This is a genomic window from Allobosea sp. AK1, from assembly GCF_006714945.1.
GTDB classification, from domain to species: domain Bacteria; phylum Pseudomonadota; class Alphaproteobacteria; order Rhizobiales; family Beijerinckiaceae; genus Allobosea; species Allobosea robiniae.
In genome coordinates this window covers 3,573,210-3,628,523 of sequence record NZ_VFMG01000001.1, presented here as the reverse complement: position 1 = coordinate 3,628,523, position 55,314 = coordinate 3,573,210, and the positions used below count along the sequence as shown (strand labels likewise).

At 66.5% G+C, this 55,314-nt stretch carries 55 protein-coding genes and 1 tRNA gene (2 of these 56 running past the window's edge); 26 read left to right on the top strand and 30 right to left on the bottom strand.

Translation table 11 applies throughout. From position 1 onward, the window contains the following. A protein-coding gene (locus FHT98_RS17545) for a methyl-accepting chemotaxis protein (protein ID WP_185745201.1) crosses the window boundary here: on the top strand, positions 1-1,412 show its 3' portion. Its footprint begins 475 nt before the window's first position; the window shows 1,412 of its 1,887 coding nt (coding positions 476-1,887); its start codon lies beyond the left edge, outside the window; its stop codon occupies positions 1,410-1,412. Positions 1,413-1,455: 43 nt separating this feature from the next. On the opposite strand, the gene FHT98_RS17540 is transcribed toward FHT98_RS17545, so the two are convergent. The 4 genes from FHT98_RS17540 to FHT98_RS17525 all read right to left on the bottom strand — a co-directional run bounded on the left by FHT98_RS17540 (position 1,456) and on the right by FHT98_RS17525 (position 4,675). Further along, the gene (locus FHT98_RS17540) at positions 1,456-1,971 is read right to left on the bottom strand and encodes an OsmC family protein (protein ID WP_061968360.1); all 516 of its coding nucleotides are present in this window, start codon (positions 1,969-1,971) and stop codon (positions 1,456-1,458) included. 97 nt (positions 1,972-2,068) lie between these two features. Then, a complete protein-coding gene (locus FHT98_RS17535; RefSeq protein ID WP_061969105.1) occupies positions 2,069-2,851 on the bottom strand; it encodes an ABC transporter ATP-binding protein in 783 nt (260 codons plus the stop codon). Between the two features lie 12 nt (positions 2,852-2,863). Continuing rightward, entirely contained in the window at positions 2,864-3,694 is an 831-nt protein-coding gene (locus FHT98_RS17530; protein ID WP_061968362.1) for an ABC transporter permease, read from the bottom strand. Positions 3,695-3,712: 18 nt separating this feature from the next. Further along, positions 3,713-4,675: an aliphatic sulfonate ABC transporter substrate-binding protein gene (locus FHT98_RS17525; RefSeq protein ID WP_142114772.1), complete on the bottom strand. Its 963-nt coding sequence runs from the start codon at positions 4,673-4,675 to the stop codon at positions 3,713-3,715. 308 nt (positions 4,676-4,983) lie between these two features. On the opposite strand from FHT98_RS17525, the gene FHT98_RS17520 reads away from it, so the two are divergent. From FHT98_RS17520 to FHT98_RS17510, 3 genes are all read left to right on the top strand, one after another. Continuing rightward, positions 4,984-7,752 carry a [protein-PII] uridylyltransferase gene (locus tag FHT98_RS17520; protein ID WP_142115806.1) on the top strand — a complete coding sequence of 923 codons (2,769 nt, stop codon included), beginning with the start codon at positions 4,984-4,986 and terminating at the stop codon, positions 7,750-7,752. 170 nt (positions 7,753-7,922) lie between these two features. Continuing rightward, positions 7,923-8,522, top strand: coding sequence for a nucleotide exchange factor GrpE (gene grpE / locus FHT98_RS17515; RefSeq protein WP_061968366.1), 600 nt, complete (start codon positions 7,923-7,925; stop codon positions 8,520-8,522). Between the two features lie 4 nt (positions 8,523-8,526). Next, positions 8,527-9,147: a trimeric intracellular cation channel family protein gene (locus tag FHT98_RS17510; protein WP_082617458.1), complete on the top strand. Its 621-nt coding sequence runs from the start codon at positions 8,527-8,529 to the stop codon at positions 9,145-9,147. Here the strand turns inward: FHT98_RS17510 and FHT98_RS17505 are convergent. The 3 genes from FHT98_RS17505 to FHT98_RS17495 form a co-directional block, all read right to left on the bottom strand. After that, complete coding sequence (locus tag FHT98_RS17505) at positions 9,144-9,767, bottom strand: alpha-ketoglutarate-dependent dioxygenase AlkB family protein (protein WP_061968369.1); 624 nt, start codon at positions 9,765-9,767, stop codon at positions 9,144-9,146. The two genes, FHT98_RS17510 and FHT98_RS17505, sit on opposite strands and share 4 nt — an antisense overlap. A gap of 2 nt (positions 9,768-9,769) precedes the next feature. After that, positions 9,770-10,576, bottom strand: coding sequence for a 4-hydroxy-tetrahydrodipicolinate reductase (gene dapB, locus FHT98_RS17500; protein WP_061968371.1), 807 nt, complete (start codon positions 10,574-10,576; stop codon positions 9,770-9,772). A 162-nt stretch (positions 10,577-10,738) separates the two neighbouring features. Further along, positions 10,739-11,731 (bottom strand): Tim44 domain-containing protein, encoded by a 993-nt coding sequence (locus FHT98_RS17495; RefSeq protein ID WP_061968373.1) that lies wholly within the window; start codon positions 11,729-11,731, stop codon positions 10,739-10,741. 194 nt (positions 11,732-11,925) lie between these two features. Between FHT98_RS17495 and FHT98_RS17490 the strand changes: the two genes are divergently transcribed. Both FHT98_RS17490 and FHT98_RS17485 read left to right on the top strand, forming a co-directional pair. Further along, a complete protein-coding gene (locus FHT98_RS17490) occupies positions 11,926-12,225 on the top strand; it encodes a hypothetical protein (protein WP_142114771.1) in 300 nt (99 codons plus the stop codon). Positions 12,226-12,816: 591 nt separating this feature from the next. Then, the gene (locus FHT98_RS17485; RefSeq protein WP_162260105.1) at positions 12,817-13,956 is read left to right on the top strand and encodes an extensin-like domain-containing protein; all 1,140 of its coding nucleotides are present in this window, start codon (positions 12,817-12,819) and stop codon (positions 13,954-13,956) included. Positions 13,957-14,064: 108 nt separating this feature from the next. Here the strand turns inward: FHT98_RS17485 and mepA are convergent, their stop codons facing one another. Further along, complete coding sequence (mepA, locus tag FHT98_RS17480; protein ID WP_061968378.1) at positions 14,065-15,003, bottom strand: penicillin-insensitive murein endopeptidase; 939 nt, start codon at positions 15,001-15,003, stop codon at positions 14,065-14,067. Positions 15,004-15,119: 116 nt separating this feature from the next. Here mepA and FHT98_RS17475 point away from each other — a divergent pair, with 116 nt between their 5' ends. Together FHT98_RS17475 and FHT98_RS17470 are read left to right on the top strand one after the other, a co-directional pair. Continuing rightward, positions 15,120-16,100, top strand: coding sequence for a tripartite tricarboxylate transporter substrate binding protein (locus FHT98_RS17475; RefSeq protein WP_113584707.1), 981 nt, complete (start codon positions 15,120-15,122; stop codon positions 16,098-16,100). Between the two features lie 91 nt (positions 16,101-16,191). Beyond that, positions 16,192-16,362, top strand: a complete 171-nt coding sequence (locus FHT98_RS17470) for a DUF3309 family protein (protein ID WP_082617459.1) — start codon at positions 16,192-16,194, stop codon at positions 16,360-16,362. Between the two features lie 24 nt (positions 16,363-16,386). On the opposite strand, the gene lhpI is transcribed toward FHT98_RS17470, so the two are convergent. The 7 genes from lhpI to FHT98_RS17435 form a co-directional block, all read right to left on the bottom strand. After that, the gene (gene lhpI, locus FHT98_RS17465) at positions 16,387-17,340 is read right to left on the bottom strand and encodes a bifunctional Delta(1)-pyrroline-2-carboxylate/Delta(1)-piperideine-2-carboxylate reductase (protein ID WP_061968381.1); all 954 of its coding nucleotides are present in this window, start codon (positions 17,338-17,340) and stop codon (positions 16,387-16,389) included. Beyond that, positions 17,340-17,678: a LapA family protein gene (locus tag FHT98_RS17460; RefSeq protein ID WP_061968383.1), complete on the bottom strand. Its 339-nt coding sequence runs from the start codon at positions 17,676-17,678 to the stop codon at positions 17,340-17,342. Before FHT98_RS17460 ends, lhpI begins: the two co-directional genes overlap by 1 nt. Before the next feature lie 37 nt (positions 17,679-17,715). After that, a complete protein-coding gene (gene ihfB, locus FHT98_RS17455) occupies positions 17,716-18,000 on the bottom strand; it encodes an integration host factor subunit beta (protein ID WP_061968384.1) in 285 nt (94 codons plus the stop codon). A gap of 28 nt (positions 18,001-18,028) precedes the next feature. Beyond that, positions 18,029-19,000 carry a signal peptide peptidase SppA gene (gene sppA, locus FHT98_RS17450; protein ID WP_061968387.1) on the bottom strand — a complete coding sequence of 324 codons (972 nt, stop codon included), beginning with the start codon at positions 18,998-19,000 and terminating at the stop codon, positions 18,029-18,031. A 161-nt stretch (positions 19,001-19,161) separates the two neighbouring features. Further along, the gene (locus FHT98_RS17445) at positions 19,162-20,451 is read right to left on the bottom strand and encodes an Hsp70 family protein (protein WP_142114770.1); all 1,290 of its coding nucleotides are present in this window, start codon (positions 20,449-20,451) and stop codon (positions 19,162-19,164) included. A 157-nt stretch (positions 20,452-20,608) separates the two neighbouring features. Continuing rightward, positions 20,609-22,312, bottom strand: coding sequence for a 30S ribosomal protein S1 (gene rpsA / locus FHT98_RS17440; RefSeq protein WP_061968390.1), 1,704 nt, complete (start codon positions 22,310-22,312; stop codon positions 20,609-20,611). Positions 22,313-22,626: 314 nt separating this feature from the next. Continuing rightward, positions 22,627-22,995: a hypothetical protein gene (locus FHT98_RS17435; RefSeq protein ID WP_142114769.1), complete on the bottom strand. Its 369-nt coding sequence runs from the start codon at positions 22,993-22,995 to the stop codon at positions 22,627-22,629. A 358-nt stretch (positions 22,996-23,353) separates the two neighbouring features. Between FHT98_RS17435 and FHT98_RS17430 the strand changes: the two genes are divergently transcribed. Together FHT98_RS17430 and FHT98_RS17425 are read left to right on the top strand one after the other, a co-directional pair. Beyond that, positions 23,354-23,911, top strand: a complete 558-nt coding sequence (locus FHT98_RS17430) for a LemA family protein (RefSeq protein ID WP_061968393.1) — start codon at positions 23,354-23,356, stop codon at positions 23,909-23,911. 31 nt (positions 23,912-23,942) lie between these two features. Continuing rightward, positions 23,943-25,016, top strand: coding sequence for a M48 family metallopeptidase (locus tag FHT98_RS17425; protein WP_142114768.1), 1,074 nt, complete (start codon positions 23,943-23,945; stop codon positions 25,014-25,016). Positions 25,017-25,019: 3 nt separating this feature from the next. Here FHT98_RS17425 and FHT98_RS17420 read toward each other — a convergent pair whose 3' ends face one another. Together FHT98_RS17420 and FHT98_RS17415 are read right to left on the bottom strand one after the other, a co-directional pair. Beyond that, positions 25,020-25,919, bottom strand: coding sequence for an NHL repeat-containing protein (locus tag FHT98_RS17420; protein WP_142114767.1), 900 nt, complete (start codon positions 25,917-25,919; stop codon positions 25,020-25,022). 10 nt (positions 25,920-25,929) lie between these two features. Beyond that, a complete protein-coding gene (locus FHT98_RS17415; protein ID WP_061968398.1) occupies positions 25,930-26,538 on the bottom strand; it encodes a 2-hydroxychromene-2-carboxylate isomerase in 609 nt (202 codons plus the stop codon). A gap of 247 nt (positions 26,539-26,785) precedes the next feature. On the opposite strand from FHT98_RS17415, the gene FHT98_RS17410 reads away from it, so the two are divergent. Continuing rightward, the gene (locus FHT98_RS17410) at positions 26,786-28,018 is read left to right on the top strand and encodes an argininosuccinate synthase (protein ID WP_061968400.1); all 1,233 of its coding nucleotides are present in this window, start codon (positions 26,786-26,788) and stop codon (positions 28,016-28,018) included. Positions 28,019-28,141: 123 nt separating this feature from the next. Here FHT98_RS17410 and FHT98_RS17405 read toward each other — a convergent pair whose 3' ends face one another. Further along, positions 28,142-29,371, bottom strand: a complete 1,230-nt coding sequence (locus tag FHT98_RS17405; RefSeq protein ID WP_061968402.1) for a hypothetical protein — start codon at positions 29,369-29,371, stop codon at positions 28,142-28,144. 178 nt (positions 29,372-29,549) lie between these two features. Here FHT98_RS17405 and FHT98_RS17400 point away from each other — a divergent pair, with 178 nt between their 5' ends. After that, positions 29,550-29,903, top strand: a complete 354-nt coding sequence (locus tag FHT98_RS17400; protein ID WP_061968404.1) for a hypothetical protein — start codon at positions 29,550-29,552, stop codon at positions 29,901-29,903. 69 nt (positions 29,904-29,972) lie between these two features. Here FHT98_RS17400 and FHT98_RS17395 read toward each other — a convergent pair whose 3' ends face one another. From FHT98_RS17395 to fabA, 5 genes are all read right to left on the bottom strand, one after another. Then, a complete protein-coding gene (locus FHT98_RS17395; protein ID WP_061968406.1) occupies positions 29,973-30,218 on the bottom strand; it encodes a DUF2188 domain-containing protein in 246 nt (81 codons plus the stop codon). A 54-nt stretch (positions 30,219-30,272) separates the two neighbouring features. Next, positions 30,273-31,106, bottom strand: a complete 834-nt coding sequence (fabI, locus tag FHT98_RS17390) for an enoyl-ACP reductase FabI (RefSeq protein ID WP_142114766.1) — start codon at positions 31,104-31,106, stop codon at positions 30,273-30,275. Between the two features lie 124 nt (positions 31,107-31,230). Continuing rightward, the gene (locus tag FHT98_RS17385; RefSeq protein WP_091857892.1) at positions 31,231-31,503 is read right to left on the bottom strand and encodes a DUF3303 domain-containing protein; all 273 of its coding nucleotides are present in this window, start codon (positions 31,501-31,503) and stop codon (positions 31,231-31,233) included. A gap of 7 nt (positions 31,504-31,510) precedes the next feature. After that, a complete protein-coding gene (gene fabB / locus FHT98_RS17380; protein ID WP_061968410.1) occupies positions 31,511-32,737 on the bottom strand; it encodes a beta-ketoacyl-ACP synthase I in 1,227 nt (408 codons plus the stop codon). Positions 32,738-32,848: 111 nt separating this feature from the next. Further along, positions 32,849-33,361, bottom strand: coding sequence for a 3-hydroxyacyl-[acyl-carrier-protein] dehydratase FabA (gene fabA, locus FHT98_RS17375; RefSeq protein WP_061968412.1), 513 nt, complete (start codon positions 33,359-33,361; stop codon positions 32,849-32,851). Between the two features lie 285 nt (positions 33,362-33,646). Here fabA and irrA point away from each other — a divergent pair, with 285 nt between their 5' ends. Both irrA and FHT98_RS17365 read left to right on the top strand, forming a co-directional pair. After that, positions 33,647-34,111 (top strand): iron response transcriptional regulator IrrA, encoded by a 465-nt coding sequence (gene irrA / locus FHT98_RS17370; RefSeq protein WP_061968414.1) that lies wholly within the window; start codon positions 33,647-33,649, stop codon positions 34,109-34,111. Positions 34,112-34,143: 32 nt separating this feature from the next. Further along, entirely contained in the window at positions 34,144-34,914 is a 771-nt protein-coding gene (locus tag FHT98_RS17365) for a YbaY family lipoprotein (RefSeq protein ID WP_061968416.1), read from the top strand. 15 nt (positions 34,915-34,929) lie between these two features. On the opposite strand, the gene FHT98_RS17360 is transcribed toward FHT98_RS17365, so the two are convergent. Continuing rightward, positions 34,930-35,460 carry an SH3 domain-containing protein gene (locus tag FHT98_RS17360; RefSeq protein ID WP_061968418.1) on the bottom strand — a complete coding sequence of 177 codons (531 nt, stop codon included), beginning with the start codon at positions 35,458-35,460 and terminating at the stop codon, positions 34,930-34,932. A 178-nt stretch (positions 35,461-35,638) separates the two neighbouring features. On the opposite strand from FHT98_RS17360, the gene FHT98_RS17355 reads away from it, so the two are divergent. After that, entirely contained in the window at positions 35,639-36,634 is a 996-nt protein-coding gene (locus FHT98_RS17355; RefSeq protein WP_061968419.1) for a 2-hydroxyacid dehydrogenase, read from the top strand. Positions 36,635-36,643: 9 nt separating this feature from the next. On the opposite strand, the gene FHT98_RS17350 is transcribed toward FHT98_RS17355, so the two are convergent. Together FHT98_RS17350 and FHT98_RS17345 are read right to left on the bottom strand one after the other, a co-directional pair. After that, positions 36,644-37,324, bottom strand: a complete 681-nt coding sequence (locus tag FHT98_RS17350) for an HAD family hydrolase (protein ID WP_061968421.1) — start codon at positions 37,322-37,324, stop codon at positions 36,644-36,646. Positions 37,325-37,343: 19 nt separating this feature from the next. Further along, positions 37,344-38,348 carry a complex I NDUFA9 subunit family protein gene (locus FHT98_RS17345; protein WP_061968423.1) on the bottom strand — a complete coding sequence of 335 codons (1,005 nt, stop codon included), beginning with the start codon at positions 38,346-38,348 and terminating at the stop codon, positions 37,344-37,346. 285 nt (positions 38,349-38,633) lie between these two features. On the opposite strand from FHT98_RS17345, the gene FHT98_RS17340 reads away from it, so the two are divergent. Beyond that, positions 38,634-38,720 (top strand) — tRNA-Leu (locus FHT98_RS17340). Between the two features lie 328 nt (positions 38,721-39,048). On the opposite strand, the gene FHT98_RS17335 is transcribed toward FHT98_RS17340, so the two are convergent. The 3 genes from FHT98_RS17335 to FHT98_RS17325 form a co-directional block, all read right to left on the bottom strand. Then, the gene (locus tag FHT98_RS17335) at positions 39,049-40,200 is read right to left on the bottom strand and encodes an ABC transporter substrate-binding protein (RefSeq protein WP_142114765.1); all 1,152 of its coding nucleotides are present in this window, start codon (positions 40,198-40,200) and stop codon (positions 39,049-39,051) included. Further along, positions 40,200-42,383 carry a TonB-dependent receptor gene (locus FHT98_RS17330; RefSeq protein WP_244492870.1) on the bottom strand — a complete coding sequence of 728 codons (2,184 nt, stop codon included), beginning with the start codon at positions 42,381-42,383 and terminating at the stop codon, positions 40,200-40,202. The genes FHT98_RS17335 and FHT98_RS17330 overlap by 1 nt, the downstream gene beginning before the upstream one ends. Before the next feature lie 296 nt (positions 42,384-42,679). Beyond that, a complete protein-coding gene (locus FHT98_RS17325) occupies positions 42,680-43,426 on the bottom strand; it encodes a Crp/Fnr family transcriptional regulator (RefSeq protein WP_061968428.1) in 747 nt (248 codons plus the stop codon). A gap of 222 nt (positions 43,427-43,648) precedes the next feature. On the opposite strand from FHT98_RS17325, the gene FHT98_RS17320 reads away from it, so the two are divergent. The 4 genes from FHT98_RS17320 (at position 43,649) to FHT98_RS17305 (ending at position 48,607) form a co-directional block, all read left to right on the top strand. Continuing rightward, positions 43,649-44,998, top strand: a complete 1,350-nt coding sequence (locus tag FHT98_RS17320; protein ID WP_061968429.1) for a substrate-binding protein — start codon at positions 43,649-43,651, stop codon at positions 44,996-44,998. Positions 44,999-45,180: 182 nt separating this feature from the next. After that, a complete protein-coding gene (locus FHT98_RS17315) occupies positions 45,181-46,056 on the top strand; it encodes a branched-chain amino acid ABC transporter permease (protein ID WP_061968432.1) in 876 nt (291 codons plus the stop codon). Positions 46,057-46,061: 5 nt separating this feature from the next. Then, a complete protein-coding gene (locus tag FHT98_RS17310; RefSeq protein WP_061969109.1) occupies positions 46,062-47,912 on the top strand; it encodes a branched-chain amino acid ABC transporter ATP-binding protein/permease in 1,851 nt (616 codons plus the stop codon). Next, complete coding sequence (locus FHT98_RS17305; RefSeq protein WP_061968433.1) at positions 47,909-48,607, top strand: ABC transporter ATP-binding protein; 699 nt, start codon at positions 47,909-47,911, stop codon at positions 48,605-48,607. The genes FHT98_RS17310 and FHT98_RS17305 overlap by 4 nt, the downstream gene beginning before the upstream one ends. Positions 48,608-48,759: 152 nt before the next feature. Here FHT98_RS17305 and FHT98_RS17300 read toward each other — a convergent pair whose 3' ends face one another. After that, on the bottom strand, positions 48,760-49,677 hold the full coding sequence (locus FHT98_RS17300) for a LysR substrate-binding domain-containing protein (protein WP_200959644.1): 918 nt from the start codon (positions 49,675-49,677) through the stop codon (positions 48,760-48,762). Between the two features lie 121 nt (positions 49,678-49,798). Here FHT98_RS17300 and FHT98_RS17295 point away from each other — a divergent pair, with 121 nt between their 5' ends. The 6 genes from FHT98_RS17295 to FHT98_RS17270 form a co-directional block, all read left to right on the top strand. Further along, the gene (locus FHT98_RS17295; protein WP_210244389.1) at positions 49,799-50,995 is read left to right on the top strand and encodes a pyridoxal-phosphate dependent enzyme; all 1,197 of its coding nucleotides are present in this window, start codon (positions 49,799-49,801) and stop codon (positions 50,993-50,995) included. Next, the gene (locus FHT98_RS17290) at positions 50,992-51,834 is read left to right on the top strand and encodes a transporter substrate-binding domain-containing protein (RefSeq protein WP_061968438.1); all 843 of its coding nucleotides are present in this window, start codon (positions 50,992-50,994) and stop codon (positions 51,832-51,834) included. The genes FHT98_RS17295 and FHT98_RS17290 overlap by 4 nt, the downstream gene beginning before the upstream one ends. 71 nt (positions 51,835-51,905) lie before the next feature. After that, complete coding sequence (locus tag FHT98_RS17285) at positions 51,906-52,568, top strand: amino acid ABC transporter permease (protein ID WP_142114763.1); 663 nt, start codon at positions 51,906-51,908, stop codon at positions 52,566-52,568. A gap of 10 nt (positions 52,569-52,578) precedes the next feature. Then, entirely contained in the window at positions 52,579-53,295 is a 717-nt protein-coding gene (locus FHT98_RS17280) for an amino acid ABC transporter permease (protein ID WP_091857922.1), read from the top strand. Positions 53,296-53,332: 37 nt separating this feature from the next. Next, positions 53,333-54,832 carry an argininosuccinate lyase gene (gene argH, locus FHT98_RS17275; protein ID WP_142114762.1) on the top strand — a complete coding sequence of 500 codons (1,500 nt, stop codon included), beginning with the start codon at positions 53,333-53,335 and terminating at the stop codon, positions 54,830-54,832. Further along, positions 54,829-55,314 carry the 5' portion of an amino acid ABC transporter ATP-binding protein gene (locus tag FHT98_RS17270; protein WP_091857929.1) on the top strand. The gene runs 279 nt beyond the window's last position, so the window shows 486 of its 765 coding nt (coding positions 1-486); its start codon is at positions 54,829-54,831; the stop codon falls past the right edge of the window. Before argH ends, FHT98_RS17270 begins: the two co-directional genes overlap by 4 nt.

The window sequence follows — 55,314 nt, the reverse complement described above, 5'->3', positions numbered from 1 at the left end:
ACATCATTGCAGGCCTGGCGATCGCGGCCGTCGCGGCGGGTCTGCTGTTCTGGCTCGTACGTCGCATGATGAAGCCGCTCGCGACCTTGAGCGCGGCTCTGAAGCGGCTCGCTCAAGGTGATCTGGACACGCCCGTTCCCGCTTTCGGCGGCGACCGCGAGTTCGGCGCCATGGCCAACGCCGTCGAGGTGCTGCACCATGCATCCATCGAGAAGATCCGGCTGGAACAGGATGCTGCCGCGCAGGCCGAATTGATGGGTGAAACCCGCCGCCAGACAGAGGCACAGCGACAAGCGGCGGCGCGCGAGCAGATGGAGCAGGCTCAGGAACTGGAACGGGTCGTCGAAGCGCTCGCCAAGGGGCTTGCCGCCCTTTCGGAGGGCGATCTGCGCCACCGCATCGAGGCGGACATGCCCGCCGCCTATGCCAAGCTGCGCGACGACTTCAACGAGACGGTGGATCGCCTCTCCGACACGGTCGCGACGATCCAGACGACCTCGGCCGATGTCGGCCTCGCCGCGCGCGAGATCAACATGGGCGCCGACGATCTGTCGAAGCGCACCGAGGAGCAGGCCTCCTCGCTCGAGGAGACCGCCGCCACCACCGAGGAGCTCGCGGCTTCCGTGAAGGCCTCGGCCCAGGCCTCGAAGGATGCAGCCCGGATCGCCGACGAGGCGATGCAGGCAGCCGAGAGCGGCGGCACTATTGCCGGCCAGGCGGTCGACGCCATGGCCAGGATCGAGAGCGCCTCGCAGAAGATCTCCGATATCATCCGGGTGATCGACGACATCGCCTTCCAGACCAATCTGCTGGCGCTCAACGCCGCGGTCGAGGCGGCCCGTGCCGGCGATGCCGGCAAGGGCTTCGCCGTCGTCGCCTCGGAAGTGCGCACCCTGGCGCAGCGTTCGAGCGAGGCGGCCAAGGACATCTCCGGCCTGATCTCCTCGTCCAATGTCGAGGTCGGCGAGGGCGTCAAGCTGGTGCGTCAGGCCGGCGACCAGCTCAGCCGCATCCTGGCGGCCTCGCAGAAGGTCGCGGCGACGATCGCCGACATCTCGGCGGCGTCGGGCGAGCAGGCCAACGGCATCGACGAGATGAGCCAGGCGGTGGCGCATCTCGACGAGATGACCCAGCAGAACGCGGCTCTCTCCGAGCAGAGCGCGGCCTCGGCCAACGCCCTCTCCGGCCGGATCGAGCAGCTCAACGGACTGGTCGCGACCTTCAAGACCGATCAGGGCCAGACCTCGGCGTCGCGCGCGCCTGTCCCTGCCCGCCCGGCAGCGTCGGAGCCGGACCGGTTGCGCCAGCTCGCCGAAGCGGCCTTCCAGCAATCGCGACGCCCTGCCCCTGCCGAGACCGTGAAGCGCACGGCCAATGCCCGCAACGGCAGCACAGGCTGGGAGGAGTTCTAGCTCCTCCCGACCCATCCTGCTTCCGCTCGCTTCCCGGTTCGCGTCAGGAAGCGTTGCGTTCCAGGGTAGCCGACAGCTCGGGCTTCACGTTCAGCGTCTGGAAGACCACGCAATAGCGCTCGGTGAGCTTGAGCAGCGTGTCGAGCTTCTCCTGCGGCGCGTCGGTCTCGACGTCGAAGGAGAGGCGGATCGCCTTGAAGCCGACGGCCGCGTCCCTGGCGACACCGAGCGTGCCGCGGAAATCGAGATCGCCCTCGGCGCGGACCACGCCCTTCTTCAGCTCGATCTCGAGCGCCGTCGCGACCGCCTTCAGCGTCACGCCGGCGCAGGCGACCAGCGCCTCCAGCAGCATGTCGCCGGAGCAGAGCTCGGCGCCCGAGCCGCCCGTGGCCGGATGGAGGCCTGCGAGCGCGATGGCACGGCCGGTCTCGACCTTGCAGGCGATGTGCTGGTCGTCGAGCTCGCCATGGGCCTTGAGCGTAATGACCGCCGCCTCGGGATTGGTCCGGTATTCATCCTTGAGGGGGGCCTGCAAGGCCCGCAGTGCGGTGACGTCCATGGAATTCGAGCCTCTCGTTCGTCCTGAAGATCGCTTATGCGGCTGATAGGCTGAAAGCAGGGCTGCGTGCCAGCCCGGCCGATGCGATCCGGTCCGGCTACCACCACATGCCCGCGGTCTCGGCCGCCTTCTCCTGATGCGGGGCCTCGTCGCGCAGCGAGCGGTCGAGCGCGCGCAGGGCCTCGCGCTTCGCCGCCTCGAAGGCCGGCGAAAGCCGGTCGCGCGGGCGGGCGAGCGGGTTGTCGAGCTCGTCGAAGATGCGACCGGGCTTGGGCTGCATCACGACGATGCGGTCGGCCAGCGTCACGGCTTCCTCGACGTCATGCGTGACCATGACCACCGTCGGCCGGCTCTCCTGCCAGAGCGCCAGCAAGTGGCCGTGCAGGCTCGCTCGCGTCGTCGCGTCGAGCGCCGAGAAGGGCTCGTCCATCAGCAGGAGCTTCGGCCGGGTCACGAGGGCGCGCGCGATGGCAACGCGCTGTTGCTGACCGCCGGAGAGTTCGCGCGGCCAGCGCTTCTCATGGCCGGCGAGGCCGACGCGGACCAGCGCATTGGTCACCAGCCCCTCGCGCTCGAAGGCCGAGAGATGCGACAGGCCGAAACCGACATTCTCGGCAACGCTGAGCCAGGGGAAGAGCCGCGGCTCCTGGAAGATGACGCCGACATCGGCGCGCGGCTCGGCGATCGCCTCGCCGTCGAGGCGGATCGCGCCCTCGCTCGGCCGGTCGAGCCCGGCAATGAGGCGCAGCAAGGTGGTTTTGCCGCAGCCGGAGCCGCCGAGCAGCGCGACGATCTCGCCGCGCCCGACATCGAGCGCGATCGATGCCAGCGCATGCGTGCCGTCGGCATAGGTTTTGGACAGCCGGTCGAAACTCAGCACGGGGTTCAACCTTCAGAGCTTGTCGCGCGCCGTATCCTGCCAGGCGAGGAAGGGCCGCGTGATGGCGACGAGCAGGCCGTCCGCCAGCTTGCCGAGCACGGCGAAGCTGATGATGGCCGCGATGATGGAGTCGGGGCGGCCGAGCTGCTGGCCGTCCACGAGCAGATAACCCAGCCCCTCGCTCGCCCCCATGATCTCGGCCGCGACCACGAACATGAAGCCGAGGCCCAGTCCGGAACGCAGCGCGACGATCCAGTCCGGCAGGATCGCCGGCAGGAGCACGCGCCTGACCATGGCGAGGCGCGAGAGGCGGAAGACGCGGCCGACCTCGACGATCTTGCGGTCGATGCCCTGGATCGCCGCGGCGACGCCGAGATAGACCGGGAAGAAGACACCGGCCGCGATCAGCGCCACCTTCGAAGCCTCGAAGATGCCGAACCAGAGAATGAAGAGCGGCACCCAGGCGATCGAGGGGATCGCGCGCAGCGCCTGCAAGGTCGGATCGAGCAGGCTGCGGGCGACAGGCAGCGCGCCCGTCACTGCACCGAACACCGTGCCGGCGAGCGCGCCGAGGCCGAAGCCCGCCCCTACCCGCCAGAGCGTCGCCCCGGCATGGGTCAGGAGTTCGCCCGAGGCGGCGAGGCCCCAGAGCGTGCGCCCGACGACGCTCGGCGGCGGCATCAGGCGCCCGTTGGCGATGCCGGCAGCGACGAGGCATTCCCAGAGGATGGCCAGCACGACCGGCAGGACGAAGCCGGCAACCGCGAGCCCGTAGGAGCGGCGCGGGGCGGCAGGACGCCGCTCCGGCTCGTCCAGGGCATCTGCGATCTCCAGGACGCTCATCGCCTTGGGCTTATGCCGTCAGTTGGTCGCCGCGAAGCGCCGGTCGAGCAGCGCGTCGACCGCGGCCTTCACATCGGTCGAGGCCGGCAGCACGCCGGCATCCTTCAGCGCGATGCCGGCGGCGGTGATGCCGTCGATCTGGGCCTGGCCGATGCTGGAATGGGTCAGCTCCGTACGGGTGAGCTGACGCTCGATTACGGCGTCGGAGAGCTTGGTGGCGTCGACCAGCACCTTCTTGACCTCGGCCGGATTGGCGAGCGCATAGGCGCGCGCTTCCTCGTAGGCCGCCAGCACCTTCTTCACCAAAGCCGGGTGCTCGTTGGCGAAGGCCTCGCGGACATTGAGGATGCCCCAGGTGTTGTCCTCGGGCTTGCGGTAGAACAGCCTGGCGCCGCTCTCGACCTCGGCTGCGGCCATCATCGGATCGAGCCCGGCCCAGGCATCGACATCGCCGCGCTCCAGCGCGAGGCGGCCATCGGCATGCTGGAGCAGGACGAGCTTGACGTCCTTCTCGGTCAGCTTGGCATCGGCCAGCGCGCGAACCAGGAAGATGTGCGGGTCGGTGCCGCGCGTGACGGCGACGCGCTTGCCCTTGAGGTCGGCGACCTTGGTGATCTCGCTCTTGGCGCCGGTGACCAGCGCCGTCCATTCCGGGCGGGAATAGACATAGATCGACTTGATCGGGTTGCCGTTGATCTTGCCGATCAGCGCAGCGGCGCCGGCGGTCGAGCCGAAATCGATCGAGCCGGCATTGAGGAATTCGAGGGCCTTGTTCGATCCGGCCGAGAAGACCCAACGGACCTTGATGCCGTCGGCTTCGAGTGCCTTCTCGAGGATCCCGCGTTCCTTCAGCAGGAGGCTGACGGGATTATAGGTCGCGTAGTCGAGCCGGATTTCCTTGGGCGCCTGCGCGAAGGCCGGCGCGGCGAGGCCGGCGGCAGCGATGAAGGCCAGCGCGAGGCGGCGGGTGATGCTGGTCATGGGGCTTATCCCTCTGTCGATGGTGCGAGGGATCGGGACGGGTGGCGTCCCTGGCCCCACGCTTTAGCTGCACTTGTTTCGCGCCCGCAAGCTGGTGGCTCAAATCGGCGCGTATCCGACCTTTAGGTCCAATCGTTCTGTTTGTCAAACAACACGGAATGAAGCGTCCTTTTCTTTATTTCACATTTTTCAGACGTTTAATTTTGCACTCTGCCTGCCCTCGCCTCCATGTTACGAAAGGCGACGTCCGCCGCAACGGAGCTTTCGTGACCACGCCTCCCGCAAAGCCTGTCCTGTCGCTCGCCGAGATGCTGCAGAGTCCCGAGGCCGAAATCGTGCGGCTGTTCGAGACGGTCAACCGGCGCGACAAGGCCAGGATGCGGCAGCTTCTGATCGCCGGACTCCGGGAGGTGCTCGACGCAGGGCATGCCTCGGCCCGGGCGATCCTGGCCGGCCCGCGCGGCGGGCTCGCCTGCGCACGCCGACTCTCGGCCGTGATGGATGCGGTGGTGCGCGGGCTGCACAGCGCCGCGACCAGCTATTTCTACCCGGCCGACAACCCCTCGCAATCGGAGCGGATCGCGGTCGTCGCCGTCGGCGGCTACGGGCGCGGCACGCTGGCGCCGGGCTCGGATGTCGACCTGCTCTTCCTGTTTCCGCACAAGCAGACGGCCTGGGGCGAGAGCGTGGTCGAATCCATGCTCTATCCGCTCTGGGACCTGAAGCTGAAGACCGGCCATTCCGTGCGTTCGATCGACGATTGCGTGCGCGAGGCCCGCGCCGACATGACGATCCGCACCGCCTTGCTGGAAGCACGCTTCCTGGTCGGCGACCGCCCGCTGTTCGACGAAATGGTCCGCCGCTTCGATGCCGAGGTGGTCGAGGGCACGGCCCCGGCCTTCACCGAGGCCAAGCTCGCCGAGCGCGAGCTCAGGGTGCAGCGGGCCGGCGCCTCGCGCTATCTGGTCGAGCCCAACGTCAAGGACGGCAAGGGGGGCCTGCGCGACCTCAACACGCTGTTCTGGATCGCCAAATACGCCTATCGCGTCCATGACGTGCGCGAACTCGTCGAGGCCGGGCTGTTCGACGAGCAGGAGTTGCAGATGTTCCAGCGCTCGGAGGAATTCCTCTGGCGCGTGCGCTGCTGGCTGCATTTCATCACCGGCCGGGCCGAGGAGAGGTTGTCCTTCGACCTGCAGCGGCAGGTCGCGGCCGCGATCGGCTATGCCGGACGCAGCGGGCAGGCTCCGGTCGAGCGCTTCATGAAGGCCTACTTCCTGATCGCCAAGGATGTCGGCGACCTCACCGCCATCGTCTGCGCCGCGCTGGAGGCGCGCCAGCAGAAGCCGCGCGCGACGCTGTCGAAGCTGCTCGGCACCTTCGCCAAGCGCAAGCGCGAGCGTTCGCTCGGCCATACCGACTTCAAGCTGACCAACCAGCGCCTCGATGTCGTCGACGACAGCGCCTTCGAGCGCGATCCGGTCAACCTGCTCCGGCTCTATGCCATCGCCAGCCGCGAGGATCTCGCCATCCATCCGGATGCCAGCCGGCTGGTGACGCAGTCGCTGCGGCTGGTCACGCCCGGCCTGCGCAACGACCCCGAAGCCAACCGCATTTTCCTGGAGATCGTGACCGGCCGGCGCTCGCCCGAGGTGGTGCTGCGGCGCATGAACGAATCCGGTTTGCTCGGCCGGTTCGTCCCGGATTTCGGCCGCATCGTCGCGATGATGCAGTTCAACATGTACCACCACTACACGGTGGACGAGCATCTGATCCGGGCCATGGGCGTGCTGGCCGAGATCGATGCCGGCGCGCTCGAGGCCGAGCATCCGCTCTCCAACGAGATCATGCCGGCGATCTCCAACCGGCGCGCGCTCTATGTCGCGCTTTTGCTGCACGACATCGCCAAGGGGCGGCCGGAGGACCACTCGATCGCCGGCGCCCGGATCGCACGCAAGCTCGGCCCGCGCTTCGGGCTGACCAGCGCGCAGACGGAGACCGTCGCCTGGCTGGTCGAGCACCATCTCGACATGTCGACGGTGGCGCAGAGCCGCGACCTCGGCGACCCCAAGACGATCGAGAGCTTCGCCGCGACCGTGCAGACACTGGAGCGGTTGAAGCTCCTGCTGATCCTCACCGTCGCCGATATCAAGGCGGTCGGGCCCGGCGTCTGGAACGGCTGGAAAGGGCAGTTGCTGCGCACGCTCTACTACGAAACCGAGCTCGTGCTCACCGGCGGGCATTCGGCCGTCGAGCGCAAGGCGCGGGTCGCCATGAAGCAGGACGAATTGCGCCGGCGCCTGTCCGACTGGAACACCGAGGAGCGCGATGCCTATGTCGCGCGGCACTACCCCGCCTACTGGATCAAGGTCGATCCGGAGCAGCAGGAGAAGCATGCGCGCTTCCTGCGCGAGGCGGAAGCCGCCGGGCGGACCACCGCGACCATCGTCGAGACCGACCAGTTCCGCGGCGTGACCGAGCTGACCGTGCTGGCGCCCGACCATCCGCGCCTGCTCGCCATCGTCACCGGCGCCTGCGCCGCGGCCGGCGGCAATATCGTCGACGCGCAGATCTTCACCACCAGCGACGGGCTGGTGCTCGACACGATCTCGGTCTCGCGCGCCTTCGACCGCGACGACGACGAATTGCGCCGGGCCGAACGCATCGCCGCCGCGATCGAACGGGCGCTGAAGGGCGAGATCAAGATCGCCGATCTCGTGGCGCAGCGGCGCGCCCCGCCGCCGCGCGGCCAGACCTTCCAGGTCGAGCCCGAAGTCGTGATCGACAACGTGCTCTCGGCCCGCCACACCGTGCTCGAAGTGTCCGGCCTCGACCGGCCGGGCCTGCTCTACGATCTCACCACCGCGATCGGGAAGCTCAACCTCAACATCGCCTCGGCCCATATCGCGACCTTCGGCGAGAAGGCGGTCGACGTGTTCTACGTCACCGACCTGACCCATGCGAAGATCGTCTCGACCGGCCGGCAGCTGACGATCCGCAAGGCCCTCATCGACGTCTTCAAGTTCGAGGCGGAGAAGCCGGGCCCGACCAAGGCGAAAGTGCCGGCCCGCGCTTGATTTAAACGACCATAAGGCCGATATCCGGCACGAACGCGGCTGCGGCCCCGCAAGGGGCGGCGCAGCCAAGTCTTTATTTGCCGCATTTTCGCTGACGCGGACCTTCGGTTCTTCACGCGAACCGGCATCCACTTCGCTCGAAAATGCTGAGAAAGGGACGTGACGATAAAATGACGCAGAACCCTGCGACGGAAGACCCCAACCTCGAAGCCGGCGCGGACGCGCCCGAGCAGGCGGCCAACGCCGAGGCAGGCCTCGACGCGCAGCTCGCCAAGCTCCAGGCCGAACGCGACGATCTCAAGGACAAGCTGCTGCGCACGCTCGCCGAGATGGAGAACCTGCGCCGACGCACCGAGCGCGAGATCGCCGATGCGAAAACCTATGCCGTGACCAGCTTCGCCCGCGACATGCTCGGCTCCTCCGACAATCTCCGCCGGGCGCTGGAAAGCCTGCCCGCCGATGCCTTGAAAGCGGCCGATGCTGCCGTGAAGACGCTGCATGAAGGCGTCGAATTGACCGAGCGCGAACTGCTCAAGACGCTGGAGCGTCACGGCGTGCGCCGCATCGACCCGCTGGCTGAGAAATTCGACCCCAACCTGCACCAGGCGATGTTCGAGGCGCCCGACGCCACGATCGCCAAGGGGCTGGTCTCGAAGGTCGTGCAGATCGGCTACAAGATCGGCGAGCGCGTGCTGCGCCCGGCGCTGGTCGGTGTCTCCGCGGGGGCGCCCAAGGCGGACGCGCCGGCCGACGAAACCAGCCCGCACTGACGCCGTGTTCGAGGCCGCCGGCGTCGCCATCTTCGCGCTGACCGGTGCCCTCGTCGCCGCCCGCAAGGGCATGGACCCGTTCGGCTTCATCCTGCTGGCGACCGTCACAGGCGTCGGCGGCGGAACCTTGCGCGACGTCCTGCTCGGGCGCGGCATCTTCTGGGTGCGCGATCCCAGCGACGTCATCGTCTGCACCGCGGTCGCCCTCGGTTGCTGGGCCCTCGCCTATCTCAAGCCCGGCGTCCTCGAAGGCTGGGCCGGCCGCAAACTGCTGATCTGGGCCGATGCCGCCGGCCTCTCGCTCTTCGCCGTCATCGGTACGCTCAAGGGCCTCGACGCGGCCGTTCCCGTACTCTCGGCGGTCGCGCTCGGCGCGATGACCGGGACCTTCGGCGGCATCCTGCGCGACATCCTCGCCGGCGACCGGCCGATGGTGCTGTGGAGCCGCGATTTCTACGTCACCGCCGCAACCGCCGGAGCCGGCACCACGGCACTGCTCGCCGGCCTCGGCCTGCCCGGCCCGATTGTGATGCTCGGCGGGTTCGCAGCCTGCTTCGGCCTGCGGGCGGGATCGCTGCTGTTCGGCTGGTCGTTCCCCAGTCTGCCCGGCAAGCCGGCCGATTAGGGCTTCGGCTTCGTCACTCGCCGCAGTGTCAGGTTGATCCGCCCGCCCTCGGGCAGCAGCGTCGACGATCCCCTCAGGATCCGGTCAATGCCGTGATAGGCGAGCCGCGCCTCACCGCCAAAGATCAGGACATCGCCCGACGCGAGCTTGAGCGAGGTGGTCTTGCCGCCGCGCGTCGTGCCGCCGATGCGGAAGAGCGCGGCATCGCCGAGCGAGACCGACAGGACCGGAGCGTCGAAATCCTGCTCGTCGCGGTCCTGATGCAGGCCCATCTTGGCGCCCGCCGCGTAGAAATTGACGAGGCAGGCCTCGGGTGGATGCGGATAGCCGGCCAGCTCCGCCCAGAGATCGAGAAGCGGCGCCGGCATCAACGGCCAGGGCTCGCCCGTCTCGGGATGCTCCGGCTGGTAGCGATAGCCATTGATGTCGGAGACCCAGCCGAGCGAGCCGCAATTGGTCATGCGGACCGAGAAGGGCTTGCCGGTCTTCGGCATGCGCGGCTGGAAGAACGGCGCCTTGCGCGCCACGGCGCGCAGCTCCGCCACCAGGGCGGCCTGCTCCTCCGGCGCCAGCCTCCCCGGCCAGTGGACGACGCCCGGTGCGACGGTGACGCGCGTCATCGTCAGAGCGCGTCGAGGCCGAGCACGTCGGCCATCGAGTAGAGCCGCGCTTCCCGTCCCTTGCCCCAAAGGGCGGCCTTGACCGCGCCCTGTGCGAAGAGGCTGCGATCCTCCGCGACATGGGCGAGTTCGAGCCGCTCGCCGGCGCCGGCGAAGATCACCTTGTGATCGCCGACGACCGTGCCGCCACGCAAGGCAGCAAAGCCGATCGTGCCGGCCTGGCGCGCGCCGGTGATGCCGTCGCGGCCGGCGACGCGCTGCTGTGCGAGATCGACCGCGCGCCCTTCCGCCGCCGCCTCGCCAAGCAGGACGGCCGTGCCGGAGGGCGCATCGACCTTCATACGGTGATGCATCTCGACGATCTCGATGTCCCAGTCGGTGCCGAGCGTCGCTGCGACCTTGCGCACCAGCGCCGCCAGCAGGTTGACGCCGAGGCTCATGTTGCCGGAGCGGATGATCGGCGTGCGCTTCGCAGCCTCGGCCAGCTCAGCCAGATGCGTGGGCTCAAGCCCGGTCGTGCCGACGACATGCAGGATTCCGGCATCGGCGGCGAGCTTGGCAAAGGCGACCGTCGCGTCCGGCGCCGTGAAATCGAGCACGCCATCGGCGGATGCGAAAGCTGCGGCGGCGTCGCTCGTCACCTTGATGCCGGATGCCGGCAGGCCGGCGAGAATCCCGGCATCCTCGCCGAGCGCGGCAGAGCCCGGCCGCTCGATCGCGGCCACAAGCGTGCAGCCGTCGGCCTGATCGATGGCGCGAATGAGCATCCGGCCCATCCGCCCGGCGGCACCGACGACGACGAGACGCATATCACTCATGGAAGGCGGGCTCCGGGCTGGTTCTGCGACGAAAGCAGATGCCTTCGCCAGTAGCGCAATAGGCCCGGCTCCGCCAGCGGCCCACCCGAAAGCCGCGCATAGCAAAACGGCCGGGTTGCCCCGGCCGTTCCTGTTCTCGCAAGAGGTCGGCGCTCAGGCCGCCTGCTGGATGCCCGAGAGCTTCCAGGCGGCGCCGCGCTCGCGCAGGAAGGTCCAGTATTCGCTGACCTCCTGGGTCTGCGTCGCGCTGCCCTCGACGACATTGCCGGACTTGCGGTCATAGAGCGCGTTGATCAAGCTGAAGCGCATCGCCACCGTCGCGTAATCGGCGTCGCCCTCGTGCCAGGCCTGCGACAGGTCGCCCTGCAGCAGCTTGACGTCGGAGACGCGGTCGACCAAGCCGCGGCGAGCGTTGTCGCTGAGATCCTCGTCGAAATAGCCGAACATCTCGGGTGTCGTCCGCTGACGCAGGCCGGCCTCATCCTCGTTGGAATAGGCGGTGTTGACCTCGCCGAGCAGGCGCTCGAAGGCGTTGAAATCCTCGCCCGAAAGCTCGATCGGCTGGGGCTGCACCGCCGCAGCAGCGGCACCGCCACCGAAGCCGCCCATGCGGGCGGCGGCAGGCTGTTGCTGCGGGGCGTCATAGCCCTGGCGGGCATAGGGCGCGCCCGCGCTGGCGAGCTGCGGCTCGGAACGGCGGCGGAAGAAGCGGATGGCGAGCATGACGATGCCGGCGATCAGCGCGAGCTGAAGCAGGAAGCCGAGCACACCGGCGAGCGAAGCCAGACCGCCGAAGAAGCCGGAGCCCGACAACATGCCGAACAGACCGGCGCCGAGCAGGCCGGCACCGATGCCCATCATCATGTTGCGCGCGAAGGACGGGCGGGCCGCCTGAGCAGCCGCACCGGCGGCCGAGGGGCCAGCCATCGACGGCGACGCCGGCGAGGACGGGGCCGAGCGCTGGAAAGTCTGGGCGCCGCCCGGCGTCGTATTCGTCGACGGCGGCGCGCTATTGGTGAATGACCCACGGCTGCCCGAGCTGCGGCCGCCGCCCGGACGGGCTTCGGCAACGAGCGGCACGAGCAACAGGGCCCCGGCAACCAGGGCGACGGCACGTCCACGATGGGCAAGCGAAATCAGAGACATTGTTCCTCCCGGAGCCCCCCAATGGGCCCACCGCTGCCCAATATGGAGAGAGCCCGCATTCCACGCAAGGCCCGATCCGGCTAACAGACTGAAATTCCTGACTATTTCAAATCGGTACATAATTATTCGTTGCGATCGGGCCGATATGGTAAACTCCTGATCCGTCTCGCCATGCGAGGCGCAGGGAGAGAGCCATGACCGGATCCGGACCGAGGCCTCACCGACATCGCGTGCTGAGCTGCATGCTCGCGCTCGCCGTGCTGTTCCTGTTCAGCGAAGCGGCAGCCGCCGGCGAGCCGGCCGTCGCGCTGGACAAGCCGCGCCTGGCCCAGGCGCCGGAGCCGCTCTGCTTCTGCTGGAACGACGGCCGCAAGATCGCTGAAGGGTCGATGTCCTGCATCAGGACCACGCAGGGCCGGCGCGTCGCGACCTGCGGACGGGTGGTCAACATGATGTCCTGGCAACTGACGGAAACCGCCTGCCCGGAGAGCTGAACGCTCCCGCCTGAGGCCTGAGCCCAAACAGAAACGCCGCCGGGACTTCTTCCCGGCGGCGTTGTTGTCATTGCTCTTGTGGTCCTAGCGACTTCGAGACTGACCCGTTGTCAGAACGCTCCCAGAACGATCGCCATCATGAAAACGAAGGCCGCACCCATGATCAATCGGTCGAGACGTAGCGTGACACTCATCACACCCTCCTGTGTCATTGACCTGTCGTGGAGGCTATCAGAACTGACGAAGGCCGCAAGGGGGCAGCATCGTGGCGGGGCCGGGACGGAGGGTAGAACATCCTTAATCAGGGGTTAAACCATTGATTAGATTTGGGGATATTCCTGACTGCGAAATTTCGTCGCGAGTCTGCTCCAACGCGGCGCCACAGCTTCGCCACGGTTCGACCTGAGCCCCCACGGCCTGATCTTGGCAACATCTGGGAGATGGTTCGAGACGGCGAAACCCGCCCTGGTTAAGGCCGGGAACAGTGCATTAAGGCGCGATTCACCACGGCGCCAAAGTTAATCCGCCTGTGGCGGCCGGAGCGCAGTCGGTTGAGAAACCGTTCACCAAGCGGTTCGCATTTGAATGGTCATGCGACGCGCTCATCTCGCCCTCATCGCACTCGGCATCGCCGGCGCAGCCGGCCTGGCAGGCTGCGGCAAATTCCAGAAGCCGCAGCGCGCCGCCTGGCGCGACCAGGCGGAAGCCGCCTGCATGGCCTCCCGGCAGGTCCAGATCTCGTCCTATGTCAGCCTGCGCGGCAAGGCGATCGACGGACCGGGAACCTGCGGCATGCAGCAGCCGCTGAAGGTCTCGGCCTTCTCGAATGGCGGCATCGGCCTGACCAGCTCGGCCACCCTCTCCTGCCCGGTCGTCGCGACCACCGACAAATGGCTGGCCGAAGTGGTGCAGCCGGCGGCGATGAACGTGCTCGGCGCCCAGGTCGTCGAATTGCGCGCCGGCTCCTATTCCTGCCGGGCGATGAACAACGGCACCAGGACAACGCGCACCTCGGAGCATGCCTTCGGCAACGCCGTCGACGTCTTCTCCTTCCGGCTCAACGACAACCGCGTGATCACGGTGAAGGATGGCTGGCGCGGCTCCCCCGAGGAGCAGAATTTCCTGCGCGAGGTCTTCGTCGGCGCCTGCCAGCATTTCTCGACGGTGCTCGGCCCCGGCGCAGACCCGCTGCATTACGACCATTTCCATATCGACCTGGCGCGGCACTCGAAAGGCCGGCACATCTGCAAGCCGGTGATCAAATACACGCCGAACTACAATCTGCAGCCGCCGGACCCGGCGCGACCCTACGCCTCGTCCCAGTCGCAGCCGCGTGACATGGCGCCGGCGGCCGGCACCATGGTCGCGGATGGCAGGCTGCTCCGGCAGCCCAGCGATGGCTTGCGGCCGCCCGGCGCGGTGCAGGGCGGCTACCCGGTCGCGAACTATGGCCGAGGCCAGGCCCAGAGCCTCGATGCGCAGCAGCGCTTCCTGGAGCAGTACGACACGCGTCAGCGGCAGGGGCACTTCCAGCCGCAGCCGCTGCCCAGCGAGAATGCCGGGCCGCTGTCACTGCCGGGCGCGGTGCCGCCGACGGAGGAAGCCGTTCTCGGCGACGAGGGCGGGACGGGTGTCGTCGACATGGAAGGCGAGGACCAGGCCCAGCCGATGATCACGCCGCAGCACGACCCCTTCGCCTACAGCTCCGGGCGCGTGCCGCCGCGGCGCTAGATCGCCATGCGTCCTATCGGGCGCAAAGTGGCGATCTAGCCCATCGCCTAGCATCAGGTTGCTCCGAAAAGTGGGTTCCACTTTTCGGTCCGATGCTGAGCCCCACGCTCAGCGCGAGACCAGCACCTGCCGGCATTCCGGCGGCAGGGCATCGAGCGACATCGGCGGTTTCGGCTTGGGTTTCGGGCCCGGCCTCGGCTTCGGCGGATTGAAGATGGCCTTGTGCTGGCGCTCGATCCAGCCGCTGAGCTCGGCGCCGCAGCCATCGCCGAAATTCGGAGGTTCCTGGCCCTGGCAACTCGCCATGCCGGCCGGACAGGCCAGCCGGATATGGAAATGGTAGTTGTGGCCCCAGATCGGGCGCACCTTGTCCAGCCAGCTCTTGTCGGCGCCGGCCTCGCGGCAGAGCGCGACCTTGAGCGCCGGGTTGACGAAGATGCGCTCGACCTTCGGCTCGGCCGCCACCGTGCGGATCAGCCTCGTATGGGCCGGGGTCCAATGGCGTGGATCGACATCGCGCCAATCGGAGCGAGCCATGTTGACCGCCGACATGTTCTCGCGCTGCTCGCGGTCGAGCCGGCCCCGCGGCATCGGCGTCAACCAGACATCGGCATCGAGCCCGATCTGGTGCGAGGCATGGCCGGTCAACATCGGCCCGCCGCGCGGCTGCGACATGTCGCCGACGAGCAGCCCCGCCCAGCCGGTGATGCGCGGCACGTCGCGCGCCAGCTTCTCGAGATAGTCGATCAGGGCGGGATGGCCCCAGTTGCGATTGCGGTTGAGCCGCATGACCTGCCAGCTTGGCCCATCGACCGGCAAGGCTTCGGCGCCGGCGAGGCAGCCGCGCGCATAGGAGCCGATCGCTCGTGCCTGCATGCTCGCCGGCGCGGTCTTCTGGCCGAAGAGCGTGCGGGCGGCATCGGGCCAGGCGGCAATGTTGGCGGCGCGGTTCTTCGCCTCCTGATCCGCCGTCGACTGGGCGAGTGCTGCAACCGGCAGGAAGGCGAGCGGAACGAGGAGGGCTGCGATTCGGGAGATAGCGCGCATATCCTGAGAATCACCGCGACCAGCCATCGCGGTCAAGCGCCGTGGCTGGACAAGCGGCGCGGCGAATTGCAGCCTTGCGCATCGGCGCCGCAGAGCACCTTTCAGGGAGGATACCGATGACGGCCAGGATCGACCGCCGCAGCATTCTTGCCGGCGCAGGCGCCCTTCTCGCAGCACCGACCGCAGGCCTCGGCCAGCAACCCTGGCCGCAGGGGCGGGTCCTCAAGCTCGTCGTGCCGTTTCCGCCGGCGGGCGCGACCGATGTGCTGGCGCGCCTCGTGGCCGACAAGCTCGGCCGGACCTGGGGGACCAATATCGTGGTCGAAAACCGTCCGGGCGCCGGCGGCAATATAGGCACGGATGCCGTCGCCAAGGCCGAGCCGACCGGCGACACCTTCCTGATCGTCTCGGTGGGCATGGCGACCAACCAGTATCTCTACCAGAAGCTGACCTACGATCCCGCCAGGGACCTGGCGCCGATCACCATGGTCGCGATGGTGCCCAACCTGCTGGTGGTCAACAAGACGGTGCCGGCGAACAACGTCGCCGAGCTGATCGCCTATGCGAAGGCCAATCCCGGCAAGCTCACCTATGGCTCGTCCGGTATCGGCACCTCGGTGCATCTCTGCGGCGAGCTGTTCCAGAAGCTGACCGGCACCAAGATGGTGCATGTGCCCTATCGCGGCACGGCGCAGGCGACGCAGGACCTGATCGGCGGGCGCATAGACCTGATCTTCGACAATATCCCGCAGGCGCTGCCCCATGTCCGTGCCGGCTCGATCCGCGGCTTCGGCATCACCACGGCGAAGCGCTCGCCGACGGCGCCGGAATTCGCGCCGATCGCCGATACCGTGCCGGGCTTCGACGTCTCCTCCTGGTTCGCGCTGTTCGCGCCTGCGAAGACACCGCCCGCTGTCATCGCCAAGATCCAGGCCGACACCAAAGCGGGGATTGCCGACCCGGCCGTGCGGGCGAAGATGGATGCGCTCGCCGCGGAACCCGTCGGCAATAGCCCGGACGAGCTTGGTGCGTTCCTGCAGGCCGAGATGAAGCGCTGGGGCGACCTGATCAAGGAGGTCGGCCTCAAGGTGGAATGATCCGGAGCCGCCCGGGCGGAACCGAGGCTTCGCGGCCGGCGTTTCCCGCTAGACCTCGCCCGAAACGGGCGCTGCTTTACGGGAGTTCGCCATGTCCACCCTTCTCATCATCGTGCTGCTGATCGTGCTTCTCGGCGGCGGCGGCTATTACGGCCATCGCAGCTATGGAACGGCCGGGCTCGGCGGCGTGCTCGGACTCGTCCTCGTGATCGTCCTGATCCTGTGGCTGCTCGGCGCCATCGGCGGCGCGCGCATCGCCTGACGCCTCGACCGGCGTGCGCCGCGATCAGCTCGCGGCGCGGCTCTCCCAGACCGCGACAGCCGCGGCCAGATCCTCGAGCGCGACGCCGACGGACTTGAACAGGGTAATGCCGCCGCCCTCGACCGGGCCGGCGATCCGGCCGTGGCAGAGATCGGCCAGTGTGCCCGCCACCTTGTCGGCGCTGTAGCTGCCCTCGGCGATGGCGACGGCGACATCGCCGCCTTCGTCGATCGCCTTGCTGGAATCGACGATGACGCGGGCACGGTGCAGCGCATCGGCATCGGCCTCGCGCATCTGCATGGTGAAGCCGCCGATCAGGTCGAGATGGGCTTCGCGCTTCAGCCAATGGCCGTGGATCAGCGGTTCGGTCGCATTGGTCGCGCAGGAGATGATGTCGGCCGTGCGGGCCTCGCCTTCGAGATCGGTGGTGGCGCGAGCTTCGATGCCCTCCTTCGCCAGTTCGGCGACGGTCGCCTCGGCGGCTTCGGGCCGCCGCGCCCAGATCGCGATCTCGGTCAGCGGCCGGACGGAGCGATGCGCCTTGATGATGAAGGGCGCGAGCGCGCCGGCCCCGACCATCAGCATGCGGCTGGCCTCGGGGTTCGACATGTAGCGCGAGGCCAGGGCCGAGGCCGCCGCCGTGCGCCATGTCGTCAGCCGGTTGCCGTCCATCACCGCGAGCGGCTTGCCGGTCGCACCGTCCATCAGCAGGTAGGCGCCCATGACGCCCGGCAGATTGCGCTTGCCGTTGCCGAAGAAGACCGAGACGATCTTGGTGCCGATATAGGGATTGGCGACATCCGGCCCGCTCCAGGCCGGCATGGTCAGCAGGATCGCATCGGTCTCGCCCGGCCGCTCGATCGCGTATTGGCCGCGCTTGGGCGCGATGACCTCGCTGCGGAAGGCGTCGTCGAGAAGGTCGATCAGGCCAGGATAACTCAGGGCCGCATCGATCTCGGCCACGTCGAAAAGTCGCATCAATTCCGTCCGTTGGTCAGTGCCGGCAACGCGGAGTCGGGCACGGCCGAACGCAGCGCCTGGGTTTCGGAGCGCAATGCCTCCGCCTCACGGCGGTTGCGGCGCGCCGCCTTGCGGTGCTTGCCCTGCGCGACCCAGGAGGCCAGGCCGCCGACCAGAACGCCGACGGCGATCGCCGCGAGCACCACGGCGAAGAGCGGTAGCTCGAAGGAGAACACGGGTAAGTCGCGGCTGAACGGATCGAGCGAGACGCGCACAGTGCCGCGGTTGGCGACCGAAAACAGCACGATCACCAGCGCGACGGGAACCAGCACCAGCGCCTTGAAGAAGGCCTTCATCACAATCTCCGTGTGGCCGCGGGACCGGCGCCTCAGCTCAACCCTTGCCGTTGAGGCGCAGCCGCAGCTCCTTGCCCGTCTTGAAGACGGGGACGAACTTCTCTTCGACCTCCACCGCGTCGCCCGTGCGGGGGTTGCGGCCGATGCGGGCCGAGCGGCCCTTGCGCGAGAAGGCGCCGAAGCCGCGCAATTCAACCCGGTCGCCCCGGGCCAGCGCCTTCACCACCTCGTCCAAAATGGCCGAGACGATGTTCTCGATATCGCGTTGGTAGAGATGGGTGTTGCGGTCGGCGATCCGCTGAACGAGTTCGGATTTAATCATCGCTGGGGCATAACCATTTGTATCAAAATCACTTTTCAGCGGCAGGCTGCCAGAGCGCCAAGGGCGCGTCAAGCCGCAAGCCGAGCGGTTGGTCCGCTGCGCGCGCGATCGTCGTGGCGAGTGCATCGAGGCCGGCGCCACGCGCCATCGCCTCGGCGAGGCTCCACAGGCCGAAGGAGGAGGATTCGCTGCGGCGGCGCCAGTCGCGGACCTTCAGGTCCTTGGCGACGCTTTTCTCACGCTCCATCCAGGCGATCGCCTCCGGCTCGCCGCCGATCTGGTCGATGAGCTTCAGCCCCACCGCCTGGCGGCCGGAATGCACCCGCCCATCGGAGACCGAAGCCACTTCGCCCTCGGCGAGATGGCGGCGATCACGCACCATGTCCTTGAACCAGGTGTAGTTGTCGTTGACGACACGCTGCAGCGCCTCACGCGCCTCGGGCGAGGTCGGCTCGAAGCCATTCGGCGCCGCCTTGAGCGGGCTCGACTTGACCGTTTCGACCTTGACCCCGACCGTATCCAGCAGGTTCGACACGTTGGGGAACTGGAAGAGCACGCCGATCGAACCGACCAGCGAGGTCTGCCGAGCGACGATACGGTCCGCCCCCATCGCCGCGATATAGCCGCCCGACGCCGCGAGACCGTCGACGACCGCGACCATCGGCTTCTTCGCCGCGAGCTGGCGCAAGGCCGTATGCACCGCCTCGGAGCCGGAGGTGGTGCCGCCGGGACTGTCGATGCGGAGCACGACGGCCGAGACCGCCTTGCTGTCCTCGACCGACTTGATCAGGTCGAGCGTACGGCGATCGCCGGAGATGAAGCCGGAGATGGTGATGCGCGCGATATGGGCGCTCGACAGGCCGGCCGGACCATCGCCCTTCCAGGCGAAACCGCCGACCACCGCTGCGACGATCACGCCGAGCACGGCGAGCACACGCCAGAGCGTCAATTTGCGGCGCAGGCTGCGGCGGTCTGCGAGCAGATCGGCATCGGACGACATCGGTTACTCCTGGAGCATGTTCGGTCCGAACATGCTCAGCTTTTTGATTTCGCGCGAATTCTTTTCGTTCGACCGGTTCCGGCCGAACGGAAAGCGCGCGGCGGCTGCGGGTCCGTGATGTAGACCTGCTGGCCCGGACGGGCAAGGCGGGAGGCGCTGCGTCAGGCCGCGACCGAGGCGCGCGCCCGGTCGAGCGCGAGCAGCGCAAGCCCGCTGGCGACCGAGCGGAAAGCATCGCCGATATGCACCTTTCCGGCACCGAAGCGGCGGTCGAACAGGCTGCGCACCGCCGGAACGTAGGAGGTGCCGCCGGTCATGAACACCGCCTCGATGCGGTCGCCCCCGAGCCCGGCCTCGGCCAGCGCGCGGTCGAGCGCGGCTTCGATGGCGCCGACATCGTCGGCGATCCAGCGCTCGAAATCGGTCCGGCGGATCGGCTTCTCGATGGTGACCCCCACCTGGCTGAAGCTCAGCGTGGTCGCCTCGTTGTCGGAGAGCGCGACCTTGGCGGCGGAGACGGCTCGGTAGAGCTCGTAGCCGAGATCGTATTCGATCACCGTCAGCAGATTCTCGAGCTTGCCGGGCTCGACCGCCTCGCGGATCAGGGCGTTGAGCTCGGCCATGGTCTCGCGGCTCTTCATCAGCGAGAGCTTGTGCCATTGCGCGAAGGCGGCGTGATAATGCGCCGGGACAGGCAGCAGCTTGTCGAAGGAGCGGTATTCCGTGCCCTTGCCGAGTGCCGGCGAAACCGCATGCTCGATGATGCGGTAGTCGAAGGTGTCGCCGGCGACGCCGACGCCGGCATGAGAGAGCGGGATCGCCTCCAGGCTGCCATTGCGGCCGGGCTCGAAGCGCATCACCGAGAAGTCGCTGGTGCCGCCGCCGAAATCGGCGACCAGCATGGTCTGCGGCTCCTTCAGGTCGCGCGCATACCAGTAGGCGGCGCCGAGCGGCTCATAGGCGAAATCGACCTGGGCCATCCCGGCCTTGCCGTAGGAAGCCTTCAGGCGGCCGACCGCCAGTTCCTCGTCCGGGCGCTCGCCCGCGAAGACGACCGGGCGGCCGGAGACCAGCGGCAGCGCTTCGCGGTCGGCGAGCCCCTCGGAGAGGTCCGACAGGAAGACGCCGATCAGGTCCTCCAGCCGGAAGAGCTTGCCGAAGAGCCGAGTCTCCTGGAAGGCGCGGCTGGAAAGATGGGTCTTGAGCGATTGCAGGAAGCGATGCTCGGTCGTCATGCCTAAGGCCATGTCGAGGGCGTCGGGGCCGCTGACATGGGTGATGCGGGTCTGCGGCGGGCGGCCCTCACGCCAGAACATCAACGCCGAGCGATAGGCATCGACCGCGCCCTGCTTCGTGGCGAAGGAGCGCGTCATGACCGATCCGTCAGCGCCAGCCAGCGCGACGACGCTGTTGGTGGTGCCGAAGTCGATGCCGATGGCGGCGGGGGTCATGGCGGGCTCCTTTCACGGGACAGACGAGCCCTCACCCGAAGCGCAGCGGTGCGACGCCTCGGGTGAGGGCTGGGTAAAATCAGCCGAAACAAAAGCCCGCGCGGATCGCTCCGCGCGGGCTGTCTTGGATGTCCGGCCGCTTCACGCGGCCGAAACCTCACTTCTTGTCGGTGGCCTTCTTGAGCGCAGCGCCCAGGATGTCGCCGAGCGAGGCACCGGAATCGGCGGAGCCGTACTGGGCCATCGCTTCCTTCTCCTCAGCCATTTCCAGGGCCTTGACCGAGACCTGGATCTTGCGGGCCTTCTTGTCGAAGAGCACGACGCGGGCGTCGATGCGCTCGCCGGCCGCGAAGCGCTCGGGGCGCTGCTCGGAGCGATCGCGGGCCAGCTCGGCGCGCTTGATGAAGGTCATCATGTCGGTGTCGGCGATCTTCACGTCGAGACCGGACTCCTTCACCTCGACCACCTCACAGGTGACGATCTGGCCCTTCTTGAACTCGCCGGCATCCACGAAGGGATCGCCGCCGAGCTGCTTCAGGCCGAGCGAGATACGCTCCTTCTCGACGTCCACATCGAGAACGATCGCCTGCAGGACGTCGCCCTTCTTGTATTCCTCGATGACCTGCTCGCCCGGACGGTTCCAGTCGAGATCGGAGAGATGGATCATGCCGTCGATATCGCCTTCGAGACCCAGGAACAGGCCGAACTCGGTCTTGTTCTTGACCTCGCCCTCGACCGTCGAGCCCGCCGGGTGCTGCTCCGCGAAGAGCTCCCACGGGTTGCGCAGGGTCTGCTTGAGGCCGAGCGAGATGCGACGCTTGACCGGATCGACCTCGAGGATCGCGACGTCGACTTCCTGCGAGGTCGAGACGATCTTGCCGGGGTGGACGTTCTTCTTGGTCCAGGACATCTCGGAGACGTGGATCAGGCCTTCGATGCCCGGCTCCACCTCGACGAACGCGCCGTAGTCCGTGATGTTGGTCACGCGGCCCTTGAGACGGGTGCCGACCGGGTAACGCTCGGCGATGCCATCCCACGGATCGGCCAGCAGCTGCTTGATGCCGAGCGAGATGCGGTGCGTGTCCTGGTTGATCTTGATGATCTTGACCTTGACCGTCTGGCCGATGGTCACGACCTCCGACGGGTGGTTCACGCGGCGCCACGCCATGTCGGTGACGTGCAGCAGGCCGTCAATGCCGCCGAGATCGACGAACGCACCGTATTCGGTGATGTTCTTGACGACGCCGTCGATGACCTGGCCCTCTTCGAGCGAGGCGACGAGCTCGGAACGAGCCTCGGCGCGGGTCTCTTCGAGAACGGTACGGCGCGACACGACGATGTTGCCGCGGCGGCGATCCATCTTGAGGATCTCGAAGGGCTGCGGCTGACCCATCAGCGGGCCGACGTCGCGGATCGGACGGATGTCGACCTGCGAACGCGGCAGGAAGGCCACGGCGCCGTCGAGATCGACGGTGTAGCCGCCCTTGACGGTGTTGAAGATCATGCCGCTGACCTTCTCGCGGGCCTCGAAGGCCTTCTCGAGCTTGACCCAGCTCTCTTCGCGGCGAGCCTTGTCGCGCGAGATGACGGCTTCGCCGAGCGCGTTCTCGATCCGGTCCAGATAGACCTCGACCTCGTCGCCGACGTTCAGTTCCTGCTCACGGCCGGGGCCGGTGAATTCCTTGAGCGCGACGCGTCCTTCGGTCTTCAGACCGACGTCGATGATCGCCATATCCTTCTCGATGGCGACGACCTTGCCCTTGATGACAGAGCCTTCGAGGGCATCGTTCTTGCCGAAGGATTCCTCGAGCAGGGCGGCGAAATCCTCGCGACCCGCGCTGTAGCTTTCAACTGCTGACATGTAATCTCCTGGGAGCCGGCCGCGTATCCCGCGGGTGTCCGGCCTTAAGCGCCGTGGTTGGTGCTGCGTTCCGGATCGCGGCCGTCGGCACCTCCTCTCGGAGGTTTCCGCCTCCCCGTCAGGCGGGGTTGGCGGAGGCGCCAGGACCAGCGGCTCGATCCGTATCCGGACGACCTGCTTCAAACACGAAACGGGAGCAGGTCTTGCAGACCGCCCCCGGCGCATGATCGATCACGGCCCTTCGGACAGGGGCGATGTAATGCAAACCGGCCTTCAGGGCAAGGTCGAAACCAAGCCCCGAGACGCCAGTTCGATCAGGGACACAGCAGCTTGTAGCGCTTGTGCGTCAGGCAACTGTCGACGACCAGCGCGTAATCGGACGAGGCCTTCTCGACCGCGGCCGCGCCGCTTTCCGCCGTCGCCCCGCCGACGGACTGCACCGCGTTGGCGGCGCTAGCCAGCACATGGGCCTGTCGAAACCCCGGCACCGGAATGTAGCTCGCCAGCGTACCGGCGACCGCGATGGCGGTGCCGGTCTGCTGCTGCTGCGTCGCCCGCTTGATCGCAGCCAGTTGCGGCGCCGCCTGCTGGCGGCAGGCGGTCAGGTCACGCTGATAGCGGTCGGGATTGACACGATGCATGTCGACGAGCGGCTCGTAGACGGAGGTACTCGGATCCTCCATGGGCACGGTTGCGCCCGCAGCGCTGGAAGCCAGCCGCGGCCCCTGCCCCTCCGGTGGCAAGGCAGGCGCTGCCGGCAAGGCAGCCGCTACCGGTTCAGGCCCTTCCGATTGCACCGTCTGATTGCAAGCACCCACAGTCAGCGCCAGCAGCGCCGCCACAAAAACCCGCACTGCCCCATCCCCTGCTCTTTCGGATATCTTTATTCTTGAGTGTCGCGCGACCCGCCTTTCGTCACGACAGCGCTCAAGACAGAACATAACGTTACGTCACATTCAATATCCTGCCGAGCCGCTTCCCCAGCATCGCGCGCCATGCCAGTCTGCGGGCAGGTTTCACGGCATTTCGCGGGAGCATTCCATGGGCTGGGCCATTCTGGGACTGATCGTCGTTCTCGTCGTCTACCTGATCATGACCTATAACGGGCTCGTCGCGATGCGGCAGCGCGTGAACCAGGCCTTCGCCGATATCGACGTCCAGCTGAAGCAGCGCCACGACCTGATCCCGAACCTGGTCGAGACGGTGAAGGGCTATGCGACGCACGAGAAGTCGACGCTCGATGCGGTGATCGCCGCCCGCAACGCGGCACAGGGCGCGACCGGCGTGCATGACAAGGCCGCGGCCGAGCAGCAGCTTTCCGGGGCAGTCGGCCGGCTGCTCGCATTGGGCGAGGCCTATCCCGACCTCAAGGCCAGCGCCAATTTCCAGCAGTTGCAAGTCGATCTCGGCAATGTCGAGGACAAGCTGGCGGCAGCGCGGCGCTTCTTCAACAATGCGGTGGGCGAGTTCAACGCGGCGATCCAGGCCTTCCCGGCGGTGCTGTTCGCGCCGCAGATGGGCTTTACCCAGCGCGAGTTCTTCGATGTCGGCCCGGAAACCCGCGCCCAGATCGAAGTCGCACCCAGCGTGAAGTTCTGACGGCGGCAAGACGTTCACGGGAGCGGCTGCGATGGCCGAGGCCTTCGGGCTCTATACCCACCAGCGCAACAACCGGATCAGGTCCAACCTCCTGATCGCTGGGCTTTTCCTGCTGGTCTATCTCACCGCCTGGGGCCTGCTGCTCGTCGCCTTCGGTTATGGCGGCGTGCCGCGCGGGCGCACCGCCTTCGGCGAGGCCGGCCGCATCTTCCGCTCGTGGTTCCCTTTCATCACCGCGGCGACGATGCTCTGGGTCTTCGTCGGCTTCCGCATGAATGTCGCGATGATCAATGCCGTGACGGGGTCGACGGGCCTCGCGCGCGAGGACAACCCGAAGCTCTACCGGATGCTGGAGAACCTCTGCATCTCGCGCGGCCTGCCGATGCCGAAGCTCGCCATCGTCGAAAGCGAGGCGCTCAATGCCTTCGCCAGCGGCGTCAACGACAAGCAGTTCACCGTCAGCGTCACGACCGGGCTCCTCGCCCAGCTCAACGACGCCGAGGTCGAGGCGGTGCTGGCGCATGAACTGACCCATATCCGCAATGGCGACGTCCGGCTGATGGTGATCGCGGTGGTGATCGCCGGCGTGATCTCCTTCATCGGCGAAATCGTCTTCCGCGGCTTCGGTCGCAGCCGGGTCAGGGTCTCATCGGACGATGCGAAGAAGGGCAACGGCCTTGCCATCATCATCGGCATCGCGGTGATCGCGGTCTCGTGGTTCCTGGCGGTGCTGATCCGGCTGTCGCTGTCGCGCTCGCGCGAGTACCTCGCCGATGCGGGGGCGGTCGAACTGACCAAGAACCCGGATGCGATGATCTCCGCCCTGCTCAAGATCTCCGGCCGGGCCGATATCGAGGGGGTGCCGTCGGGCGTGATGGACATGTGCTTCGAGAACGACCCCGACGATTTCGCCGACCTGTTCTCGACCCACCCTTCCGTCACCAAGCGCGTGCAGGCGCTGGTCGAGACGGCCGGCGGGCGGATGCCGGCGATGCCGCCGCACCCGCCGAAGATCGGCGAGCGTCAGGACCTGCCGACCATGGTCGAGGAAACCGCGGCGCGCGGGCCATGGGCGCGGCCGCCGCAGGCGCCTGGCTCGCACTAGAACTCAGGCGACGAGCTTGGCCGGATCGATCTCGAACACCAGCGGATAGAAGGTGCTCCAGCGGCTCCAGCGCTGCGTTCCGGCCTCGCCGACCGCCCAGAGCCTGCCATCGGGCGCGAAGCCGAGATCCTCGATCCCGCCGGGAGCGGGGTAGCGCGCAAGCACGGCACCCGTGGCGGGGTCGAGTTGCGACAGGAAGGCCGGCCGGTTGCCGGAGCTCTGCGAAATCCAGACCTTGCCCGCCTTGTCGAAAGTCGCGCCCTGCGAGAGGAGCGGCAGCGGCAGGATGGCCCGGCTATCGGCAAGACCGATCGGCGTCTCGCCGCCAGCAAGGACGCGATCGATGGGAACTGCGTGCAGGTTCGGTGCGCCTTCGCGGCGATAGGGCCCGAACCAGAGCGCATCGCCCGACGTCGTCAGGAAGGAAGGCCCCATCGTCTTGTCGACGCGCACTTCCTTCACTGGCACGCATTCGCCGCTGCGACAGGATTCCTTGAAATCGAGAGCCAGGAGCCGCCCGGAATTGGCGACGAACAGCGTGTCCCGCGCCGTGGCGAGCCCACCGGGATGGCCATAGGTCGCCGGCAGCGCGAAGCTGCCGAGGAGGCGCCCGTCCCGGCGCGAGAGCCGGAACAGCCGCGCGGGGCCGTTGTCCTGGTCGCGCTCGGTGCTGCGATAGGCCGCGATCAGGATCTCGTCGCCGAAGACGGTGAGCCCCTGCGGCACATAGCCCTCGTTGAGGCCGGGCGACCAGTAGCGCCGGCCGATCGCGGCCGCGTTGGGCACGGTGGTCAATTCACGGGCGTCATAGGTCGGCGCCTCGCCGGGCAAGGCGGGGCGCGCCCGCGCGCCCGAGGCCAGGCACAGGCCGGCGCCCGCCATCAGCATGTGGCGCCGGTTCACGATCATCGCCTCAACGCCCTTCCGTCGCCCATTCCAGAGCTTCCTCCAGACGGTCGTCGCCCCAGAACAGTTCGCCGTCGCCGGCGACGAAGAAGGGCGCGCCGAAGATGCCGATCGACTTGGCATATTCGATCTCAGCACGCAGGCGGCCCTTGACCTCCTCGCTGCGCGAGAGCGGGATCGCGACATTGGGATCGCTGCCCGCCTCTTTCAGCGCGGCGCTCAGTACGGCTTCCTCGGCCATGTTGCGGCCTTCGCAGAAATGCGCCTGGAACAGCGCCTTCGAGAAGGCAGGCGTCCAGCCGCCGTCGCGGCCGGCGAGCGCCAGCCGCGCCGCCGTCAGGGAATTCTGGGGAAAATTCTCCGGCTTGACGATGGCGACGCCCTGCCGCCGGCCGCGCCGGGCGGTATCGCGCCACATATAACGGCCCTTGCTGGGATAGAGCGCGAAGGGCGAGGTGTTCCAACCCTGTGCCGCGAAGATCGGCCCGAGCAGGAAGGGCCGCCAGCGCAAGGTGACGCCGGCCTCCTCGGCCAGCTTCTCGATTCTCAGGGCGCTCAGGCAGGAATAGGGCGACGCGAACTCATACCAGAAGTCCAGAACGGGACGATTCGGCATTCAGCCTCCGAACAGGTCGTCATGTCGTGTCGCGCCCGATCGAGCCTGCGCCCTTCGTAACGCGACCGCAAGCGCCGCGAATGAGCGCCTGTGGAATGGAAGGACGACGCGCTCGCCCGCATCGATCCATCAGCGGACGACGCGGGATCGATCAGAAGGTTCCGATTGCTTCGCCCCGAACGCTGGGATAGTGCGCCATTGCGTCCGAAACGCGGCCCATGGGGGCTGCCAGAAGGAAAATGAACAGATGGCTGACAGCAGCGTGAAAAAGGTCGTCCTCGCCTATTCCGGCGGTCTCGACACCTCGATCATCCTCAAATGGCTGCAGACCACCTATCGATGCGAGGTCGTGACCTTCACCGCCGATCTCGGCCAGGGCGAGGAGCTCGGACCAGCGCGCGACAAGGCGCTGCTGCTCGGCATCAAGCCGGAGAACATCTATATCGAGGACCTGCGCGAGGAATTCGTGCGCGACTACGTCTTCCCGATGTTCCGGGCCAACGCCGCCTATGAGGGCGTCTATCTGCTCGGCACCTCGATCGCGCGGCCGCTGATCGCCAAGAAGCTGATCGAGATCGCGGAGGCGACCGGCGCCGACGCCGTCTCCCATGGTGCGACCGGCAAGGGCAACGACCAGGTCCGCTTCGAGCTGACCGCCTATGCCCTGAAGCCCGACGTCGTCGTGATCGCGCCCTGGCGCGAATGGGACCTGCGCTCGCGCGAGCAGCTCATCGCCTTCGCTGAGCAGCACCAGATCCCGATCGCCAAGAACAAGCGCGGCGAGGCGCCCTTCTCCGTCGACGCCAACCTGCTGCACGCCTCGTCCGAAGGCCGCGTGCTGGAGGACCCGGCGGTCGAGGTGCCCGATTACGTCTATTCGCGCACGATCTCGCCGGAAGATGCGCCCGACAAGCCGACGATCATCACCATCGGCTTCGAGAAGGGCGACGCGGTTTCGATCGACGGCCAGAAGCTCTCGCCGGCGACGCTCCTCGCCAAGCTCAACGATCTCGGCCGCGACAACGGCATCGGCCGGCTCGACCTCGTCGAGAACCGCTTCGTCGGCATGAAGTCTCGCGGCATGTACGAGACGCCCGGCGGCACGATCCTGCATGCGGCGCATCGCGCCATCGAGTCGATCACGCTCGACCGCGGCGCAGCCCATCTCAAGGACCAGATCATGCCGCAATATGCCGAGCTGATCTATAACGGCTTCTGGTTCTCGCCGGAGCGCGAGATGCTGCAGGCGCTGATCGACAAGAGCCAGGAGTTCGTCACCGGCGACGTGCGCCTCAAGCTCTACAAGGGCGGCGTCCATGTCATCGGCCGATCGAGCGACTATTCGCTCTACGACCAGGACCTCGTCACCTTCGAGGAAGGTGCGGTCGCCTACGACCATCGCGACGCAGCCGGCTTCATCAAGCTCAATGCGCTTCGCCTGCGTACGCTCGGCCAGCGCAAGAAGAAGCTGGGTCTCTGAATCATCTGCCCACGCCGCATCTGACCATTTGCGGCGTGGGCGACACCCAACCGAGAGCAGGTTTCGATCGGGCGAGCCAACCGTCGCGATCGGCACGCGAAGCCGCCGACACTCGGAACTTTGCTACTGGATGACGCTGCGAAGCATCATCCAGTGATAGGATAAATTACCTATTTTGCCGTGAGCGGTCGCAGTCGGCGGGCCGACACGCAAAAGCGCTTTGTCCGGGATATGGATAAATGAGCCCGGCGGCGGCTGCGGATACTCCGATCGCCCATGGCTGTCGGGTTTGGGCGGTGCCCATTGCGAGATCCAGGTGGCTCGCGCGTTCGTCGTCCACACCCACGGCTTCTTGCGCTCCCTCACGATCCAGCGGCTATCAAAATCGAAGGTCTCCGCCACCAACCCCGTACCGGCGAACAAATTCAGGAAAGCCTGCTGGAAGTAGATTCCGGAGCTGTAGCTCGCGACGCCAATCCGTTGCAGCTTGTGAGGCTGGCGAGGTCCGGTAATGGGAAGGCGCGCGGCCATCTCGCGATGCGTTGCCGTTACGATGGCGCTCAGGGTCTCGACCGGGCGAGTGGAAAACATGTTCCAGGCGGATTCGGGATCCCTGGCGGGGTCGGGCATGAAGGGCACGATCAACAATGTCGGCCGCACTGCGGCCATCTGGGTCCCAATCGTCGGGAGATAGCGCCATATCTTGTTCCATCCGCCCGCAAAGCGGGGGTAATCGCCGACCGTGGCGACAACGACCTTTCCTTGCGTCGGGGTCGGGTGAATAAAAATCTGTGCCTGGGTGAAATCACTGGTCAGCGGCGAGGCCGCGACCCCAACCCAATAATTGCGCCCATCCTTCTCGATCCGAAACCGGAATGGGTAGAAGACACCGACCACAGGAACCTGCATGGCCGGCATTCCCGGGATAAACGGCGCCAGCACCATCTTCTTTTCCACGACAGGCACGGCTGCGTCGGGGTTCATCTGCTCGACGAGCATGCCGTGGATCAACTCCGGATTCGTGCCGCCAGGGCCGACGGGCAGCGGGCCCGATGGCGCGCCCGCAAGCGCATCCAGCTTCCCCAGCGTCTTGCCGTTGGGATCGACAACACTGTCGACCTTCGGTATTTCGCCGGTCGGTTGCCAGCGCTGCTGAAACTGCTTGATCGCCGCGACCAAAGCGGAAGGCGGCGCATAACGCCGACCCGGCGAAGGCTTGGACCAGGCGCCGCTCTGCCCCCCATCCGACGGCCCGATCCGATCCAGCAGGTCGATAATCTTGCGCTGATCGTCAGGGGCGCTTAGCACGGCCACGCCGTTACGCCGTCCAACTGGCCCGTCCAGTGTCGTCATCGCGTTTCCTGCCCCGTTCCGGAGGCAAGCGTCCGTGGCGACCGGCAAGATGTCGTCCTTCGTTTGGCGGACTTGCGAGACGCGCCAGCAGCTCCGGCGGCCGCCATCTCGATCGCGCGATTGAACTCTCCGTGCTTTGTCGCGTTCTCGTCTCACCGTTCAATGTGAGAGGCTTCGCATGCTGCGCCTTCTGGCTCCTGCCCTGATCTCGACTGTCCTGCTGTCCGGGCCTGGATCAGCCCAGGAAGTCCCACCGAAAAGCGAGAAACCGGCAACGCCGGAGATCGCGACCTGCAAGACGGCTGCGCTGCAGGCGCTCCACGCCAAGGAACCGGAGATCAAGGACATCTATATCGACGAGGACGCCGCCACGGTCGCGGTGTCCGAAGCGAAGATCGAAAACATTCCGGTGACGCGCATCGTCATGGCCGAGGCCTATCTGCGGACCGATCGCTCGGACAAGCCGCGCCGCTTCCTCTGCCTGCTCGGCGAGAAGAACAAGGTGCTGCTGACCTTCTTTACCGCGCGCTGAGGCCTGCCGGCAGGCAAAGCGAAAGGGCCGCTCAACGGCCCTGTTGCTCTCCTGGGAACGAGCCGCCGCTCAGCCGCCGTCGACGACCCTGGTTGCGGGCCGGTCATGGCCATCCGCCAGCTCCTCGTGCCAGCGGCCGTTCTGATCCTGATAGACGATCCCGTCGGTATTTCCGGCGACCGTCTGCCGGGCGGCGGCCCGGTTTGCCGCCTTCAACGCCGCATCATGCGTCGGAAAGGTCTCCGACAGCGCGCCGCCGACCTTGTAGGCCCAGCCGCCATCATGCTCGACCACCTCGTACTTGACCATGACCATCGCGCATCCTCCTTTCAATCGAAGGAAAACCGCGCCCCGGCCATGGGGTTCCGGCTAATCGCCGTTGCCGCTATCGGCCGCGCGCAGCGAATCCAGCACCGGCATCGAGGTGATGTGGTAGCCGGCATCGACATGATGGATATCGCCGGTGACACCTCCGGAGAGATCCGAGAGATAATAGAGCGCCGAGCCGCCGATCTCTTCAAGCGAAACCGACTTGCGCAAGGGCGAATTGGCGCGCTGCCAGGAGAGCATCGCGCGCGCATCCGAGATTCCGGCGCCGGCCAGCGTCCGCACCGGCCCGGGCGAGAGCGCGTTGACGCGGATGCCGCGCGGGCCGTAATCGCCGGCGAGATAGCGCACGCTCGCCTCAAGCGCCGCCTTGGCGACGCCCATGACGTTGTAGTTCGGCATGATCCGCGTCGAACCGCCATAGGTCAGCGTGATCATGCTGCCGCCCCTGGGCATGCGCTCCGCTGCCCGCCGGGCGATCTCGGTGAAGGAGAAACAGGAGATCACCATGGTTCGCGAGAAGTTCTCGCGGCTGGTGTCGGCATAGAGGCCCTTGAGCTCGTTCTTGTCGGAGAAGCCGATGGCGTGGACGATGAAGTCCAGCGTGTTGCGCTCGGGATCGCCGCCCCAGGCCTCGTCGAGCGCAGCAAAGGCGGCATCGACCGAAGCGCTGTCCTCGACATCGCAGGGCACGACCAGCTTCGAGCCGATGCTCTCCGCCAGCGGCCGGACGCGCTTGCCGAGCGCATCGCCCTGATAGGTGAAGGCGATCTCGGCGCCATGGGCGTGAAGGGTGCGGGCAATGCCCCAGGCAATCGAATTCTGATTGGCGACGCCCATGATGAGGCCGCGCTTGTTGTGCATCAGCGGGAGCATGGCAAACTCGGAAGGGGCTTCAGGAACGGGTCCGAAGGCGGGGAAACGGAGGGAAGTCGGCTGGTCGGGTGGATCGAACTCTCGGCATATCGGCACTGCCCGGTTTTTGCGGGCACGAAAACGGCTAGTCTGTCCTGGTGATCGCGGCGGCGGCGGCCTTCGAGGTCGAAACCGGCACGATCTCGAAACGCACGAGATCGTTCCATTGCAGGACCCATTCCTGCAGCAGCGCGACATCGTCGCATTCCATGATCTGGAAGCAGCGGCCGAGATCGGCCGAGACCCAGCTCTCGACATAGCGCACGCCGGCCGGAGCCATCCGCCCGCTATGCTGGAAGCGGGCGTAGACGTCCTTCACGCGGGCCTGATCGAAATGCTCGATCACCATGAAGAGCATGGCGCTCTCAGACCTCCAGGCGCTTCATCACGATGGTGGCGTTGGTGCCGCCGAAACCGAAGGAATTCGAGAGCACGCAGCCGAGGCCGGCATTGTCGATGCGCTTGCGCACGATCGGCATGTCGGCGAAGGCCGGGTCGAGCTCGTCGATATGGGCGCTCTCGCAGATGAAGTCGTTGTTGAGCATCAGGAGCGAGTAGATCGCTTCCTGCACGCCGGTGGCGCCGAGCGAATGGCCGGTCAGCGACTTCGTCGCCGAGATCGGCGGCGACTTGTCGCCGGCGCCGAAGACCTCGCGGATCGCCTCGATCTCCTTGGCGTCGCCGACCGGGGTCGAGGTGCCATGCGGATTGATGTAGTCGACCTTGGCCTTCACGCCTTCCAGCGCCATCTTCATGCAGCGCACCGCGCCCTCGCCGGACGGGGCGACCATGTCGTAGCCGTCCGAGGTCGCGCCATAGCCGACGATCTCGCCGTAGATCTTGGCGCCGCGCGCCTTGGCGTGCTCCAGCTCCTCGAGCACGACGACACCGGCGCCGCCGGCGATGACGAAGCCGTCGCGGGCCAAATCATAGGCGCGCGAGGCGCGCGCGGGCGTTGCATTGAAGTCGGAGGACATCGCGCCCATGGCGTCGAAGAGGACGGAGAGCGTCCAGTCCAGCTCCTCGCAGCCGCCGGCGAAGATGACGTCCTGCTTGCCCCACTGGATCAGCTCATAGGCATTGCCGATGCAGTGGTTCGAGGTCGCGCAGGCGGAGGAGATCGAATAGTTGACGCCCTTGATCTTGAACCAGGTCGCCAGCGTCGCCGAAGCGGTCGAGGACATGCCCTTGGGCACGGCGAAGGGGCCGACCTTCTTCGAGGAACCGCTCTCGCGGGCCTTGTCATAGGCGTCGATCAGGGCGCGGGTCGAGGGGCCGCCGGAACCCATGATGATGCCGGTGCGCTCGTTGCTGATCTCGGCCGTCTCCAGGCCCGCATCGGCGATCGCCTGCTCCATCGCGACCTGGTTCCAGGCCGAGCCGCCACCATGGAAACGCATGGCGCGCCGGTCGAGCACCGTCGCGGGATCGAGCGTCGGCACGCCGGCGACCTGGCTGCGGAAGCCGTGCTCGGCGAAATCCGGAACGAAGGAAATGCCCGATTTCGCCGATTGCAGCGACGCCAGGACCTCCTGCGTGTTGTTGCCGATGGACGAGACGATGCCCATCCCGGTGACCACGACGCGTCTCATGCTCGCTACTCCAGCTCTCAGCACGCGGCGGGCAAGCCCGGCCGCTTCTGGATTCCTATCGCGCAAATGGACCGAGCGGCAGCTGCGCGCAAGGTCGGGCTGCGTTTTTCCTCAGGCGGCTTCCGGCTTGAACAGGCCGACGCGCATGTCGCTGACCGTGTAGATGCGCTTGCCGTCGGCCTCCAGCCAGCCATCGGCGATGCCCAGGACGAGCTTCGACTTGAAGACGCGCTTGAAGTCGACGCCGTAGACGACCTTCTTGACGGATGGCAGGACCTGATCGGCGAACTTGACCTCGCCGACGCCGAGCGCCCGGCCGCGGCCCGGCAGGCCGAGCCAGCCGAGGAAGAAGCCGGTGAGCTGCCAGAGCGCATCGAGCCCGAGGCAGCCCGGCATCACCGGATCGCCCTTGAAATGGCAGTCGAAGAACCAGAGATCGGGCTTGATGTCGAACTCGGCGCGGACCATGCCCTTGCCGTGCTCGCCGCCCTCTTCGGCAATCTCGACGATGCGGTCGAACATCAGCATCGGCGGCAGCGGCAACTGCGCATTGCCCGGCCCGAACAGTTCCCCACGACCGCAGGCGAGGATCTCCTCGTAGCTGAAAGACGACTGACGCTGCATTCCCGTGAGGCTCCCTCGCACCGGCCGGATTCGGCCGGTGTCTCCTGTGCCGTGCCTAACACAGCGGAAGCCGGAAACGAAAGAGCAGCGGACGTGTCGACCCACACCGCAACGCCGAAAACCACAACGAAACCGTGCCAGATCAATGCAGCAAGGGGCGCCCACCGCCTGGAAGCCGGCGCGACGCTTGCGACGGGAAGCCCGACGCCCTACATTTCAGTTGAAATCATTCAAGAGACGGAGCCTCCAGGACATCCGTTAGACAAAAGGGCACGCGAGCACGGCATGAGCGACCTGACCTCCCAGGACCAGGGCTATGGAACGTCGGCGCGGCAGGGCTGTCCCTTTCACGATATCCGCCAGAAGCTGCGGCGCGTCGGGTTGCGCCCGACCCGCCAACGCGTCTCGCTCGGCTGGGTGCTCTTTGCCAAGGGCCAGCGCCATGTCAGCGCCGAGATGCTGTTCGAAGAGGCGATGAAGGAGCGCATCCCGGTCTCGCTGGCGACGATCTACAACACGCTGCGCCAGTTCACCGAGGCAGGCCTGCTGCGCGAGCTCACCCTCGACGGCGCCAAGGCCTATTTCGACACCGCCGACCATGATCACCATCATTTCGTCGTCGACGGCGAGAACCGGGTGATCGACATCCCGGCCGACGAGATCGACGTCGCCAGCCTGCCGGTGCCGCCTGCGGGCTATGAGATCGCGCGGGTCGACGTCGTGGTGCGGCTGCGCAAGATCGACGGCTGATCGCCGCTCCGCCGCTTCCGGAGACGATATTCATGCGTTTCACCGATTCGCCGCTCTCGCGCCGCGCGCTTGCAGGCCTCCTGCTCGCAGCGGCCGTTCCCGCCACGCCGGCGCTCGCCGCACCGCGCGTGCTTCGGGGCACCGTCGCCTATCGCGAACGCATGGCGCTGCCGCCCGGCGCTGTCGTCGAGGTCAAGCTGCTCGACGTCTCGCTGGCCGATGCCCCCTCCCGCACGATCGCCGAGACCCGCGTTTCCGGTCGGCGCATCCCGGCGCGCTGGACCCTGCGCTTCGATTCGCGGCGGATCGAGCCCCGGCACAGCTACGCGCTGCAGGCGCGCATTCTCGACGGCGACCGGCTGCTCTTCATTACCACGGAACGGCACAGCGTTTTCACGGGCGGGCCGGACAAGACCGATATCTGGGTCCAGCGCGTCTCGGGCGATGACCGGCCGCCCGCCGCCGCCCCCTCCCCGATCGGAAGCTGGCGTCTCGCAAGCCTCGGCAGCAAGGACGTTCCCGGCTCGATCGTCACGACCCTCGCCATCGCGGCGGACGGCAAGGTGTCAGGTCGGGGCGGTTGCAACGGCTTCGGCGGCAATGCGACGCTCAAAGGCCGGACGATCCGGTTCTCGCGGATGGTTTCGACGATGATGGCCTGCGCGCCGGACGTGATGACGCAGGAGCGCGGCTTCCTCGACGGGCTTGCCAAGGTCCGCCGCTGGGATATCCATCGCGGCTCCGGCCTGCTCGCGCTGCTCGACAGCCGCGGCCGGCCGGTGATGGTGCTGACTGCGCAGTAGCGCAGGCGGCCAGCGTCAGTCGACCTTCTCGTTGGGATAGACGCCCCAGAGACGCTCCTGGCGGATAAAGCCATCGATGTTGCCGACGCTGATGCGACACCAGGCGTTGACGCAGGACGAGACGCTGGTGACGACGCCCGGCTGCAGCCTGGCGACGACGGCTGACTCCTCGTTCGCAGCGCTGCGCATCGGGAAGTTCTCGTCCTTTTTCTTCGACCAGGGCGCGACGAGCGCGGTGCGGCGGCCGGAGAGCAGGCTGTGCAGCACCCAGCCCTCGGTGCCGTCGGCATCGCGCACGCGGCGCCAGGTCTCGAATTCCGCGGTGACTTCCATCGGCAGGCCGGCGCGCTGATAGACCCAGCGCGTCCGGTGCTCCTTCGAGGGGCCTTCGCGCAGGTTCACGCGATCCGTCTTCAGGCTGACATAACGCGGCACCGGCAGCCCGGTGACGGAGCCTGCCTGCATGTCCTGGGCAGAGGCGACCGCAGGCAAGCCGAGGAGGGCGAACGTCGCCAGGGCCAGGCAGCGCATCGACGAGATTTTCATGCCGCCACTCTCCTTCGCGTCCGCTTACCCCCGGCGAAGGGGCAAGTTGTCATCCGCCGCGCTGCCGCCTAGACAACGATCATGGTGCCGCGCAACAATTCCCATTCCTGGGCCACCAGGGTTAATGGCGGGTTGAGGATATCAGGCCGATACGGCCAATGACGGAAGGGTGACCGCCATGTCGAAGAAGAAGCCCTTGGTGGTGGTGACGCGCAAACTGCCCGCCGTGGTCGAGACCCGAATGCGCGAACTCTTCGACGCACAGCTCAACATCGACGACAAGCCGATGTCGCAGGCCGCCCTGGTCGAGGCGGTGAAGACCGCCGACGTGCTCGTCCCGACCGTGACCGACAAGATCGACGCCGCCGTGATCGCGCAGGCCGGCGACCAGCTGCGCCTGATCGCCAATTTCGGCAACGGCGTCGACAATATCGACGTCGCCAGCGCCGTGCAGCGCGGCATCACCGTCACCAACACGCCGGGCGTCCTGACCGACGACACCGCCGACATGACGATCGCGCTGATCCTGGCCGTCGCCCGCCGCATTGCCGAGGGCGCGCGCGTCATCCCCGATGACGACTGGGCCGGCTGGTCGCCGACCTGGATGCTCGGCCGGCGCATCACCGGCAAGCGCCTCGGCATCGTCGGTATGGGCCGCATCGGCCAGGCACTGGCGAAGCGCGCCGCCGCCTTCGGCCTCTCGATCCACTACCATAACCGCCGCCGGGTCGATCCGCGCACGGAGGAAGCGCTCAACGCGACCTATTGGGATTCGCTCGACCAGATGCTGGCGCGGATGGACATCGTCTCGGTCAACTGCCCGCATACGCCGGCGACCTATCACCTGCTCTCGGCCCGCCGCCTCAAGCTGATGAAGCCGGACGCGATCCTGGTGAACACCGCCCGCGGTGAGGTCGTCGACGAGACCGCGCTTGCCCGCATGCTGGAAGCCGGCGAGCTCGCCGGCGCCGGGCTCGACGTGTTCGAGAGCGAGCCGGCGGTCAATCCGCGCCTGCTCAGGCTGGCGCGCCAGCACAAGGTCGTGGTGCTCCCGCATATGGGCTCGGCCACGCATGAGGGCCGCGCCGACATGGGCGAGAAGGTCATCGTCAACATTAAAACCTTCATGGACGGCCACAAGCCGCCGGACCGCGTGCTGCCGAGCATGCTCTGAGGGCACGCTTCAGGCGGCGCGCAGCCCCGCAAGGCGCGCCGCTTCCGCCGGCCATTCCCTGAAATCGTCGACGACCGCTGCCGCTCCGGCGGCCAGCAGGCGCTCGCGCATGCGCCCCTTGTCATGGGCGACGCCGGTGAATCCGGCGACCTGCATGCCGGCCGCCCGCGCCGCCAGCACGCCCGGCACCGAATCCTCCAGCACCAGGCAGCGCCCGGCCTCAGCACCCATCTGCGACGCAGCGAACAGAAAGACATCCGGCGACGGCTTGCCGCGCGCCACCTGCGAGGCCGAGAAGACATGGGGATCGAACAGGTCGATCAGGCCCGCCAGCGCGAGATTGCGGCGCAGCGGCTCGAGCACGGTTGAGGACGCCACGCAGCGGCGCCCGGCCAGAACGGTCAGCGCCTCCCGCACGCCGGGAAGCGCGCGCAATTCGGTTTCCAGACGCAGCGCGACCGCATCCTCGATACGTGTTTCGAAATCGGCCGGGAGAGGCCGGCCCAGCGCGATTTCGATGATCTTCATGCCGTCGGCCCAGGGGATGCCGACGAGCTGCTCGACATAATGATCGAGTGTCCAGTCGCTCAGCCCGACCTCATGGCACATGGCGAGGCTGACCTCGCCATAAAGCGTCTCGGTATCGATCAGCGTGCCGTCGCAATCGTAGATGACGAGGTCGAACGGCACGGGCCTTGCTCCCGGCCGCTCAGCGGGCCTGGAGCGCGTCGAACTGGCCGGTCTTGCGGAAACGCCAGAGATAGGAGGAGATGACCGCCTCCGACGAGGTCGGCGCCAGCCCGAGCCCGGCGAAGTCGCGGCCCTCGGCCTTGGCCTCCGCAGAGACCACGTTGTCGCTGGCGAGCAGCGTAACCTGATCGCGCGTCATGACGAGTTCGTCCGGGATCAGGCCGAGCGTCAGCGTATCGGCGACCTGCAGCACGCTGCCCATGATCCGCGCCAGCGGGAAGGGCAGCGGCGCGAGCAGGCGCTTGCGGCCGGTCACCTTGCAGACCTCCTCGACGATCTGACGCAGGCTCTGCACCTCCGGCCCGCCAAGCTCGTAGACGCGACCGCCTTGCACGATGCCGTCGACGGCACGGGCGACGATCTCGGCGACGTCGCCGACGAAGGCCGGCTGGAACTTCGTCACGCCATCGCCGACCAGCGGCACCACCGGCAGCATCCGGGCGAGCGAGGCGAAGCGGTTGAAGAAGGTATCCTCCGGCCCGAACATCACGGACGGCCGCAGCACGACCGCGCCCGGCACGGAGGCGAACATGGCGGCCTCGCCCTCGGCCTTGGAGCGGGCATAGGCCGAAGCCGATTCGGCGGAGGCACCGAGCGCCGAGACCTGGACCACGCGGGCGATGCCGGCAGCGGCGCAGGCCTGCGCGACGGCGCGAGCGCCATTCGCCTGCACGGCCGGGAAGCTCTGGCGACCCTGCTCCTGCATGATGCCGACGAGATTGACGACGGCGTCAGTGCCCTTCACGGCGGCCGCGACCGAGGCGGGATAGCGCAGATTGGCCTGAACGGCGTGGATCTGGCCGACAGTGCCCAGCGGCTGGAGGAAATTGGCGAGATCCGGCCGACGCACGGCGACGCGCACCCGGTAGCCGCGCTTGACGAGCGCGCGCACGACATGGCGGCCGACGAAACCGGAGCCGCCGAAAACCGTGACGAGTTGCTGGGCCGGGGCTTGGGAAGCCATCGTGAAAGCTCCGTTTAGAATGCTTCTGCCCTCCTAGATCATGTTCCGCCAAAGTGGAAACGCCTTTTGCGGCAGAGACCTCCTGCGCCCAGGCCCTGCGGCGTTCCGCCCTACTCCCAGACGCGGCATCCCCCATTCAACGTCGATCGGCCGCTTTCGCACCGGAACGGCCCGGAATTCGCTATGGCCGCTGAGACCCTTTCCACAGGACCGCAAAAACAAATTCATTTCGCCGCGACAGGGCCGTTGACAGGACGACTCGGCCCCCGTAAACGAACCGCCGTTGCCCAGGTGGCGGAATTGGTAGACGCACCAGCTTCAGGTGCTGGCGCTCGCAAGGGCGTGGAGGTTCGAGTCCTCTCCTGGGCACCACTCAGCTTTCTACCGAGCTGAAAACATTATGGTTTGTTACGCAAAATCCCGCACCTGATCACAGGGTGCGGGATTTTGCGTTCATGGGCTGTGCTTCCTCGTCGGGAATTTCGTCCTCCGCCTTCAGTGCCGGCCGGAGCATCTGAACGGCAGCCGCGACACGTCGCGCCCGGTCAGCCTTCTTGATGTAGGCGGAGCTCTCCTGGCTCCCTTGGGCTCATCCGAAGATGGCATTCATCCGCGCCTCGGTTGGCGCCGCGCTCGGGGGCCTCATGCATCGATGAAAAGCTATGGCTGGGCAGCGATGAGGATAATTTCCGCGGCGCAATCACAGGCCGCCAGCCAGCCCAATCCAGTAGCCAGGCTGATACTGGATTGGCAGAAAGCGCTCGTGCAGCTCCCGCAGCGTTGCCTCTGCATCGATATCGCCGAAAAGCTCCGGGTGGAGCCAGCTTGCGATGCGCTGCAGGGCCACGAACTGGTAGGGGCTGTTGTAGAACTGGTGCCAGATCGCAAAGACGCGTTGTTCGGCGACGGCTTTGCCATGCGCGAATGCCGGACGCTTCGCCAGCGCCTTGAGCTTGCTGCGAGCTGCCGATAGGTCAGCCCCCGGACCGAGGCCGACCCAGCCGCCACCGGGAGCCAGCGCGTCCCAGTTTCCGCCCGTTACGATGACGACGTCCGGGTCCCGGGCGATGATCGTTTCAGGATTGATCGTGCCGAACGTTCCCGGAAGAAGTTCGGAGCCGAGGTTATGGCCGCCAGCCATTTCGACCATGAGGCCGAAATTCTCCTTCCCGAAGCTCATGCAGCAGGCGTCCGAATAGCCGGGGATGCGATCCAGCATGACGAGCGGCCGCTTGAGGTCCGGGTTTCTCGCTATCGGAGCCGTCACGCGGGCGATCTGGTCTCTGCGGAAGGCGATCAACGCGTCCGCAATCGCCTCGCTTCCAAACAAGCGCCCGAGCAGACGCAAGGATAGCTCCGTGTTTCGGAGCGGTGCATGGCGGAAGTCGACATAGAGCACCGCGATCCCCACGGAGGCGAGCTTGTCGACGAGCTGCATCTCGGCACTGGCCCGCTCGGCTTCGTAGTTGAGGAGAAGCACGTCGGGCTGAAGCGAAATCGCCTTCTCGACGTCGAAATTGCCAGCTCCCACGCTGCCGAATTTCGGGATGCCGGCGACCTCCGGAAAGCGTTCGGCATAGGCGCGGTAGCTGTCGGGGTCGGATTTTTCCAGGTCCTCCCCCCAGCCGACGATCCGCTCAAATGGGTTGCCGCGGTCCAGCGCCGCAATGGCGTGGATCTGCCGCCCTTCGCCGAGCAGCACCCGCCGAACAGGAAGCTGCACCGCGACCTCCCGTCCAAGGATGTCGGTGACCTTGATCGGCGCGGCTGACGGCCGGCTGGCCGCGATGAGCGGCAGGCCCAGGCCGACGGCACCGAGAAGACCGCGGCGAGAGAGGCGGAGGCGCGCCATCACAGGTCCATGGACATGGACAGGAGATATGTCCGCGGTGCCCCTTGCGTGAACGTCCCGAAGGAAGCGGCTCCCGCCCAGTATTTCGTGTCGGTCACATTCACGACATTCGCCCGGAACGTCGTCTTGCGGCCGTTGAGTTCGGTCGCGTAGCGCAGCCCGAGGTCGAGGCGCGTCCAGTCCGGCAAGGCCTGCGTGTTGGCGGCATCGACGTACTGCTTGCCGGTGTGGATGATCGCGGCATTGACCGTCAGGCCTGCAATCCAGGGCACATCCCATTCCGCGCCGAGATTGAGCTGAATGCGCGGCACGCCGATGGGCGCATTGCCGATATTGGCGATGGCCGCCGTCCGGGTCAGTTCCCCATTGAGAAGGGTCACGCCGCCGAGCACACGCCATTGCGACGAGATCTGACCGAAGGCCTGGAGTTCGAGGCCCCGGACCCTCTGCTCTCCCGTTTCGGCGAACCTGCCGGCAGGGCTGAGTTCGCCAACAGGCCGCGTGATCTGGAACGCCGCGAGCGAGGCTCCGAAGCCATTGTAGTCCAGCTTGACGCCGGCCTCGATCTGGCGGGCCACGTAGGGAGCGAGTATCTCGCCGGCATTGGTGGCCGTAACCGGCGCAACGTCGCCGCGGCTCAGCCCTTCGATATAGTTTCCATAGAAGGAGACGTGCTCCCAGGGACGGATGACCAGTCCGACGAACGGCGTCGTGGCGCTCTTGTCGTAGGACGAGGCCAGCGTCCCGACATTGGACACATAATTTCGTGCCTGAATGTTCTGACGCCGGACGCCGAGCGTCAGCAGGACGCTCTCGTCGAACGCCGAAAGGGTGTCGGCCGCCGAGAGGCTGGTCAGCGTGCTGTCGGACAGCGGTGCCTGCCGCCCCACGCGCAGAGCCGCAATTTCCGGCACGCGCACGGGATTGTAGATGTTCGAGATGTAAGTCCCGCCGACAGCGCCGAACTCGCGCTTGGTCTCCTCATGATAACGGGATGCCTGCACGGTCAGGTTATGACGAATGAAGCCTGTCTCGAACTTCGCCCTGATGCCACCCTCGAAGGTGTGGCGATCGATACCCATGCCGTAGAATTGCGGTGAGGTGCTGGTCGTCCCCAGCACGCTGGTGATCATCGGCGCGGAAGCGAAGAAGCGCTCGACATTGCTGTGCGAGGCACCGGCGTTGCCGAACACGGTGATGCCGTCAGCGACGTCGTATTCCAGCTTGAGCAAGCCGCCACGATCATCGACGTCCGAATATTCCCAGGGCTGAGTGACGTTGCGGCGACCATCCGCAGCTTTGGGAACCGGCACTCCCGCGCGCATGAAGAATGGCCGGGCAGGCGCGTTGAAGCGGTCGGATTGAGCGAGGACATAGGCCCATGCGCGGAACCGCTCGCCCTGATAGTCGATGGCCAGAGCTCCGACGCCCGACTGCTCCTTCTGATGGTCGACAGCTGTCCTGCCGTCATTCAGGCTCGTGATGGCCCGCACACCCCATTCCCGATTGGCACCGAAGCGTCGGGACATATCGAGCTGCCCGCCGCCTCGTGCGTTCGAACCATAGTTCAGCGTAAAGCGCGTCAGGTCGCCTTCAGCACGCTTCGGAACGATATTGACGACGCCGCCGATCCCGCCATTGGGTGAAACGCCGCTGATCGCTGCCGAAGGCCCCTTCAGCACCTCGATGCGCTCGGCGTAATCGGAGAAAACGCGGAAGCTCGGCGCGACGCCGTAGACGCCGTCGAACGCGATCTCGCCGCTGGTGCCCTCGTTGATCGGGAACCCGCGGATATAGAGCGAATCGAACGGCGCGCCCGTGCCCTGGGTTGCCCGGACCGATGGATCGAGCGCGAGGGCTTCGGAGGCCGTCCTGGCCTGGCGGTCGCGGATGAACTGTTCGGTGTAGCTGGTGACGCTGAACGGCGTCTTTGCAATGTCGGTGTTGCCGAGAGCGCCGATGCGAGCCCCGGTCGCAACCTGTCCGCCTGCGAACGGCGCCGGAACCTGCGAGGGACGCGTCCCTTCGACGATGATCTCGTCGAGTTGGACCTGGCTCTGCTGCTGAGCGACGACTGGCGTGCAGGACAGGGAAAGACTCGTGGCGACAATCGCCGTCGCGCTCACCGCCGGCAGCGCCGTAAGCTTTCCTCTTCGCGCCATCATAACGATGGAGAATTTCATGACATTCATTCCAGCACCACAAGCCGCAATCGAAACTAAAACGCCCCGACCTGATGATATCTGCGGTGCATTCTTGTCAATAATCCAACCGAATATCTGATAATAAACTCAATGATAGTCCAGATACGCGCGCCGTAATTTTTAATTACTCAAATTAACACCCGGAACCGAGGCACGACCACAGGGATTTGCCATTGGCACACGCTGCAAAGCACTTGCCACAACATAGCGAGGTCGAGCAGGCCTTCATCGATGGCGGTTTCGGGAGGCCTGCCTCCAAGAGCCTGCCTGCTGCCTCATAAGCCGCGCTGGGCCGTTGGCTCGGCTGGAATGAGAGCAAGGTCTACCGGTTGATATTGTGCCAGGCGGCGCAATCCTGCGATGTCCGGCAGCTCCATGAGACGCGAGGTGCTGACGATCAGCCGCTCGGCACGCAGTTCCTGCATCACGCGATTGAGGTGCGGAACGCTGAGCCCCAGCACATCGGCCAGAATACCTTGCGAAAAGGGAAGATCGAACCGCGTCTGTTCGGCGCATCCGACCTCCAGCAGGCGGTCGTGAATCTCGAGCAGGAAATGCGCGAGCCGCTCGATCGGCGTGCGCCGGCCGAGATTGACGATGTGCTCCGCACAAATCGCCGCTTCCCGGGCTGCGAGCCAGGTCAGGACGAGGCCGAATTGCGGCCGCTCGTAGCAAAGACGCACATAGGAACTGAGCGGGCAGACGCTGTAGCTGAGATTGCTCACCGCCACGACCGCATAGGTCGCGCGGTCGAAGAAGCTGACGGGAAAGCCGATCACGTCGCCCGGCAGAATCACGTTCAGAATCTGCCGCTTGCCGTTCCGCAGCAGCCTGTAGCGGATCGCGTAGCCGCTCCGGACGAAACACAGGTCGCGATGCTCCGCCCCGTGGACGATGAGATCGTGCCGCTTCGCTGCCGTACCCTCGCGCTCCATGATCGCCTCGAGGCTATCGAGGTTCCCGGGGTTCATATCCATGAGGCGAGAAATCTTTGTGACGAAGGGATGTCCGGTGAGCGGCATGATGCGGTTTACACCCCTTATCGATTGGTTCTCATGGAGTATTCTGCGGCCGATTATTAATCGAGATCAATAATCAATATTATCGGACGAAAGTGGCATTGACCATATAGCCAATGCAGCGGGGAATGGCCGCGACGTGTCTTCAGATATTCGGTGCCGACAGCACGTCCAAACCCCCGCATGACGAAGGGGAGGATCGGACACCAGAGGGGAAGGACGCACATGACATCCGACAATCGCAAGCTCACGAACCTGTCCCGGCGCACGCTGATCCAGGGCGGCCTTGGCGTTGCGGGCGGCGTGATCCTGCCGGCGGGCCTGTTCCCGGTCCACGCGGCCGGCCAGACGGCAATCGGCACCTGGCCCGAAGGGTCCAAGGGCGACACCGTCAATATCGGCGCAGCCGTGCCGCGCACCGGCGCCTATGCGGTGCAGGGCGAGGACGAGCTCAAGGGCTGGCAGCTCGCCGTCGAACACATCAACACCAACCATGAGCTGATGAAGAAGCTCGCGCCGAAGATCAACAACGGCGTCAACGGCAAGAAGGTGAACCTGCTCGCGGCCGACTCCGCCGCCAAGCCGAACCAGGCGGTGCAGGAACAGCAGACCTTCATCAACCAGAACAAGATCATCCTGATGACCGGCTCGACCTCGTCAGCCGTCGCGGTGGCGCTCAACAAGTTCGCGCAGCGCGAGAAGGTGCTCTACGTCGCGGCCATTTCAGGCTCGAACGACACCACCGGCAAGGATTGCGTGCGCTACGGCTTCCGCCAGAATTTCTACGGCGAGACCGCCGCGAACGCGATCGGCCCGCAGCTCGTGAAGGCCTACGGCAAGAACCGCAAGGCGGCGTTCATGACGCCGGACTACACCTACGGCCACACCGTCACCAAGTCGGTCAACGACTACCTGACCGAGAAGGGCGGCTGGACCCAGGTGACCAACCAGGTCTCCCCGCTCGGCACCCAGGATTTCAGCCAGTACCTGACCAACATCGCCAATTCCGGCGCCGAGTTCATCATCAACGTCAACTGGGGCCGCGACGCGGTGCTCTCGGTGCAGCAGGCCAAGCAGTTCGGCCTGACGCCGGCGATGAAGATGGTGATCCCCTACCAGATCCCGTTCCTCGCCAAGGAAGCGGGGCCGGAGCTGATGGAAGGCGTCTTCGCCGCGACCGATTACTGGTGGACGCTCGAGGACAAGTATCCGCTGGCCAAGATGTTCAACGAAGCCTTCGTGAAGAAGTTCGGCTATCGCCCGGAATGGGGCGCTGAGAACGCCTACGTCAGCTTCGCGCATTGGGCGCGCATGGTGACGGAGGCCGGCAGCTTCTATCCGCCGGATGTCATCAAGCAATACGAGAAGGGCGAGACGATTCCCTCGCTGCTCGGCGACGTGCGCTATCGGCCGGAAGACCACCAGTGCATCCGCCCCGTCGTCATCGTCCGCGGCAAGGCCGTCAAGGACATGAAGAACAAGGAAGACTTCTGGGAGGTTCTCGAGGTCCTTCCGGGCGAACCGCTGATGCAGAAGCCGGATGCGTTCGGCTGCAAGCTCGGCGACTACACCTGACCGATCGAACCCGCCGCCGCGCTGGCTGAGAAGGCGGGTTCTCCGGATTGCGGGAGGGGGTGCGGGAGGCCGAACGTCGGTCTCCCGCGGCTCCCTGCCCCAGCCCCCGTCCGACGACAAGACAAGCGCAGAAGCCGGCGCGAGGCCGGACTCTACCCGCGTTCAGGCAAACGGATAGCATCGTGGTCAACTGGGCGAACTTCATCTCGCAATGCTTCAACGGGCTCGTGCTCGGCGCGCTGCTCGCGCTGATCTCGTCCGGCCTGACGATCATCTACGGCACGCTCGGCGTGCTGAATCTCGCGCATGGCGCGATGTTCATGCTCGGCGGCTATGCCGGCTGGGTCGCCTACACCTATAGCGGCTCGTTCCTGGTCGCGGTGGCGGCAGGCTCGCTCTTCGTGATGCTGGTCGGCATCGTGGTCGAGCGGCTCATCATCCGGCATTTCTACACTCGCCCGCATGAGGACCAGCTCCTCGTCACCTTCGGCCTCAGCATCGTGTTCGTCGAGGCGGTCCGGTTCTTCTTCGGCAGCCTGTCGAAGATGGTGCCGCCGCCGGGCCCGCTGGTCGGCATCACGCCGCTCGGCTTCATGATGTATCCGACCTACCGGCTCGCCCTGCTCGGCATCGTCGCCGTCGCGCTGCTGGCGCTCTATTTCGTACTCTACCGCACCCGGATCGGCATGATCGTGCGCGCCGGCATCGAGGATTCGGTGATGGTCGATTCGCTCGGCATCGACGTCTACAAGATCTTCATGCTGGTGTTCGGCATCGGCGCCATGGCGGCGGGCTTCGCCGGCATCGTCAATGCGCCGGTGGTCTCGATCGCACCGGATGTCGGCGAGGCGATCCTGGTGCAGACATTCGTCGTGGTGGTGATCGGCGGCGTCGGCTCCTTCCCCGGCGCGATCCTCGGCGGCCTGATCGCCGGCCAGATCATCTCCATCACCTCCATGTTCAACCCCGGCTATGCCTATATCATGCTGTTCGTGGCGATGACGCTGGTCCTGGTGCTGAGGCCCTACGGGCTGCTCGGCGCAGCCGGCCGCGAGTGACGCCGATGCGCAGCCAACGCCCCTTCCTCGCCGAGACCATCACCGCGATCGCGCTAATCCTGGCGCCGTTCGTGCTGCCCCATCTCGGCTTCACCCCGAACACCATCAACCGCATTCTGGTCTGGGGCCTGTTCGGCCTCGGCTTCGATATCCTGTTCGGCTATACCGGCCTCCTCTCCTTCGGCCAGTCGGCCTTCTTCGGCACCGGCGGCATGTTCGCCGCCTATCTGCTGACGGAAGCCGGCTTCGGCTATGTGATGGCCGCCGTCTTCCTCGGCACGATCGTGGCGGCGATCGTCGGCTATCTGATCGGCCTGATCGCATTGCGCCGCACGGGCATCTATTTCGCGATGATCACGGTCGCGATCGCGGAGGTGTTCTTCTTCGTCGAGTTCAATCCGCTTTCCGCCTTCACGGGCGGCGAGAACGGCCTGCCGGGCGTGCCGAGGCCCAGCATCTTCCTCGGCTTCACGACGCTGGAATTCAACACCGATTTCCAGGTCTACGGGTTCCTGGCATTCTGGTATTTCGTCGGCCTCGTCATCGCGCTGCGCATCGTGCGCTCGCCGGTCGGCGCGATCCTTTCCGCGATCCGCGACAATCCGCAGCGCGCCGCCGCGCTCGGCCACGACATCCACAGCTACAAGCTGACCGCCTTCGTCGTGGCGGCGGCCTATGCCGGCTTTGCCGGCGGCATGCTTGGCCTGATGCAAGGGTTCATGCCGCCGGATGCCTTCATGTTCGAGACCTCCGGCCAGCTCGTGATGCAGACGGCGATCGGCGGCGCCGGCACCTTGTTCGGCCCGCTGGTCGGGGCGGCGGTCTGGCTCTATCTCAGCGACTTCTTCCAGAACACGCTGCATCTGGGTGCCACCTGGAAGCTCGTCCTCGGCATCGTGTTCGTGCTGCTGGTCTGCTTCCTGCGCCACGGCATCGTCGGGGCCGTGATCGATCTCTACCGTCTCGTCGCCGGCCGGCGGGCGGAGACGGCTCCCGGGGCGGGCGTCGTCCCTCCCGCGAGCGTGCCCGCCACCGCTCCGACTGTCGCGATGATGCCGGCCCGCCGCCGCGATACCGACCGCTCTTCCGGCCCCATCCTCCAGGCCACCGGCCTGACCAAGCGCTATGGCGGCGTGGTCGCCAACAGCGACATCGACTTCACCGTCAACCACGGCGAGTTGCGCGGCATCATCGGCCCGAACGGCGCCGGCAAGTCGACCTTCTTCAAGATGCTGACCTGCGAGGTGCCTCCGAGCTCCGGCCAGATCCTGTTCGAGGGCAAGGACATCACCGGAATGGGCGTGGCCGATGTCTGCCAGCTCGGCCTCACCAAAAGCTACCAGATCAACCAGCTCTTCAACCGGCTCACCGTCCGCGAGAACCTGATGATCGCCGCGCTCGCCGAAACCCGCGGCAAATTCAAGCTCGACCTGTTCAGCAATCCCAGGAACAGCCCCGAGCTGACCGAGCAGGTCGACCATGCGATGGCGCTGGTCAATCTCGCCAGCCGGGGCGATGCCCAGGTGTCCGAACTGGCCTATGGCGAGAAGCGGCGACTCGAGATCGGGCTGGCGCTCGCCACCTCGCCGTCGCTGCTGCTGCTCGACGAGCCGCTTGCCGGCATGAGCCCGGCCGAGCGCATCGAGACGGTCAAACTGCTCAAGTCGATCAGCCGGGGGCGTACGATGATCGTGATCGACCACGACATGGACGCGCTGTTCGAGCTCGCCGAGCGCGTCACCGTGCTCCAGGAGGGGCGCGTGCTGGTCGAAGGCACACCCGACGAAATCAAGGGAAACACCAAGGTGCAGGAAGCCTATCTGGGCGGCGTGCACGATGTGTTGGCGGCCCAATGAGCATGCTCGAAGTCACCGGCCTGAATGCCCATTACGGCGACAGCCACATCCTGTTCGATGTCGCGCTGCGCGTCGATCGCAACGAGGTCGTCGCGCTGCTCGGCCGCAACGGCGCCGGCAAGAGCACGATGCTGAAGAGCCTGATGGGCGTGGTGAAGCCGAGCAGCGGCTCGATCCTGTTCGACGGGGAGCAGATCGCCGGCCGCAAGAGCCACATGATCGCGCGCGCCGGCATGCAGCTCGTGCACGAGGACCGTCGCATCTTCGGCAGCCTGAATGTCGAGGAGAACCTGGTGCTGGCCGGGCTGACCGCCAAGGGCCGCTGGCCGCTCGATCGCGTCTACAAGATATTTCCACGCCTGAAGGAGAGGCGCACGAGCCGGGGCACCGATCTTTCCGGCGGCGAGCAGCAGATGCTCGCGATCGGGCGGGCGCTGGTGCGCGACCCCAAGATCATCCTGCTCGACGAGCCGTTCGAGGGTCTGGCACCGGTGATCGTGCAGGACCTCGTCAGGACCTGCCGCGAGCTTGCGATGGCCGGCCAGACGATCATTCTGGTCGAGCAGAACATCGCGGCCGCGCTGACCCTGGCGACGCGCGCCTACATCATCAATAACGGCCATATCGCCCATGAAGGCCCGACCGGCGAGATTCGGGCCCAACCCGAACTCCTGCAGCGGTATCTGGGGGTCTAGGACACCGGACTGAATACGGTATTCAGTCCGGTGTCCTAGGCTTTTGATTTGCATCGGCATTTTCCGAAAACCGCGTTCCACTTTTCGGGCCGATGCTCTAGGCGTCTTGCCCGGCCATCGCGCCTGACGCACGACAGGCGGGTGCGGGTGCATCACATCGGCCCGTTCGGGGGCGGTTCGCCACGATGCGCGGACGTCGTCTCGTATCCGGCGAGCTCTTCGCGCACGACGGCAAGAAAGCCATCGACGAGCGGATCGGCGCGGTAGTGGCTGGGAAACATCGCGTGGCCGTGGAACATGACCTCCGGCTTGAACGGGCGGAAGGCGATACCGCTGCGCCGGTAATCGTCGGCAGCGATCGGATTGACGATGCCGATGCCGAGCCCTTGCTCGACAAGCGCGCAGATGGCGGCGCTGAAGGGCGTCTCGATCGCGAGATGGCGGCGCACGCCCGCATCCTGGAAGATGCGATCGACACGTGCCCGCGCACCGTCCTCCAGCGAGAGCGAGATGAAGGCCTCGCCTTCGAGATCCTTGGCCGTGATGCGATCGCGCTTTGCAAGCCGGTGCCCCGGCGGGAGCGCGCAGACGCCGGGGATCATGTAGAGCGGACGATGCTCGACGAGCGGAATGTCGATCACGTTCGCGATGAAGCCGATGTCGCAATAGGACGACGACATCCAGCGCGTCACCGTGCCGTCATGGCCCATCTGCAAGGAGACGCTGACCTGCGGAAAGCGCTCCTTGAAGCGCCGGATGCAGCGGGGGACGAAGCCCAGCGCCATCACCGGCATCGCCGCGATGCGCAGGCGCCCGGTCCCGAAGTTGCGGATGTCACGCGCGGCGTAGGAGAGGGTCTCCAGTCCGATATAGCTGCGTTCGACCTCGCGATAGAAGGCAAGGCCCTCCTGGCTCGGTCGAATCCGCCCGGCTTTTCGCTCGAACAGCTTAAGTCCGATCTCGGCCTCCAGCTCGGCGATCAGCCGGCTGATACTGGGTTGCGAGGTCCGCAATTCCTGCGCGGCCGCCGTCATCGAGCCGCGCAGGATAATGGTTCGGAACGCGTCCACCTGCCTCAAATTCATAGGCCTGCTCATATCAGGAGTGAATAGAAGAGCCAAAAACTGAGATTTGACCAGATAGTTGGCCGCGGCAATACTTTTGGTCATGTCAACGCGCCCAAACACCGCTGTGACGTCCCGCCTCACCGGCATGGTCTGCCTGCGCTGCGCAGAGCCCTGGCCGGTTGCGGATTACGAAGCCGGGTGTCCGCGCTGCGCGACCGAGGGGCATGCATCCAATCTGCGGCTGACCTACGCGCCCGGCGAGCGCGGTGTCTCGCTCCCCTATCCTGACACGCCATGCCTGGGGGAAGGCGCGACCCCGCTGGTCGAGCTGCCTGAGCTGGCGCGCGCGCTGAAGCTCGGCAGGCTGTCCGCCAAGATCGAATGGTGCAATCCGACGGGGTCTCACAAGGACCGGATGAGCGCGCAATTGATCGCGCGGGCTCTCGATCGCGGCGCCCCGCGCGTCGTGGCGGCATCGAGCGGCAATGGCGGCCTCTCGGTGGCAGCCTATGCGGCGCGCGCAGGGCTCGCCGCGGAGATCGCAACGACCGATGCCCTGCCGCAGGTTTACCGCAGTGCCATCACCGCACATGGCGCGAGCATCGCCAGCTTTGCCGGCAGCATGGCGCGCTGGCAGCATCTCGCGAAACGCGTCGGGCAAGGCGCCTTCGCTGCGACGAACTACAAGGTGCCGGCCATCGGCACCAACCCGTTCGGCATCGAAGGCTACAAGACGATCGCGGCCGAGCTCGCGTCGGAGACGATGCCCGATCTCGTCGTCGTGCCCTGTTCGCGCGGGGACCTCCTGTCCGGCATCCGCCTCGGCTTCGAGGAGATCGGCGCATGCTTGCCGATGCTGGTCGCAGCCGAGCCCTTCGCGCGCCTCGAGCGGGTGCTCGCCGGCGCCGATTATCGCGAGCAGTTCGCGGGCGATACCGCCCAGGCTTCGATCGCCGGCAGCACGGTGACATGGCAGGCCGTCGCGGCCCTGCGCGCCAGCGCCGGCCGTGCCGTTTCTGTCGATGATGGCGCGGCGCGGGCGGCACAGCGTCGTCTCGCAGCCTGCGGTCTCCATGCCGAACTGTCCGCAGCCTCCGCATTGGCTGCGCTCGCCGCCATCGCCGCGGATGGTGGGCTTTCCGGCCGCCACGCCGTGATCGTGCTCACGGGAGCAGGCTCCCGTGATCCCGGCGACACCGACCTGGCCGCAAGGCCCTGGAACGAAGCTGCCTCCGAAGAGGCGCTCGCGCAGCCGGCAACGACCGGCGCCTTACCACAGAGAACCGATCCATCGGTCCAACAGAAGAGGGAAAACGGATGACCACCTATGTCTCGCTCCTATCGGCGCTCTCGGCTGCCGCAGCCGCCGTCTTCACGCTCTCGGTCGGAGCTCAGGCCCAGGGCCTGCCCCCGCTGCCGGAAGCGATCAAATCCGCAGGCATCCTGAAGGCCGGCGTGCGCTGCGACCAGCCGCCCTATGGCTACAAGGACGAAACCGGCAAGTTTGCCGGCGTCGAGACCGACATGGCGATCCAGATCGCCGCCTGGGCCTTCGGCTCGCCGGACAAGATCGAGCTGACCTGCGTGACGGCCGAGAACCGCATCCCGCAGCTGGCCGGCAAGAAGGTCGACATCCTGATCGCCACGCTCGGCGTCACGCCCGAGCGCGCCCGCGTGGTCGATTTCTCCAAGCCTTATCGCTGGGGCGGCTCGGACATGCTCGTCGCCAAGGACAGCCCGATCAAGAAGCTCGACGATGTCGCCGGCAAGACCGTGATCATGCTCAAGGGCTCGACCCAGGCGAAATGGTTCGAGGACAACATGCCCAAGCTCGAGAGCATGCGGCTGAACACGGCGTCCGATGCGCTGCAGGCGCTCAAGCAGGGCCGCGGCGACGCCTATACTCATGATGCCGCGACGCTCGTCGTCATCGCCGCCAAGGACCCGAGCCTGCGCCTCGTCGGCGAGTCCTTCGCGGTCTCGGACGCTGCCGTCGGCGTGCGCAAGAACGAACCCGAATGGCTCGCCTATGTCGATGCAGCCCTCGATCGCATGAAGGCCGAGGGCCTCTACGCGAAATGGGTCGAGAAGTGGATCCCGGCCGAGATCAGGCCCTTCTACGTCGACGCCTTCACCAAGCCGAAGCCGACCGCGCGCTGAGCGAAAGGCAAGCGCCGGGAGCGATCTGAGCTCCCGGCAACCCGATACCTGGCAGCGGAGGAGCGCGTGCCATGGAATTCGACGTCGCCTATCTCAACGCGCAGTGGCCCGCGCTGATGCGCGGCCTGTGGCTGACAGTACAGGTCAGCGCGCTCTCGATCGTGCTCTCCATCCTCGTCGGCGTGCTCGGCGCGGCGGCGCGCGTGCTGCAGGTTCCGGTGCTTGGCAAGCTCGTCGTCGGCTATGTCGAGTTCATCCGCAACACGCCGCTGCTCGCCCAGCTCTTCTTCATCTTTTACGGCCTGCCGGGCCAGGGCCTCAGGCTCTCGCTGTTCTGGTCGGGCGTGCTCTGCCTCACGGTCTGGGCCGGAGCCTACCAGATCGAGAATGTTCGCGGCGGGCTTGAAACCGTGGGCAAGGGGCTGCGCGAGGCCGCCTTCTCGCTGGGCTTGTCGCCCTGGCGCTTCTTTCGGCTCGTCGCCGCGCCGATGGCGATCCGCGTCGGCCTGCCCTCGATGCTGAACACCTCGATCTCGCTGCTCAAGAACTCCTCCTACCTGCAGGCGATCGGCCTCGCCGAGCTGACCTATGTCGCGATCGACCGGATCTCGATGGACTTCCGCACCATCGAGATGTTCGCCGCGATCTGCGTGATTTACCTCCTGCTGGTCCTCACCCTCTCCTTCTTCGCGAGCCGGCTGGAATACCGGCTCAACGCCCCGTTCAGGCTTTGAGGGGGGCGAGATGGACCTGCTGATCCGCAACCTCCCCTTCATCCTGCAAGGCCTTGCCATGACGCTGGGCCTGGCGCTGGCGACGCTGTTCTTCGCGACGATCATCTCCTTCCTGCTCGGCACGCTGGCGACGCTGCGCTTCGGCTGGCTGCGCGTGCTGGTGAAGATCTATGTCGAGCTCTTCCGCGACATCCCGCTGGTCGTGAACATCTTCTTCGTGTTTTTCGTGGCGCCACTGTTCGGGCTGGAGCTCTCGCCCTTCGCGGCCGTGACGGTGGGGCTTTCGGTCTGGGGCAGCGCCAACGGCATCGAGATCGTCCGCGGCGGCTTCAATGCGGTCCCGCGGCATCAATGGCAGAGCGCCGCCGCGCTCGGGCTGAAGACCTGGGAAATCTATCTCTTCATCACCGGTCCACAGGCGCTGCGCGCGATCCTTCCGCCCTTCGTCGGGCTGCTCACGCTGCTCGTGCAGGCGACGTCGCTCGGTGCGCTCGTCGGGGTCAACGAGTTCTTCAAGGTCGGCCAGATCATCGTCGAGCGCACCACGATGATGGAGGGCTGGAATCCGGCCTTCACGGTCTATGCCGCGGTGCTCCTCACCTACTTCGTCATCTGCTCGACGCTGAGCTGGTTCGGCCGCTGGCTGGAGCGCCGGCTGAAGAGCGACCGCCCGCAAACCCGGCCGGAGGCGATCTCCCCGGCCGAGCCGGCAACGCAATTGCCCTGATCCTTCGCAAACTCACCTGCATACCGGGAAAGCCGCCATGGAATCGAAAGTCAGCCGCCGCCTGACCGAAAAGGTCGCCGAAGAAGTCTGCGAGCACATCTATGCGCCGCGGCTTGCACGGGATTTCCGCACGGTCTTCGACCATATGAGCGACCTCAACCAAGCGCATGTGCTGATGCTTGCCCGTTGCGGGCTGATCTCCCCGCAGGCCGCCAAAGCGCTCGCCGGCGGGCTCCTGCGCATGGAGGAGGAAGGGCCCGAGGTCGTCGAGCTCGACCCGCAGCGCGAGGATGCGTACTTCAATTTCGAAGCCCATCTGATCAAGCTGATCGGCACCGAGGCCGGCGGGCGGATGCATATCGCCCGCAGCCGCAATGACCTGACGGCGGCGATCGACCGGCTGCGGGCCCGCGACCTGCTGCTCGATGCGAGCCAGGCGCTTCTCTCGGTCGAGGAGCATGCGCTCGACGGCGCGTTCCGCTTCCGGGACGTGGTGATGCCCGGCTACACCCATCTCCAGCCGGCGCAGCCCATCACCTACGGCTTCTATCTCGCCGGCGTCGCACAGTCGCTCGAACGCGACCATGGCCGGCTCGCGGATGCCTGGGCGCGCACCAATATCAGTCCGCTCGGAGCAGGCGCGCTTGCCGGCACGACCTTCGCGATCGACCGCGAGGCGGTGGCGCGTTCACTCGGTTTCGAGGGGCTGGTGGAAAATGCCCTGGATGCCGTCGCGACCCGGGATTTCGGATTGGAGATCCTGTCGGCGCTCACCCAGATCGCATTGGGCTGGAGCCGCGTGGCGCAGGACTATCATGTGATGGTCTCGCATGAATTCCAGACGATCGAGTTCCCCGACCGCGTCACCGGGACCTCGAGCATCATGCCGCAGAAGAAGAACCCGGTGGTTCTCGAACACCTCAAGGGCAAGGCCGGCCATCTGCTGGGCCTCTATGTCGCGTCCGCGACGGCGGTGAAAGCGACGCATTTCACCAACACCATCGACGGCAACCGCGAGGGCATGCGCGGTGTCTGGGAAGCGGGCGAGGAGACGCTGCGCTGCCTCTCGCTGTTCGACCTCATCATCGCGACGGCCCGGCCGAACGCCGCGCTGATGAAGCGACGCGTCACCGAGGATTTCGCCTCCGCGACCGATCTCGCCGACCTGATGGTCCGGGAAGCCGATCTCTCGTTCCGCGAGGCGCATCACGTCGTGGGCGGGGTCGTCCGCGCCGCGATGGATGCCGGCCTGGCGGCTGACGGCATCACCACCGCGATGGTCGACGCGGCAGCCCAGGAGCAGCTCGGCCGGCCGCTCGGCCTGCCGGCGGACCATGTCCGCGAAAGCCTCGACCCGGCGGCAAGCGTCGCCGCGCGCCTCGTCCCCGGCGGGCCGGCACCGGACAGGGTCGCGGAGGCTGTGGAGGCGGCGCAGGCGCGGCTCGAAAATCGCCGCGGCATTCTCGCACGCAAGCGCAGTGACCTGAAGGATGCGCGGGAAGCGCTGAAACGCGCGATGCGGGAACTCGCCGCATGAGCGCCTCCCCGCTGATCAGCCTGCGCGGCATCGCCAAGCGCTTCGGCGCGCATCAGGCGCTGCACGGCATCGACCTCGATGTCGAGGCCGGGAGCGTCGTGGTGCTGATCGGGCCGAGCGGCTCCGGCAAGAGCACGCTGATCCGCTGCATCAACGGCCTCGTCAGGCCGGACGAAGGCACGCTCCATATCGCCGGAAGCCCGGTCGACATCCACCATGAGCGCGCCTGGCAGCAGATGCGAACCGAGGTCGGCATGGTCTTCCAGGACTACGCGCTGTTCCCGCATCTCACCGTCCTGCGCAACATGACGATCACGCCGGAGCGCCGCCGCGGCGTTCCGCGCGCCAAGGCCGAGGAGGAAGCACGGGCGCTGCTGACGCGCGTCGGCCTCGCCCACAAGGCGCAGGACTATCCGTCAGCCCTGTCGGGCGGGCAGCAGCAGCGTGTCGCCATCGTCCGCGCTCTCGCCATGCGGCCGAAG

Coding starts and splice junctions, on each gene's coding strand:
- FHT98_RS17540 (WP_061968360.1), bottom strand. CDS start 1,971: ATGGACGTCACCGCACTGCGGGCCTTGCAGGCCCCCCTCAAGGATGAA.
- FHT98_RS17530 (WP_061968362.1), bottom strand. CDS start 3,694: ATGAGCGTCCTGGAGATCGCAGATGCCCTGGACGAGCCGGAGCGGCGT.
- FHT98_RS17525 (WP_142114772.1), bottom strand. CDS start 4,675: ATGACCAGCATCACCCGCCGCCTCGCGCTGGCCTTCATCGCTGCCGCC.
- FHT98_RS17520 (WP_142115806.1), top strand. CDS start 4,984: ATGCTGCAGAGTCCCGAGGCCGAAATCGTGCGGCTGTTCGAGACGGTC.
- grpE (WP_061968366.1), top strand. CDS start 7,923: ATGACGCAGAACCCTGCGACGGAAGACCCCAACCTCGAAGCCGGCGCG.
- FHT98_RS17505 (WP_061968369.1), bottom strand. CDS start 9,767: ATGACGCGCGTCACCGTCGCACCGGGCGTCGTCCACTGGCCGGGGAGG.
- dapB (WP_061968371.1), bottom strand. CDS start 10,576: ATGCGTCTCGTCGTCGTCGGTGCCGCCGGGCGGATGGGCCGGATGCTC.
- FHT98_RS17495 (WP_061968373.1), bottom strand. CDS start 11,731: ATGTCTCTGATTTCGCTTGCCCATCGTGGACGTGCCGTCGCCCTGGTT.
- FHT98_RS17490 (WP_142114771.1), top strand. CDS start 11,926: ATGACCGGATCCGGACCGAGGCCTCACCGACATCGCGTGCTGAGCTGC.
- FHT98_RS17485 (WP_162260105.1), top strand. CDS start 12,817: ATGCGACGCGCTCATCTCGCCCTCATCGCACTCGGCATCGCCGGCGCA.
- mepA (WP_061968378.1), bottom strand. CDS start 15,003: ATGCGCGCTATCTCCCGAATCGCAGCCCTCCTCGTTCCGCTCGCCTTC.
- FHT98_RS17475 (WP_113584707.1), top strand. CDS start 15,120: ATGACGGCCAGGATCGACCGCCGCAGCATTCTTGCCGGCGCAGGCGCC.
- FHT98_RS17470 (WP_082617459.1), top strand. CDS start 16,192: ATGTCCACCCTTCTCATCATCGTGCTGCTGATCGTGCTTCTCGGCGGC.
- lhpI (WP_061968381.1), bottom strand. CDS start 17,340: ATGCGACTTTTCGACGTGGCCGAGATCGATGCGGCCCTGAGTTATCCT.
- FHT98_RS17460 (WP_061968383.1), bottom strand. CDS start 17,678: ATGAAGGCCTTCTTCAAGGCGCTGGTGCTGGTTCCCGTCGCGCTGGTG.
- ihfB (WP_061968384.1), bottom strand. CDS start 18,000: ATGATTAAATCCGAACTCGTTCAGCGGATCGCCGACCGCAACACCCAT.
- sppA (WP_061968387.1), bottom strand. CDS start 19,000: ATGTCGTCCGATGCCGATCTGCTCGCAGACCGCCGCAGCCTGCGCCGC.
- FHT98_RS17445 (WP_142114770.1), bottom strand. CDS start 20,451: ATGACCCCCGCCGCCATCGGCATCGACTTCGGCACCACCAACAGCGTC.
- rpsA (WP_061968390.1), bottom strand. CDS start 22,312: ATGTCAGCAGTTGAAAGCTACAGCGCGGGTCGCGAGGATTTCGCCGCC.
- FHT98_RS17435 (WP_142114769.1), bottom strand. CDS start 22,995: ATGGAGGATCCGAGTACCTCCGTCTACGAGCCGCTCGTCGACATGCAT.
- FHT98_RS17430 (WP_061968393.1), top strand. CDS start 23,354: ATGGGCTGGGCCATTCTGGGACTGATCGTCGTTCTCGTCGTCTACCTG.
- FHT98_RS17425 (WP_142114768.1), top strand. CDS start 23,943: ATGGCCGAGGCCTTCGGGCTCTATACCCACCAGCGCAACAACCGGATC.
- FHT98_RS17415 (WP_061968398.1), bottom strand. CDS start 26,538: ATGCCGAATCGTCCCGTTCTGGACTTCTGGTATGAGTTCGCGTCGCCC.
- FHT98_RS17410 (WP_061968400.1), top strand. CDS start 26,786: ATGGCTGACAGCAGCGTGAAAAAGGTCGTCCTCGCCTATTCCGGCGGT.
- FHT98_RS17405 (WP_061968402.1), bottom strand. CDS start 29,371: ATGACGACACTGGACGGGCCAGTTGGACGGCGTAACGGCGTGGCCGTG.
- FHT98_RS17400 (WP_061968404.1), top strand. CDS start 29,550: ATGCTGCGCCTTCTGGCTCCTGCCCTGATCTCGACTGTCCTGCTGTCC.
- FHT98_RS17395 (WP_061968406.1), bottom strand. CDS start 30,218: ATGGTCATGGTCAAGTACGAGGTGGTCGAGCATGATGGCGGCTGGGCC.
- fabI (WP_142114766.1), bottom strand. CDS start 31,106: ATGCTCCCGCTGATGCACAACAAGCGCGGCCTCATCATGGGCGTCGCC.
- FHT98_RS17385 (WP_091857892.1), bottom strand. CDS start 31,503: ATGCTCTTCATGGTGATCGAGCATTTCGATCAGGCCCGCGTGAAGGAC.
- fabB (WP_061968410.1), bottom strand. CDS start 32,737: ATGAGACGCGTCGTGGTCACCGGGATGGGCATCGTCTCGTCCATCGGC.
- fabA (WP_061968412.1), bottom strand. CDS start 33,361: ATGCAGCGTCAGTCGTCTTTCAGCTACGAGGAGATCCTCGCCTGCGGT.
- irrA (WP_061968414.1), top strand. CDS start 33,647: ATGAGCGACCTGACCTCCCAGGACCAGGGCTATGGAACGTCGGCGCGG.
- FHT98_RS17365 (WP_061968416.1), top strand. CDS start 34,144: ATGCGTTTCACCGATTCGCCGCTCTCGCGCCGCGCGCTTGCAGGCCTC.
- FHT98_RS17360 (WP_061968418.1), bottom strand. CDS start 35,460: ATGAAAATCTCGTCGATGCGCTGCCTGGCCCTGGCGACGTTCGCCCTC.
- FHT98_RS17355 (WP_061968419.1), top strand. CDS start 35,639: ATGTCGAAGAAGAAGCCCTTGGTGGTGGTGACGCGCAAACTGCCCGCC.
- FHT98_RS17345 (WP_061968423.1), bottom strand. CDS start 38,348: ATGGCTTCCCAAGCCCCGGCCCAGCAACTCGTCACGGTTTTCGGCGGC.
- FHT98_RS17335 (WP_142114765.1), bottom strand. CDS start 40,200: ATGGCGCGCCTCCGCCTCTCTCGCCGCGGTCTTCTCGGTGCCGTCGGC.
- FHT98_RS17330 (WP_244492870.1), bottom strand. CDS start 42,383: ATGAAATTCTCCATCGTTATGATGGCGCGAAGAGGAAAGCTTACGGCG.
- FHT98_RS17325 (WP_061968428.1), bottom strand. CDS start 43,426: ATGCCGCTCACCGGACATCCCTTCGTCACAAAGATTTCTCGCCTCATG.
- FHT98_RS17320 (WP_061968429.1), top strand. CDS start 43,649: ATGACATCCGACAATCGCAAGCTCACGAACCTGTCCCGGCGCACGCTG.
- FHT98_RS17310 (WP_061969109.1), top strand. CDS start 46,062: ATGCGCAGCCAACGCCCCTTCCTCGCCGAGACCATCACCGCGATCGCG.
- FHT98_RS17305 (WP_061968433.1), top strand. CDS start 47,909: ATGAGCATGCTCGAAGTCACCGGCCTGAATGCCCATTACGGCGACAGC.
- FHT98_RS17290 (WP_061968438.1), top strand. CDS start 50,992: ATGACCACCTATGTCTCGCTCCTATCGGCGCTCTCGGCTGCCGCAGCC.
- FHT98_RS17285 (WP_142114763.1), top strand. CDS start 51,906: ATGGAATTCGACGTCGCCTATCTCAACGCGCAGTGGCCCGCGCTGATG.
- FHT98_RS17280 (WP_091857922.1), top strand. CDS start 52,579: ATGGACCTGCTGATCCGCAACCTCCCCTTCATCCTGCAAGGCCTTGCC.
- argH (WP_142114762.1), top strand. CDS start 53,333: ATGGAATCGAAAGTCAGCCGCCGCCTGACCGAAAAGGTCGCCGAAGAA.